Below are 56,127 nucleotides of genomic sequence, written 5' to 3' on the forward strand. Positions count from 1 at the left end.
GCCAGGCTTTTCCTGGCGCGGCATGCACAACATCACCGCCAAGAAAAAATGGCCGAGTTGGACGCCGCCCAAAGAGATGATCGCCCGCGAGAAGAAAAAGGGCCGCCATCTGCCTTCTTTCATGCCAGGGGGCGTGGAGAATCCGCTGGGTGCACGCGCGCTCTATCTCGGCTCTACGCTCTACCGCATCCATGGCACCAACCAGCCGTGGACGATCGGCCAGGCCGTGTCGTCAGGGTGTATCCGGATGCGAAACGAGGACGTCGAGAAACTTTACGAACGGGTCAGGGTCGGAACGAAAGTCGTCGTGATCTGATCGTTAGTCCGCATACCTTTGCGTAAATCTTCTCACCTAAACTGAAACTTCCCTTGCCGATACGAATTGGAAAAGCGGCAGAAATGTGTTTGAATTGGGTCAAAGACCTGACAACAAGGTCTGACCATCGGCTGGAGAAACCTCATGTCTCTTGGAAAGTGGCTTATCGGCGCTGCTTTGTGCGGTGTAGTTGCGCTCGGTTCGATCGTCGCCGCTCACGCCGACTCCCGTGTCTACAACTATGCGACCGGCACTTGGGAATCGACCGACGATCCACGCGTGATGCGTCGTACGATGATGCAACAGCGCCGCCCCTCGGCCGCCTTCAATCGCGCCAATGTAAACATCGAAACGCGGGAGCGGCCTGGCACGATCATCGTCGATACGCATCGGCGCTACCTTTATTTCGTGGAGAACGGCGGGCGGGCAACGCGCTATGGCGTCGGTGTCGGCAAGGAGGGCTTCGGCTGGTCCGGACAAATGAAAGTCGGCCGTAAGGCTGAATGGCCAGACTGGATACCGCCGAAGGAAATGGTCATTCGCGAGCGCCGCAAGGGCCACATCCTGCCGGCGCGTATGGCCGGCGGACCAAAGAACCCGCTAGGCGCCCGCGCACTCTATCTTTATCGCGGCGGCCGGGATTCACTCTTTCGCATCCACGGCACCAACCAGCCCTGGACGATCGGCCAGCGTCTCTCCTCGGGTTGCATCCGCATGATGAACGAGGACGTGGCGCATCTCTACAACCGCGTGCCGAACGGCACCAAGGTCGTGGTCATCGGCCCCGAGGGCCAGGGCGGACGCGGCGTCTATCGTGAGACGGGCGTTTCCGCACCAGGGCTCCTGACTAGCATCTTCGGCAACTGACCAGCCTCGCCGGGCTCGGATGCTCTCTGTAAGTACAAAAGCCGAGGCGTTGTCCACGCCCCGGCCTTTGTCGTGATTACTCCGGCATCACTCGGATCCTCAGGTCGCGGAACGGACCGTGTCCTTGGGCACGTAGTCAAACTGCTCAATCAGCACTTCGTGCACCAGTTCGTCCCCATAGCGCGCGTTGACGGACGTCTTGATCGCCTCCATCAATCCAGGAAGGTCGTAGCGCGAGGGGTTTGCGAAGTCGAAATCCTCGCTGGCGTAAAGCCGGCGGAACGCCTCGTCGAGAACGAAGGGTTCGGGTGGGACTGCCAGCTTCGCGGCGATCTGTCCGTCGATCGTGTAGACGAAGCGGGCGATTATGTAGCCCTGTATGCGTTTGTCGGCAATCATCGGCACAGTGATCGCGTCGGTCGAGCGGTAGTCTAAACCCGCATAATAATCGGACTGCTTCTCACCCGCGGCCTCGCCCGACTTATCGGTAAAGGTGATCGCTGCGTAACTCGAGCCGAGAGCGACGACGGTTGCCCAGATACCGACGATGATGAGTTTGATCACCGAACACGCCCTGCGAATTCGGGCCGGCTGGAATAAGTGCCGTCGGATTCGGCAGCCGCGATGGACTTAGCCATAATGGTCGAGATCTCGTGGCTCGCCTTCACATGCTGCGAGAGTACCGCCTGATTCTCAGCGAGCCGCCGGCGCAGGACCAGGAGGCGCTCGCGCGTCTCGCCGTCGAGTGTTTCAGGGCTTAGTCCGCGGGTCAGGCGGGTCAGTTCGAGGAGCGACTGGTTCTTTCGGCCAGCCGTTTCGACGAGGTCGATCCCGTTTGATTGCGCCAAGGCCTCGCTCTCGCGAGAGAGCACAGCTTCGAGGCGATCGGCAGCGTTGTGAAGAGCGGTCTGCATATCCGGTTGTCCCTGTGGCTTCTAAAGCTTCTTGGTCGAGGCGAGAAGCGAGTCGAAACGCATGCGGGCGCTCTGGCCCGACTGCGTCTTCATCGCGCTGTGCGCCTCGGTGGTCAGGCCTCGATCCCGTGCGACCATCTCGGCGATCCCGATACCGCCGGCCCGCGTGATCTGTTCGCCGATCTGCTCGGCCATCATCGAGCGCCAGATATTCCCCGCGGTTCCCGAACCGAAGAAGTTCGAGGCTTCGGACGGAAGCATCGATTCGACAAAACTACGCAGGGCGAATGATTCGAACTCCTGCAGCGGCGAGAGCTTGTCGACCTCGTGCGCGGCGCGCGGCGTCGGGCGGGCGACCACTGCTTCGGTATCGGCCACTTGTGTGGGCTTTAAACCTTCGATCGGCATTGAGCTCATAGCGGGCGGCGGCTTTTGGTTCTGGTAAAACGTCTCGGCAACGACGTTAAGAGCGCGGCCTTATCCGAGACTGTGCGACAGGCGCGCTAGAAAGCTCTCGATATGGCCCTCGAGCGCTTCGGCGCCCTCCTCGGAGGCGGCCTCCTGCCCAGCTTGCTTGTATCGGCGCTCGACTCCCTTCTCCCGGCGACGCGCTTCGGAGAGACGGCCCTCTCCTTCCCGAAGATCCGCCTCGTTTTCGCGGCGGGTCACGTCGTTGCGGCGAAGGCTCCTGACCTTTGCGTCGATGAAGAGGCCGTGGAGATCGGAAGTCGGATCAAGGCTTTCCAGGATCGCCCGATCTGCCTGATCGATCTCGGCGCGCTTTTGCCTCAGATGCGAGACCGACCATTCCTCGATCTGGCGCTTCTGTGCCTGCACCTTGAGCACGCGTTCGAGCCGCCTCTGTTTTCTGCGCGCGTCGCTCATCCGGTCAGTACCCAGCCTTCGAAGGCGTTCATGAAGATGATGAGGAAGTCGCCAATCACATAGCCGAAAAGGATGAGGCCACCAGCGAGGACGAAGGGCAACGACACGAAATAGACTGGAATCTGCGGCGTCAGCTTGTTGGCGAGCCCGATCGCGAAATTGACGATGATGGCATAGAGGACGAACGGACTCGCGATCCTGAGGCAAAGGACGAAGGTGAGCTTGAGATTGTCGGTGAGATTGACGAGGCTCGCCTGTATGCCAAAACCCTCGGCTGCCGGAAGCGCGGTATAGGACGCGACCAGGGCGCGGGCGATCTCGGCATGAAGGTTCGTAATGAAGATCAGGACGGTCGCCGTCATGGTGATGAGCGTGCCGATCGCCGGATCGGGTGAATCCTCATAGACCGGCCCGAGCTGCTGACCCATGCCGATCGCGTTGGCGATGACGTAGCCAACGAATGACAGCGCGATGAGGAAGCAGCGGCCGAGAAGACCGATGAAGAAGCCCGTCATCATTTCCGAGAACACCAGTTCCAGCCGACGAGCATCGCTCGCGCCAACAACGAGGGGCTCAATCAGCGGCAGGAGGAGCGGCGACAGCGCTAGAGAGATTGCGAAAGCCAAAAAGAGGCGGACCTGCGCTGGAATGCGGTTCGACGAATAGCCGGGCAGCAGCATCAGACAGGTGCCGATGCGGCAGAACACGAGAAAATGTGCGAAGACGAAGGCGGACGCAGCCTCGCTCACGAAATCGATCCGATGGATTTCAGATCGACGCCGCGAGCGATCTCGACGTGGGAGAGTACCGGCAGATTGACGAAGATCCGCTCGATCATCATGCGCACGTAAGGGCGCGCATCAGGCGCGGCGACGAGGGCGAAGACCGCGCCCTGGTCCATCTTTTCGCGAATGACCTTGGTCGCTTCCTGCGCGAACTGTTCGACGACGCGCGGATCGATGTCGAACTCAACGACGTCGCCCTTGGCATCGCGCTTGAGCGCCTGATGAAATGCGAGGTCCCACTGGTTGCCGAGGCGCAGGACGGAAAGCGAGCCTTCGTGCAGAAGATCGCCGCAAATCTGCTGTGACATACGCATGCGCACATGTTCGACGATCTGCTCGGAGCGCCGGACGTGCGGAGCGATCTCAGCAATGGCCTCCAGAATGAGATTGAGGTTCCGCACTGAAACACGCTCGGCTAGGAGCAGCTTCAGGACCGCCTGAAGCCCGGAATAGGACATGTGGGTCGGGATGATCTCGTCGATCAGCCGCTTGTATTCCGGCTCGAGCCTGTCGAGCAGGGCCCGCATATCTTTGTAGGAGAGAAGCTGGGCGAGGTTGTTGCGCAGAATCTCGGAGAGATGCGTCAGGACGATGGTCAGCGTATCGATCGGCTCGTGACCCTGGCGCTTAACCTCGGACGCAAAGCTTTCCGAAATCCAGGCGGCCTTCATGCCGAAGGCCGGTTCCTTCGTCATGTCGTGCGGGACTTCCGGCGGCGGCAGCTCGCCGAGGACGACGAGCAGTTCGCCGAGCCGCATTTCCTGGCTGGCGACGGTGGTGCCGTGAATCTTGATCTCGTAATGCTTCGATCCGATCGCAAGGTCGTCGGACAGCTTGATCTCCGGCACGACGAAGCCATAGCGCGAGGCAAAGCGGCGGCGCATCTTCTGGACGCGGTGGGCGAGTTCGTCGCGCTGAAGGAGGAGGTGGGCAGACATCTGCTTGCCGAGGACAAGCTCGATCTCGACGATCTTGAGGCTCTCCTTGACCGAGTTCTTCTCGCTCGCGGCGGCAGCTTTCTCTTCCGCATCCTTTTGTACGGCGTCCTGTAACTCGGCCTCAGCGCGACGCTTGGGAATGAGATAGGCGACAGCGGCGAGCATGCCGCCGAGTGCTGTGAAGGGAAGAAACGGCAGGCCAGGCGTTACGGCAAGCAGCACCATGAGGCCAGCTGCGACGGAGAGCGCGCGTGGGTATTTGCCGAGCTGGCCGACAACCGCCATCTGGGCCGCTCCGCGCGTACCCCCTTTCGAGACGAGAAGGCCGGCAGCGAGCGAGATCACGAGGGCCGGAATCTGCGAGACCAGACCGTCACCGACGGAAAGCTTGGTGAAGACGTCCGCAGCCGAAGCGGGGTCCATGTCGTGGCGCATGATCCCGATGATGATGCCGCCGAAGATGTTGACGGCGGTGATGATGAGACCGGCGATCGCATCGCCGCGCACGAATTTCGACGCGCCGTCCATGGCACCGAAGAAGGAAGACTCTTCTTCGAGTTCCTTCCGGCGGGCTTGGGCTTCCTTTTCGTTGATGAGCCCGGCGGAGAGATCCGCGTCGATCGCCATCTGCTTGCCGGGGATCGCGTCGAGGGTGAAGCGCGCGCCGACCTCCGCGATACGGGTCGCACCTTTAGTGATCACCATGAAGTTGACGACGATGAGGATCACGAAGACGACGATGCCGATAAAGAAGTCGCCGCCCATGACGAAATTCGAAAAACCGCCGATGACGTAGCCGGCGGCGTTAACCCCCTCGTGGCCTTCCGAGAGGATGACGCGTGTCGTCGCGATGTTGAGCGATAGGCGCAACATGGTCGCGAGAAGCAGGACGGTTGGGAAGGCGGAAAATTCCAGCGGCTTCTCGATCCACAACGCCACCATGAGGATGAGCACGGCAAGTGCGATCGACAGGGCGAGGCCCATGTCGATGATGACCGGCGGGATCGGCACGAAGAGAACGGTGAGGACGAAGACCACCGCGACGGCAAAGACGATTTCCCGGCCGCCCTTCGTGGAGGCGGCGCTTCCGGTCGTACCGGTCGCGCCCAAAGGCGCGCTTTTCATCGTATCGATCGCCATGGGTCTTGCTTTCGCTTCCGGGTCCGGCAGTCGGTTGTCTTAGTCCGAAGCTGGGCGCGCACGATCTTGCCGGCACTCGAACCCGTTAAGGACTGGTTAAAGCTTATCGTGCCTCAAGCTTGCGCCGGGGTGAGCCAAGCTGCGGGCCGAGAGATACGAGACCCTGGAGAGCCCAAATTCGAGGGGGCCGAACGGCGGGAGTTCAATCGAACCGGGAAACTTGCCAACCACGAGCGGGAAATTTTCCTTATCCCTTGGTCGCGTGTGAATAACCCTTCAAAGCCCGAACGAGTCTTGCTATATGCACCGTGGTTGGGCGCTGATGGTGCGCATCGGTCAGCCCGCAACGAACATATTTGGGAGACATAGCATGGCCTGGAATAAGCCGGTTATTACCGAAGTTTGCGTCGCAATGGAAATCAACGGCTACATGCCGATCGAATTCTAAGTTGCAGACAATGTCTGACAGCCGCGGGCGGGGGGAACCCCGCCTGCGGCTTTTGGTTTTAGGGGCCGCTGCGGGCGGCGGGTACCCTCAATGGAACTGCCTCTGCGAGACCTGTCGCCTCTTCTGGGAGAGAGACGAGAGAGTTCGCGCCAGTTCCCAGTCATCCGTCGCAGTAACCGCGGACGGCGAACATTGGCTTCTCCTCAACGCCTCCCCTGATCTTCGTCAACAGATCATGCATGTCGACGCAATGCGACCGAGTCAAACGACAATGGCTCGCGAAGGGGCCAAGCGTTCCTCTCCTATCGCGTCCGTTCTCATCACCAATGGCGACGTCGACCATACTGCAGGGCTGCTGACACTTCGCGAAAAACAGAATTTCGAGCTGCATGCGACGGGCGGAGTGCACGATATAATCGCCGCTAATCCCGTGTTCCATGTTCTTGATCCGAACCATGTGACAAAGCGAAAAGTCGGAGTCGGCGAGCCATTCAAACCGGTTCCCGGATTGACTGCCGAGCTCTTCTCGGTTCCCGGCAAGGTGCCCCTCTACCTCGAAACGGAAACGGTCGACGTCGGTGAAGAAAGCGAAATGACCGTTGGCGTCAAACTGACCGCGCATGGCAAGACGCTGTTCTACATTCCGGGCTGTGCCCACATACCCGACAGTCTAAAGGCTCGTATCGCGGAAGCGGACGCCCTTCTGTTCGACGGCACGATCTTCGTCGACGAAGAAATGAAGAATGCCGGTGTCGGCGAAAAGACCGGTCGGCGCATGGGGCATATGCCGATCTCCGGCGAAGGCGGTAGCTTGAACGCGTTCGACGGTGCAAAGATCAAGCAGCGGGTCTATATTCACATCAATAACACCAATCCGATCTGGATCGACGGTTCGGAGGAGAAAAAGACAGTCGAAGCGGCCGGTTGGCAGGTCGCCTATGATGGGATGGACCTCAGCTTATGATGGACATGATGTCTAGGTCGGATCTCGAAGCTGCGCTTCGCGAAATCGGCAAGACCCGTTACCACTCCAATCATCCCTTTCAGATGATGCTGCAGGAGGGCCGCTTGTCGCGCGATCAGGTACAGGCCTGGGCGCTCAATCGGTATTACTATCAGTCGATGATACCGGTGAAGGACAGCTTTATCCTCGCCCGTCTCGGCACCGTGGAGATGCGCCAGGAATGGCGCGAGCGCATCATCGATCACGACGGGTCTCCAGAAGAGCGCGGCGGCATCGTGAAATGGGTCGCGCTGACCGACGGCGTTGGCCTTGACCGTGACTACGTGATGTCAGGGGAAGGCATTCTGCCAGGTACGCGCTTTGCGGTAGATGCCTATGTGCATTTCGTGCGCGAGCGCAGTTTGCTCGAAGCGATCGCCTCGTCGCTGACCGAACTCTTCTCGCCGAACGTGATCGGCATCCGAACCAAGGGAATGTTGGAGCATTACGACTTCATCTCGCGCGAGACGCTCGCCTATTTCGACAAACGCCCGGTACAGGCGAAGCGCGACTCGGACTTTGCGCTGAACTACTGCCTCGAAAACGCGACGACGCCGAAGGAGCAACTGGCGGTGATCGACGCGCTGAAATTCAAGTGTCAGGTGCTCTGGGCCCAACTCGACGCGCTGATGCATGCCTATGTCGAGCCGGGGAACTTGCCGTTCGACGCCTGGAAGCCCGGCACGATGCTCGCTTCACAGCCAAGTCAGGCTGCGGAATGAGCGATCTTGGCGACGATACGGTTCCGAAGCTGCCGCACGGCGTGAAGTTTCGCGAGGACAAGGCCCGGGGCGGCTACATTCTCGTCGGGCCAGAGCGCATCTACAATATCGACGGTGTTTCGGTAGAGATCCTGAAACGGGTCGACGGGGCGGCGAGCATTCAAAGGATCGTGGCCGATCTCGCCACGGTGTTCACCGCCGAAGAGGCGGTGATCCGGCCGGACGTGGAAGCGTTCCTGATCGATTTGCGCGACAAGCAGATGGTTGTGTTGTAGTCCCGGCCCCGCAATTCGTGGGCGCCTTCTCGAGGATTCAGAGCGGACCGGCGGCTGACGCGGCTTATGGAGCGGATTACGAAGCTCTGGAGAGGACGAGAATTCTCTGGATGCTCGGGACGGAGCCCGAGCATGACGATCCGCGTGGAACTTGCCCGACAAGGCCAAAGCCAACGGCCAAAGATGCGGCTTGAACTCGCGCGGCGGCAATCGGCAACTATAAGCTACGATACGGGCTGCCGAGCGCGGCGAGAGAATACGCGACAGGCCCGGTGACGCACGGAGGAAAAAGATGAGTGAGACCCTACTCGACGAGCGCCCGCAGGCGAATGCGAAGCCGAAGCCGCAGCCGCCGATCGGTCTTCTTGCCGAACTTACCCATCGCTGTCCGTTGCGCTGCACATACTGCTCGAACCCGATCGAGCTCGAAAGCCGCTCGGCCGAACTCGACACCGAAACCTGGAAGCGCGTGTTTTCGCAGGCGGCCGAACTGGGCGTCATCCACCTCCACCTTTCAGGCGGCGAACCGTGCGCACGCAAGGACATCGTCGAACTGACGCGGCACGCTGCGGAGGTCGGTCTTTACACGAACCTCATCACCTCCGGTGTCGGCGTTAAAGAGAGCCAACTCGATGCGCTGCTCGAAGCCGGTTGCGATCACATTCAGCTCTCCATGCAGGGTGCGGACGAGGAGATCACGGTCGCCGTTGCTGGCATGAAGGGTGCGTTCGAGCGCAAGCAAGCTTTCGCCAAGCAGGTTGTCGATCGCGGCTTCCCGCTGACGCTCAACTCGGTGATCCATCGCCAGAACATCCACCAAGTCCCGACGATGATCGAGAAGGCCGTGGAGTTCGGGGCGAAACGCATCGAGATCGCCCACACCCAGTATTACGGCTGGGCGCTGAAGAACCGCGCGCACCTGATGCCGACCAAGGCGGATGTCGACAAGACGATCGAGCAGGTGGAGGAAGCGCGCGAGCGATTGAAGGGCACTCTCGTCATCGACGCGGTGTTCCCCGACTATTACGCGAAATATCCAAAGCTCTGTAATGGCGGTTGGGGCGCGCGAACGTTCTCCGTCACGCCGTCGGGCAAGGTGCTGCCCTGCCATGCGGCCGAGACGATCGAGCACCTGGAGTTCTGGTCGGTGAGCGATCACGACCTCGCAGACGTCTGGTACAATGGCCCAGCTTTCGAGGCTTATCGCGGCACAGACTGGATGCAGGAGCCCTGCCGTTCCTGCGAGCGTAAGCATATCGATTTCGGCGGCTGCCGCTGCCAGGCGCTAGCGCTTGTCGGCGATGCTGCCGCGACTGACCCGGCCTGCGTGAAATCTCCGCACCACGATCGGATCGGCGACCTCGCGCGCTCCGAATCCGCTTACGTGCCGGATCCCACAAAGGTGAGCTACCGGCTGATTGGCGCGGCTTGATACGGAGCATTGCAAGCCTGCACCGCGGGCTTTTGCTCTCGGCTACCGTCAGGGCTGACCAGAGTTGGGCTTGCCTGGATCAGAAATGAGGAAGGGTTTGGAGAGCGGTTCCCCTCACCCGCGCGTCCGGCTCATCCCTTCGCTCGCGGGCGTATAGTTCGCATCCAGCTGGGCTGCGCGCGAATATGAGCGGAAGGCTTTCTGGCGGTCTCCCTGCCGCTCCAAAAGCACAGCCTGATTGACCCAGTACTCGGCTTTGGTCTGGTCGAGCTTCAGGGCCGCCTGGAAGTCGGCGGCAGCGTTCTCGATGTCGTTGAGGGCAAGGTACGAGACGCCACGCCCGGAATAGGGCTCGGCGGCGGTCGACTGCAGCGAGATCGCCTTGGAAAAATCCTCGATCGCTTGGCTGTGCTGGCCGTCGATCTGATAAAGCAGACCGCGATTGTGGTAGGCGCGCGGATCGGTTGTGTTGAGATCGATCGCGCGCTGGAAGTCGACGAGGGCTTCCCGGTTTCTGCCGGCGAGGCGATAGATATTGCCCCGACCAATATAGGCAGAGGTGTAGTTCGGGTTGATCTGAAGAGCGCGATTGTAGTCTTCGACAGCCTTCAGGCGCTCGCCGGTCTGCCGATAAATAAGCGCACGATTGGCATAGGCCTGATGGAAGTTCGGATCGAGCGAAATCGCGGTCGTGAAGTCTTGGATTGCCGCCTCGTTCTGGCCGGATCGACCGTAAGCCGTGCCGCGCACATTGTAGGCTTCCGGATCCTGAGGATTGGCGTTCACAGTCTGGGTCAGCGAGGAGATGTTCTGGTCGAGGCCCTGATTGGCGTCGAGCGCTATCGCATTCACCATCGGCTCGCTGCCGGTCTGGCAGCCGGACAGGATTGCAACCGCGACGAGAACGGCGAAAGCCGGTTTGAAGGCGATGTGGGGACGGCGGGCGATGACGGGCTTCACCTTCACGGGACGAACAGGCTCCGGATGAATTTGCATGTTGAATCAGGCCCGTGTCCTAAACGGCGAAGGCGCCGAATTGGAGACCCGCACGCCGATCGGTCCTATCAGGGGTACGAGTGTGGCACCGATGCAACGCGAAAAGCACCAGTCGATCAGGCGATCGACTGGTGCTTATACATTTCGATGCTGATATGAGCCGAAGGGACCTAGCGGCTGCGACCGGGCAGAACGCCCTCGCGCTGGGCCTGCTTGCGAGCCAGCTTGCGGGCGCGGCGGACGCCCTCGGCCTTTTCGCGAACGCGCTTTTCAGACGGCTTTTCGTAAAAGCTACGCTGCTTCATTTCGCGGAAAACGCCCTCGCGCTGAAGCTTCTTCTTGAGAGCACGCAGGGCTTGCTCGACATTGTTGTCTCGGACGATGATCTGCAAGAACGGTTCCGCCAGTTTCTCTTTATAGGATGTCACCTGGACGGTCGCTCTTAGCCGATGACGCCCAGTTCGATTTAGGTCGCGGGCCCTTAGCAGATCGAATCGCCTTTGTCGAGATTGCCCGTGAAACCCCGCACCTCACTGGCAGAAAGGCAGATGCTCCGTATGGCGGGTCCTGATCAACTCCAAAAGCCGCAGTCAAAATACGCACAGAAGCCTTGATAATGAACGTACAGCTCAAGGCAGCAGGCTATATGGCCTGTACGTCACGTTCATCTTGGTGCTATCCCCGCTCTCTGAGCGGGTCGAGAGTGCGGGGACGCAACGCATGGCAACGGGCGAATATCGCAGGGAACGTTACACTGGCACGAGCGGCGGAGGACGTTCGCGCATGATCGCGTGGGGCGCAGTCATCGCCGGCGTCATTCTCGCCGTTGCGATCCAGCTCATGTTGGGGCTTCTCGGCCTTGGCTTGGGCTTCGGCGGCCTGCCGGGCACTGACCGCTCGGTCACGGCACTCGCGTCGGCGGCCGGGATCTACTCTCTGGTCGCAGCACTTACCGGCCTGTTCGTCGGCGCCTTTGCGACATCGCGTTTCGCCGGTCTTTCGGAAAAGATCGATTCGATCCTGCATGGCCTCGTAACTTGGGCGGTCGCGACGCTACTCGTCGTCTTGGTGCTTGGCGGAACGGCATCGTCCGTTTTGGGCGGAGCCTTCGGTGCGGTCGGCGCCTCGGTGGAAGGCCTTTCGACGGCCGCGAGCAATCTCGCGATGCCTGTCAGCACAGGATCGAGCTTGCCCGCTAGTGTTGCAGCCGACCTCAGGGCGCTCGCGTTTGCCAATACAGAAGCCAGCACGGGCACGGACACAGGCGACGAGCAGACAGACAACGCTGAAACCGCTCAGGCATCACCCGAGCCGACGAACGGGGTTGAGAATTTCTCGGCGATCGCCGCGGCATTGTCCGAAACGGCGAGTTCAAACGAGCGTCAGACGGCCGTCCAGGCGATCCAGCAGCTCGGCGGTCTTTCCGAAGCGGCCGCCGAACAACGCCTCGCTGGATATCAACAGTCATTCGACGAGATGGCGCGCTCCGCTCGGCAAGCGGCAGACGATGCCGCGCGATCTGTGGCGGCTGCTTCGTTCTCGGCCTTCGTCGCGCTGCTTCTTGGAGCGATCGTCAGCATTCTCGGCGGCTTCCTCGGACGCTCGCGAGGCGAACGGATCTGAGCACATCGCGATAGACGCCTCTTCACTCAATCGAGCGCACGTTCCGACGAGACCTGTGCCGAGGGTGACGCTCGCGCGCATCGAAGCTGGCGGCCTCCATTTCGACCGCTTCGAGGCTGGCGTCCGTCAGCGCCTTCCGGGCAAGGATTAGAAGCTTTGCTTTTTGCTCGCGTAGCGCGACAATCTCGTTTTCCCGCTCGGCGACCGACAGGAGATCGCCGAGTGCTTTCAAGAAGTGCACTGCGGCAATGCGGTCGGTCGCAGCGTATTGGCTGAGGTTTCCGAAACCCTGCTCGAGATAGCCCGCAAAGTCGACGGACGGTGCGACAAGCCGCAACTTGCCGTCCCCATCCGTCCTAAGCGGATCGACCTGATCACGGCCGACGAAGGACGAATAGGCAGCGCTCAGCCAATCCATGCAGGTTGTGGCCGTGAAGGGATCGTTGACGCCCGGCGAAAGAGCCCGCGCGGCGATTTCCACCAGTTCATCGATGAGGAAGAATAGATCCTGGGAGGGACTTCGCATATTGCCGAGCGCGAGCGCGGAGTGCAGCGTATCTCGCGCATCGTCGGTAAGGCGTTCGGCCGGCCAGACATCGAAGATGTAGGTGCCGGGATGCACGAACGTGCCGGGGCGGCAGTTCAGCCTGATGATGATATCGTGTTTCCGCGCCGCTTCCGTCAGCGTCTCGTGGTCAAGGACTTGAAGATATCCGGCCGCTCGGGCCCGCACTTCGGCATAGGCGGGCGGATCTGCGATCTCGCTACCGGAGCGAAAGCAATCCGGAACTTGCCACAGGATGTTTTCACGTTCGTCCTCAGCTGCCGGATACCCAACCTTCTGCGGAAACATCGTATCGATGCGGGCGGTCAGTGACTGACCGATCCCGGCGATCACGTTCGAGATATGGATGTTCGAGGGAACGTGGTGGATAAAGAAGATCAAGACGCCAATGGAGGCGATAGCGAGCGCGATTGCACCGTAAACCGCCAGGTTCGGCACGAACATCGTCGAGAAAGCATCTTCTTCCGATCCGTTGCGGACCGAGCGCAGTACGAGAATGCTGTAGACGAAGGTCGCGACAAAGGTGCCGAGGGTGATCTGGTTGCCGCGGTCGTTCATGAAATTGGTGAGGAGCCTCGGTCCGTAAGAACTGGAGGCAAAAACGACAGCGGCCATCGTCACGGAAAAGACGGTTCCGGCGACACCGATCATCGACCCGGCGATGGCGTTGAGGATCGATCGGGCTCCATCGGGCTGGGTCGCGTAAAAGAACGGATTATTGCCGAAGAAAGTCGACGGAATAACCGAGTCGAACTGCACCAGAGCTACCGCGAGCATGGCTGCGAGCGAGGCCATCATCGCCGGAAAGAACCAGTAGGAGGCCTTCAGCCTATCGTAGGTCTGGATAAGGAATGCACGCATCGGCGGTCGGACTCAGGTTTGGGAAAAGGGTTTCTCGGCGACAACCTCTCGCTTTGTTTCGCGACCTTCGATCCGGGTGGCATTGCGATGAACGCCGGAAAGCGTGATCCGAGGCGCGCTGAACACTCCAATAGGAACGTTCACCGCATTACGACGACGTCTGCGCTGCCGGTTCGTGGTGACTCGTTTCGAGCATGTCGATAAAGCTCTGGCACCAGCGCTGGGCCGTCCCGGTGAAAACCGCCTCACGCATCGCTTCCCAGCGGCGCTTACGCTCTTCGAGCGGCATGGTGAGCGCGCGCTGCATTGCGGCAGCCACGTCGTCGGTATTGTAGGGGTTGACGACGATGCAGCCACATTTGAGCTCGTCGAGTGCGCCCGCAAAGCGCGAGAGGATGAGAACGCCAGGATCTTCGGGGTCCTGCGCCGCGACGAACTCCTTGGCGACGAGGTTCATGCCGTCGCGTAACGGCGTAACGAGACAAACTCGCGCTGCGCGGTAGATCCCGGCGAGAGCCTTCCGCGTGAAACCACGTGTCATCATCTGCAGAGGCGTCCAGTCGAGGGTGGCGAAGCGTCCGTTGAGGTGCCCGGCGGTGCGTTCGAGCTCATCGCGTAGTTCGGCGTATGCATCGAGCTCGGAGCGCGAGAGCGGTGCGACCTGCAGGAAGATCGCGCTGCCACAGTTCTCGGGATAATCCTCAAGCAAGCGTTCGAAGCCGTAGAAGCGTTCGAGCAGACCCTTGGAATAATCCATCCGGTCGACCCCGACGATGAGCTTGCGCTCGGCTCCCTCGCCATCGCTGTTGCGCCGGTCACGCGTCATGGAGAGGAGCATTTCCTCGTGCTCTCCGGCCTCCGGCGAGACCGCAAAACGGGCATATCCCTCGGCATCGATGCCGATGGGAAAGGGTTTGGCGATGACAGTCCTGTCGCCGACTCGGACGCGGTCCTCATCGAGCTTCTCTCCCCCAAGCTCGCTGATGCAGAAGCTGACGAAGTTGCACCGGTCCGTATCGGTCTGGAAGCCGATGACGTCGTAGGCAAGCAGCGCACGCACGATGTCGTGGCTCGCCGGAAGGGCGGAAAAGACCTCCGGCGCGCAGAACGGAATATGCAGGAAATAGCCGAGCCGGCCCTTGTAGCCTGCCTGGCGCAACTCCGAGCCCATATAAAAGAAGTGATAGTCGTGCACCCAAACGAGGTCGTTCTCTTTCAAGTGCGGCATCAAACGGACGGCGAAGCGATGGTTCACCTGCCGGTAGACCTTGTCAGAAACGCGGTCGAATTCGGCAAGATCCAGCCGGTAGTGCAGCAGAGGCCATAGGGAGCGATTGGCGTAGTCGTAATAGAAACCCTGAAGCTCCTCCTGGCTCATGTCGATCGTGGTCATCTCCACGTTCTCCTGAACCTCGGTTTTCGCTTCGCCTTGGGTGCCCTCCTTCGATGTCTCGCCGCTCCAACCGAACCACACGCCGCCGCGCCTCTTGAGGGCGTCGGACAGGCCGACCACGAGGCCGCCCGCCTGCCCTTCGTCGCTCAGCGGACCGACCCGGTTGGAGACTGCGACGAGACGCGGATTGCTATCAGCCATGGGACTTGACCTCGTTTCTGCCTTTTTAACCGATCGTTTCGGCGATCCATCTGTGGACAGCCTCCACGTCCGCCAACCGATATTCGGCGGCGCTGTTCCGGCTGCCGACCTTGATGGAAATGCCGCCGCGCCGCTTGACCTCCTCCAATGCGTATTCGTCGGTTGTGTCATCGCCGGCATAGACCGGAATGCGCCCCTTGAATGGCGCGTCCTCCATCATCGCTGCGAGCGCGCGGCCCTTGTTCATGCCGGCGGGATGGACTTCGACGATATTGTCGCCGTCCATGACGAGGAGGTCATCTCGGTCCTTGACAGCATGCTTTACGGCCGAGCGCGCAGTGTCCTTCAGGTCCGGTGCGGTACGATAATGGACGACGAGTGCGAGCCCCTTGTCCTCGAGTTGAAGGCGCGGGTTTTCCTCAACGAGACCATTGAGCGCCTCTCTCACCGGATCGAGCTCGTCCGCTGTCATCAGGCGGGTCGTCTCGCCGCCCGGTTCGACGCGCCGTTCGAGGCCATGAACGCCAGCAGCGGCGAAGCTGAGGGGTGCGAGAAACCGGTCGAGATCGGAAACCTTGCGGCCACTGACGATGGCTAGCGCCCCGCCGCAAGCACGCTGGAGCGCAATCAGCGGATCGAGCGTACCCTCCGGCAGGGCGACGGCATCGGGATCGTCGACGAGTTCGGCGAGCGTTCCGTCGAAATCGAGGAAGATGGCGTGGGAAGCGGGATCGATCGGAGGGGGTTCGTGGGCACGGGTCATCTTGAACCGAGACCTAGCGCCGGACGAACCGGCGCCAAGCGTTTCATCGCGAACGAAGCGTCGCGGAGGGGACCGTTGGGCTAGAGCCGAAGCATGGTCGATGTTCGCTCGTCCGCGACGCCGGTCGCCGGCAGTCCTGCAGCGGCCTGCCACGCAGCGAGGGCTGCTGCCGTGCGCGAGCCGAAGAGGCCATCGACGCGGATCGCAGAACCCGCTGAACGCAGGGCATCCTGAAGGCGGAGCACGACCCTTCCCCGCGCGCCGATCGCAAGCGGACCGATAGGATCTGTTGTCTCCAAAGCTGCACGGGCGCGCTTGAGAGCCGTCGCGATCTTGGTATCGTAGGCGTTCCGGCGATACCCAGGCCCATTATAGCGACGCGCGAAGCCGGCATAGTCGCCGTCTGCAAGGCGATCGGCGAGGCGGCCGAGGCTCAGGAAGCGCGCGGCGATGTCCAGCTGTCCGTCGATCGAGCGGCGGGCCGCCTCCGAGAGGGCCTCGGCAGAGGCGTAGCCGAGCGCCTTGCCGTGCGACCCCATGACTTGGCAAAGGCCCCACGAGACCGAACCGCACGCCGCTTCGGCATCGATCCGGCAGGCCCGCTCGAAGAGCGCCCAGCGTGCCGCCTGCCCCACCGGATTCTTGATACGCCCGGCGCGCGGACTGGCCAGCCCCTCGGCGCGAGCGCGGGCCTGTTCGGGTGACGAGAGACGCCGGTCGAAATAGTGGCCCTCGAAGCGGATCAGCGGTTCGGCCCGGCCCTCGACGTCAGCAAATGGAACCGCGCGGGTTTCGACCAGCGACACCGCGAGAAGCACGTCCGGCCCGACACCCGTTTCGCTAGCGACCTGCTTTGCCGCTTCGATTACCCGTCTGTCGATCGCCATTCTCGTCATCCTTTCCTTCGGACCCAGTTCCGAAGAACGAGGATGCGGGCGGCGATGCGGCCCGTGGGCAGATTCCGGCTGGGCGCGGGGATATCAGCCGCCGTCTAAACGCCGACGGCAAGCACTGGAGTGGTCTGATCTATTCGGCAGCATGCGACCGGGCGGGTCTTTCGGCGGCGACTGAAGTCCGTCCGTAAACCTCGGCGACCTCGCTCGCGATCATCTCGGCCGTAATGGGACCGAGCGTCCAGCCGAGATGGCCGTGGCCGGTGTTGTAGAAGACCGTCTTCGAACGGCCGCGCCCGACCTTCGGCATCATATTCGGCATCATTGGACGAAGGCCGGCCCATGATTCATAGTCGCCGATCGAAACACCTGGAAAGCGCATCCGGCACCAAGCAAGCAATGGGTCGATACGCTCCTGCCGTACGGTTCGGTCCTCGCCGGTAAATTCAGCTGTCCCTGCGATCCGAAGGCGCTCGCCGAGGCGGGTCCCTACGATCTTGGCCTGGTCGTCGAGAATCGAGACATGGGGCGCGGCCTTGCGGCTCTCCTCGTCCTTCAGTTCGATCGTGATGGAATAGCCTTTGACCGGATAGACGTTGACACGGTCCCCCAGCATTCTTGCGATCGCTCGGCTTTTCACACCGGCACAGACGACCAGCGCGTCGAAGGTCTCGGTCCTTTCGGGACCGTCATTATTGAGATCGCGCACGGTGAGTTCGGCGCGGCTTTCGTCGGCTTGGGCGTTCGTCACCTTTGTCTCGTAGCGAATCGTTGCGCCGTTGCGCTGGCAGGCTTCGGCAAGCCCGCGGGTGAAGCTATGAATGTCACCGGTGAAATCGCTCTCGGTGTAGTAACCACCGATGAAGTTCCCGGTCACGGCCGGTTCGATCTGCCGGATTTCCTCGGGTGAGACGTAGCGGCGGATCAGCCCGCCTCGTTCAAGAAGCCTGTTGACTTTCGTGGCATGCTCCAGCTCGCCGGCATCTTCGAAGACGTGCATGATGCCACGTTTCTCGATGTCGAAGTCGATCCCCTCACGATCGGCCATTTCGAGGAGGTGACGCCGTGCAGCGATCGCCATCTCGGTGGTCCGGATGGTGTTTGCCTCGTAGGAACGCGAGGCGAGGACGAATTCCAAGAGCCACGACAATTTATGCGGCGTGGGGGCCGGATGGACGAGCAGAGGCGCGTCTTTCGTGAACATCCATTTGAGGCCCTTGAGAAAGGTCGAGGGCCGGTTCCAAACCTCGGCGTTCGAGGCCGAAAGCTGCCCAGCATTGGCGAAGGAGGTTTCCATCGCCGCACCGGGACGCTGTTCGAAAACGCAAACGTCGAACCCTCGCTCTAGGAGCTTGTAGGCAGCAGTGATGCCGGTGATCCCGGCTCCGAGGACGGCGATGCTGGTCATGGCACGCTTCCACTTCGACGCTTATGCACGAGGTGAAAGTCTGTGCGCTGCAGGGCAGAAAGGCAATCACCCAACTACACATGATCGCCAAACTGTAATGCGCGGTGGAGCCAGAGATGGCACGCTGGAAACACGCCCGTCGAGGCAAGCAGAATGAAACCTTGGCAGTTAACCCGATATTGGATCGGCAACACGCTCTTGAAGGTACCGGTCAATGGGTAAGGCGATCCTGCATTCCAGGCTATGGCGGTCACGACGGTCCGCTCAGCTCACCTCCGCACGTACGCACGTGACGAAGGCCCCGAGCTTCGCTTCCGGGGCCTTCGTTTGCTGCAGATCGCTGCAGGAACACTTGTCCGCCGGGCGCTCAGATCGCTCCATTTCGCTGCTGGATCATCATGAAGGTGTCGTAAGTGTATTCCGACAGCTGCGCATAGAGATAAGCGTCGCGTTTGAATTCGATCTGGCTGTCGTAAATCTTCTTGAAAGCCTCATTCGAGCTCGAGATATCGGCGTAGATTTCTTTCGCCGCGTCGTAGGCGGCCTGCATGACGTCTTGGCTGAAAGATCTGAGCTTGGCACCTTCATTCACGAGGCGGCGGATCGCGGCGGGATTCTTGTAGTCGTAGCTCGCCAGCATGTCGCAATTGGCTGCCTGGCAGGCGGCTGTCAGCACGCCCTTGAAGTTGTCCGGCAATTCGTTCCACTGGTCGAGATTGACGAAGGTGTGGACGGTCGGTCCGCCTTCCCACCAGCCCGGATAATAGTAGAAGGGCGCGACCTTTACGAAGCCGAGCTTCTCATCGTCATAGGGTCCTACGAATTCGGCACCGTCGATCACGCCCTTTTCCAGGGCTGGATAGATATCGCCGCCGGCGAGTTGCTGCGGCACGGCGCCGAGGCGCTCCATGATGCGGCCCGCGAGACCGGCGATGCGCAGTTTCAGGCCTTTCAAGTCGTTGAGTGTATTAATTTCATTGCGGTACCAGCCACCCATCTGCGCGCCGGTATTGCCCGAAGGAAGACCGTAGAGACCCTTGGTCGCGAAGAACTCGTTCATCAGGTCGTTGCCGCCGCCATAGTAGTACCATGCGTTCATCTGGCGGGCGTTGAGGCCGAAGGGAACGGTCGTTCCAAGCGCGTAGGCGTCGTCTTGGCCGACATAGTAGTATGATGTGGTGTGGGCCATTTCGACAGTGCCGTCTCTCACTGCATCTGCAGCTTGAAGACCAGGCACGATCTCGCCCGCGGCAAAGACCTGGATCTCGAACTGGCCGTCAGTCGCCTCTGTCACGTATTTCGCTACGGTTTCAGCGCCACCGTAGATTGTATCAAGCGACTTTGGAAAGGACGAGGTGATGCGCCATTGCAGCTTGGGGCTTTCCTGCGCGATGGCCGGGGTGGCGAGAGCCGTCGCTCCGAGTGCGCCGGTCGCCGCTCCGGAAATGAATTTGCGTCTGTCCATTGTGATCCTCCCTCGGGAAATGTTCAAACCGGTTTCGAGACAAGCCCTATGGCCTTGAAGCCGCAGAGACAAGATTAAGCGTCGACCGCCGTCTATCGAACGACGAATTCCGACGGCTGGGAGGGGGTTCGGAAACGAGAGCGAATGGTCGCGATGGGCGATCCCGTGACTGTTCGGACAGAGCGAAGCAGCAGCGTCCGGTGCTATAGTTGCGCTTCGCAGATCAAGCATCAGGGCGAAACTTGGGATCGGGCGTTGTTCGAGAACACGGAAGGCTCGCGATCCGACCGCAGAGACTCGACCGATCCGACGTGACACACGCTCTGGGTCTCTCGATCGAGCCGCCGCGGCGACACGATCTTATCGACAGGCCGCACTGGCGCATCCTCAGAAATCGAGAAACGTGATCGCAGATACGATGAACCGGCTCATCGGAACAGATCTGGCAGCACGCCATCGTGACACAGGGGCGGTGGCATAATATCAGGGGACGCCATCGCGCTCTTCTTCCGCTCCAAGACCTTGCGAGACTCGTTCCGTCCGATGACGTACCCCGCTTCGATGCCACTCATCGCCGTCCCCTGTGACGTCCGCCTTTTCGAGAACTATACCTGGCACGCGACGCCGGACACATACCTTAACGCCCTCGTCCGCGTATCGAAGGCGACGCCCGTTCTCTTGCCCGCGATGGCCGGGGAAATTGATTTCGAAACGGTGCTCGGCCGCATCGATGGCGTGATGCTCACGGGCTCGGTCTCGAACGTTCATCCCGACCGCTACGGCGTGCCGCCCAGCGTCGCCCACGAGCCCTTCGATCCCGCGCGCGATCGGCTAACGGAGACGCTTATCATGAAGGCAATCGAGGCCGGCGTGCCGCTGCTGGCGATCTGCCGGGGCCATCAGGAGCTTAACGTCGCCTTTGGCGGCACACTCGTGCCGGAGGTGCAGGAGATCGAAGGCCGAATGGATCACCGGGCGATCAAGCATCAGGAGCAACGCGAGCGCTTCGCGATCCGTCACGACGTGATGATTGAACCGGAGGGACATCTCGAGACGATTGTCGGCAAAGGCCCGATCCGAGTGAATTCGCTGCATCGCCAAGGGATCGACCGACTGGGCAGTGGGTTGGACGTCGAGGCGACGGCACCCGACGGTACGATAGAGGCTGTCTCTGTACGGGACGCAAAGACGTTCGCAATGGGCGTCCAATGGCATCCGGAATATTGGGCCGAAAGCGATGCCGCCTCGCGCGCGATCTTCGAGGCGTTCGCGGAAGCCTGCCGCGCACGCGCGGAACGGTCAGCTTAGAATCAAGGCGAGCATGGCGAGCGCGGCGCTCGCCCAGAGAAGCCGATCGAAGAGCTTACGCGTGAGCCGAAGCGCCGCTTCGATATCGAAACGCTCGATGTCCCGCCGTCCGTCCGGGTTGAGATAGGGCGCATCGACAACGAGCGCGCCGTAGCGGCGGGGCCCGCCGAGCGCGATGTCAAGGGCGACGGCCGCCGCCGTCTCCGGCCAGCCGGCATTGGGCGAGCGATGGAGCGGCGCATCGCGCCTCACTAGCCCCCTCCTCTCCGACCGCTTCACAGCATCGCGAACGCCGACCCTCAGGAAAAGCCAGGCGGTAATGCGCGCGGGAACATAGTTGAGCGCATCGTCGAACTTCGCCGATGCCCGACCGAAATCGCTGTATTTCTCGTTGATATGTCCGATCATCGAGTCGGCTGTGTTGACGGCTTTGTAAACAAGCATCCCCGGCAACCCGAGAACGAGATACCAGAAGAAGGGTGCGACGATACCGTCAGAGGCGTTCTCGGCGAGGCTCTCGATCGCCGCGCGTGAAACGCCGGACTCGTCGAGCAGGTCGACGTCCCGGCCGACGATCTTCGCGACCTCGCGGCGGCCCGCGTGGAGACCGCCTTCGGCGAGAGCCGTGGCTACGGCCTTCACGTGATCGAGCAGGCTTTTCTGAGCTAGAAAAACGGAAACGAGCGCAATCTCGGCGACAAATCCGAACGGCCCGAAGATATCGAATAGCGCGGACAGGCCGAGGCCAGTCAGGGTGCTGGCGACGACGAGGCCGACGAGGAAGAGGAGCCCATTCCGACGTCGCGTCTCTGCCTTTTGCGACGGGTCGTTGAGGCGTGCATCAGAATAGTCGATGACGCGACCAAAAACGACAACCGGATGCGGAAAGTGCCGCCAGATGGTTTCGGGATCGCCGACGATGCGATCGAGCAGCGTTGCGAAGAACAGTAGGGTGAAGTGGGTGGCCATGATCCGGCATCGAAGGCCGCGCCGCCGGCGATGCGGACGCTCATTCGGCTGTAAAAATCAGAGGACGATGCAAGAAAGCTCTGCCCATAAGCCCCGGCGAAGCGGCACGCGCGCCGGGACCAATCTTGTTGCACGCTATGGAGATCAGCTTTCGGTGCGAACGATGACGGGGATCAGGAGATCACCCCAATTGCCATTGCCCCCGTGGTGGCGAGCCGAGCGTACGAGTTCGACCGAGACACCTGCTTCAACCGCTTTCATGACGGACTGATTCAGGCGGTGGAGATCGTTCGCCAGCATGCGGATGGCCGCCTGCTGATCATCGCCCATCGTGCTGGACTGCTCTTCGGCCCGCTCACGCACACGGGTACGGGGACGGTCCTCACCGGTCGTATTGTTGTCGCTCATCGATGCACTCCCAAAATTCTGTTGAGCGTGTTTTGACGGTTTCCCGCCCGCTTCGCAAGGGTTCCCGGCGGACTCCCCGAAAACCGAAGTTCGAGCGGACATTTTACAAAGCGCTGGCCGCCGCCTTGTCAAAGTTGTAAAAGGGATCGAGCATTCCGCTATACGGATTGTTGCGGCGCACACAATATTTCGTTGCCCGTATGCAACAGCGTTCGAAAGACCGCATCTGACTGAGATTGTTCACCAAATTGCGGCCTGAAAGGACCCTCATTTGCCAAATAGCAACGGATTTACGTCACTCTCTACCTGTTTCAAACACACGTTCGGTCATGGAAAGGGCCGCGGTCATGGTCGGTTTTTTCAAACACCTCTTCACGCGCATTGCCGCCTTCATTCATCCGACCTATCGGCCGGAACGCTATTATATGCGCGGCCCCGGCCCGGCCTGCGCACGGCGAGCGGGACAACTGACGCTTTCCTGACCAAAAATCAGGAAACCTGCCGCGGTTCTGAGGGCTGAACCGTGGCCGAGAACAAGATCTTTGCCGGCCCGCGCATCCGCAGCATCCGCCACGGACTTTCCCTGACGCAGACCGCGATGGCTGAAGGGCTCGGCATCTCTCCCTCCTATCTTAACCTCATCGAGCGCAATCAGCGACCGCTCACGGTCCAGCTCCTCTTGAGACTTTCCGAGACGTACAAGGTCGATCTTGCCGATCTCCGCGGATCCGAGGACAAGATCCTCGGCGAGCTGAAGGCGCTGTTCTCCGATCCACTTCTTTCGGGTGAGATCGCGGGGGACCAGGAACTCGCCGAGATCGCAGAAGCCGCGCCCAATGCGGCGAAGGGCATCCTGAAGCTCTATCGCGCCTATCGCGAACAGCAGAACCGGCTTACCGATCTCTCGACCCTTCTGGCGCAGGAAGGCCGCACAACGAGCGTCGCCGAAACGCGGCTTCCGATCGACGAAGTGCACGAGATTTTCGAAAGCCGGCCGAACTTCTACGCCGCGATCGACACGGCGGCGGAGGCCTTTCACGGCGAACTCCAGATCGATGCCGGCGAGGATGCGACGACGGCGCTTAAGGCCTGGCTGCGGAAGGAGCGGGACGTGACGGTGCGTGTCCTCCCCGTCCATCGCATGCCGAACTATCGCCGCCGTTTTGACCGGCATTCGCGGCGGCTGTTCCTCTCCGAGCGGCTCTCCCATGCCGACCGGCTGCGCGAGATCGCGCTTCAGGCCGTGACGCTGAAATTCGCCGAGGTGATCGACGCGGAGTGGAAGACCTTCACCTTCTCCACCGACGAGGCGCGCCGCCTCGCCCGCTTCGAACTCCTGCGCTACGCCGCCCACGCCCTGCTAATGCCCTATGGGGCCTTCCAGAAGACAGCGGTAAGAGAGGCCTACGACATCGACGTCCTGGCCGCTCGCTTTCAGGTCTCCTTCGAGCAGGCAGCGAACCGGCTGACGACATTGCAGCGGCAGGGCGCGCCCGGCCTGCCCTTCTTCATGCTGGAGATCGACAATGCCGGCAATCACTTCCGGCGCGCCGGTGCGCGAGGGTTTCCGGCACAGCGCTTCGGTGGCGAATGCCCGAAGCTTCCCGTTCACGCCGCCTTCGCCCAGCCCGGCCACATCATCGTTGAGGGCGCGGTGACGCCGGAGGGTACCGAATTTCTGCTTCTCGCGCGCACGCTCGAAGGCTTGCAGACGGGCTTCGAGGAACGCCCGCGCCGCACCGCGATCCTGATCGGTTGCGATATCGGCTACAAGGACGAGACGGTCTACGGACGTCAGCTCGAGACGGGCCGTCCAAGGCCGGACAAGGCGCGAGCCGAGCGCGAGCCGAGCGAGGGCGATCGGACAGGCGACGACACCAGCCATCTCCTCAAGATCGGACCGGCCTGCCGGCTCTGCGAACGTCAGGCGTGCCTTGCCCGCGCCGAGCCGCCTCTCGCGCGCCCATCCGGCTTCGACGAGATGGTCACTGGCCTCTCGGCCTTTGATTTTCAGTGATCAATTTTCACAACGCAACTCGTGCGCCGGTCGCCCGTTCTGCGACAATCGAATGACGGACCGGATCGACGGTCGGTCAGTGCATGATACGAGTTGAGACGATGAGCAAGACCGCGACCGACCAAAAGTTCAAGACCGAAGGCCTCGAAGACACGATGGGCGGTGGCGGTTTCGCCGCCCGCACGGTGCAGAGCCTAGTCGACAGGGCCGAAAAGCTCAATCTCAAGCATTCCGCCGTCGGCAATCCACCCGTCTTCCCGACCGACGCCTTTCCCTGGGCACGCGAGGTCGAGAGCGAATGGAAGCTGATCCGCGCCGAACTCGACAAGTTGCTTGTGCGCAAGGGCGAACTACCGGCCTTCCACGAGATATCCTCGGAAGTGCGGTCGATCTCATCCGACAAGGACTGGAAGACGTTCTTCCTGTGCGGCTACGGCATCAAGTCCGAAGAGGCGATCAAACAGTGCCCGGAAACCTGGCGCATCCTCCAGAAGATCCCCGGTCTCAAATCGGCGATGTTCTCGATCTTCGAGCCGGGCAAGCACCTGCCGCCCCATCGTGGTCCCTATAACGGTGTCCTGCGCTTCCATCTCGGCCTGATCGTTCCCGACGAACCGGACAAGGTCGGCATCCGCATCGACGATGAGACCCATCACTGGGAAGAAGGCAAGGCGCTGATCTTCGACGACGCCTACGAGCACGAGGCCTGGAACCACTCCGATGATGTGCGCGTCGTGCTGTTCGTCGATTTCGAGAAGCCGCTGAATCAGCCGGCCAAGGCGACGAACAAAGCCATCCTCAATATGGCGATGTTTACGCCGTTCATCCGCGAGGGGTACAAGGCCCACAAGAAGTGGGAGAAGATGTTCTACGGCGAGGGCACCAAGCACCGATAGGGTGTGGGGCTGGCCTCTTGGGTCGCCCGATCATGCCTGTCGATGGGGCAATGACTGACGTTCGTCGCGGCTTTACCATCATGGCACAATCCCTCGACGCGTCATCCTCGGGCCCCATCCCGAGGATCCACGCGATGCGCCGATAGCCCGCTGAATTCTGCGGCCCGGCGAGACGAGGGATCGCGCTGGATTCTCGGCCCGGAGGCCGAGAATGACGATGGTATTGGGCTTGGCGCGGACTCGCGATGCGGCGAGGACCTACCCGCTCGCCATCATCTCCAGCTCCAGCCATTCGTCCTCGGCCTTCGCTAATGCCGCCCTGTCCGCGTCGATGGCGGAGGCGATTTGGTTGAAGCGATCGGGGTTCTTCGCGAAGAGATTCGGATCGCTCATTTCGCTTTCCGCTCTGGCGATCCGGTTCTCCAGCTGCTCGATTTCCTTCGGCAGGTTTTCGAGGGCGAATTTCTGCTTGTAGGAGAGCTTGTTCGACGTTGAGGGCAGTTTCGGACTGGCCGAGGCGTTCGACACTGCGGTCTTCTTCGGCGCCGATTTCCCGCCGTCCGACTTTTGCGTTTTCGCCGCGTCGCGTTTCTGGGCGAGCATGTCGGAATAGCCGCCGGCATATTCGAGCCAGCGGCCTGCCTCGGCCGGGTTCACGACGCTCGTCACCGTGCGGTCAAGGAAGTCGCGGTCGTGGCTGACCAGAAGGACGGTGCCGGGATAATTCGCCACCAGCTCCTCCAGAAGGTCCAGAGTCTCCATGTCGAGATCGTTGGTGGGCTCATCGAGCACGAGGAGATTGGCGGGCGTCGCCAACGTCTTGGCGAGAAGCAGCCGGGCGCGTTCGCCGCCGGAGAGATTGCCGACGGGGGTGCGCATTTGTTCGGGCTTGAAGAGGAAGTCCTTCAGGTATCCCGCCACGTGGCGCGGCTCGCCGTTGACCATCACCTGATCGCCCTTGCCGCCGGTGAGCGCGTCGGTGACGCTCTCCTCGTCCTGCAGGGCTGCGCGCTTCTGGTCGAGGAAGGCGAGATCGAGATTGGTGCCGAGCTTCACCCGGCCCGTATCTGGCTCGATCGCGCCGATGAGCATCTTCAGCAATGTCGTCTTGCCCGCGCCGTTCGGGCCGACGAGGCCCAGACGGTCGCCACGGGCGATGCGGGTGGAGAAATCCCTGACCAGAGTCCGGTCGTCATAGGTCTTCGAAATATCGAACGCCTCGATGACGAGCTTGCCGCTTTCGCGCGTCTCGCCGGCACTCATCACCACCTTGCCCTCGGCCCGGCGCGCATCCTTGCGGTCGCGCCGAAGCTGATGGAGACCTTCGAGCCGACGCTGGTTGCGCGTGCGCCGCGCGGTGACGCCGTAGCGCAGCCAGTGCTCCTCGCGCACGATCTTGCGGTCGAGTTTCTGAAGGTCCCGTTCTTCTTCCTCGAGTAGCTTGTCGCGCCAGCCCTCGAAGCTGGCGAAGCCCTCGTCAAGACGCTTCGCGGAGCCACGATCGAGCCAGACGGTGGCGCGCGTCACGGTTTGAAGGAAGCGCCGGTCGTGGCTGATCGTGACGATCGCGCTCTTGATCTGACCGAGTTCGCCTTCGAGCCACTCGATCGTTGGGAGATCGAGATGGTTGGTGGGCTCGTCGAGAAGGATGATATCGGGTTCGGGAGCCAATGTGCGGGCGAGCGCCGCGCGACGAGCCTCGCCGCCCGAGAGGTTCGACGGCACCATGTCCTCGGACAGACCAAGCGCTATCAGACACATGTCGACACGGTAGGAATCATCCGCCGGGCCGAGGCCCGAGCGCACATAGTCGCCAACGCTCTCGAACGTGCCGAAGTCAGGCTCCTGCGGCAGATAGCGGAGGGTCGTTCCAGGCTTGAGGAACACCTCGCCGCCGTCCGGCTCGACTTGTCCCGCCGCGATCTTCAGAAGCGTCGACTTGCCTGAGCCATTGCGACCGACGAGCGCGATCCGGTCGCCCGGCAGAACGTTGAGCTCGCAGCCGGTGAGAAGCGGTGTTCCGCCAAAAGTGAGGCGGACATCGTCGAGGCGAAGAAGCGGTGGTGAGGCCATGCGGCTCATTTAGCCTGCGGGCTGCCTCGCCGAAAGAGGTGGTACTGTCGAATTCGGTGCAGGCTAATATCGAGCGAAAGCACGATCTGAGGCAAAGACTTCGAAGGGGACCAAACACAACTCCGTGCATGACCCTTGCACTTTCGGTCCCTTGCGAGGATTCGGCGCGGGCCTCACACTGTCGTTCGGTTGGGCGTGCGTTGGGAGAACGCACCGGCCTGCTCGCATGAGACTGAAACCCGGGAGGTATAAGATGAGCGAAACGCTCGAAAGACTACAGACCCAAGAAAAAAGCGAAGCCCGCAAAAAGGCCGAAGCCTGGTTCGAAGATTTCGAGAAGGCGCTTGCCGCCGGCGATGCGGAGGCGGCCGCGAACATGTTCGCTGCCACGAGCTTCTGGCGCGACCTCGTCACCTTCACCTGGAACATCAAGACGGTAGAGAACCCGGCCGGCGTGAAGGACATGCTCTCGGCGACGCTGGACCGGGTGAGGCCAAAGAACTTTCAGCTCTCCGACGAACCGACCGAGGACGGGGGCGTCACGACTGCATGGTTCACCTTCGAGACCGATATTGCGCGCGGCGAGGGTCTCGCGCGACTTCAGGACGGCAAGGCCTGGACCTTCCTCACGGCTATGACCGAACTCAAGGGTTACGAGGAAAACCGCGGCACGCAGCGGCCGCTCGGCGCCGTCCACGGTCATGGCTCCGATCAGCTGAACCTGCGCCAGCGCATCGATCATGAGAAGGAAACACTCGGCTACGAAAAACAGCCTCATGTGGTGATCGTAGGTGGCGGTCAGGGCGGCATCGCGCTCGGTGCGCGGCTGCGCCAGCTCGGCGTGCCGACGATCATCCTCGAACGGCGGAATCGCCCCGGCGACTCCTGGCGTAACCGCTACAAGTCGCTCTGCCTGCACGATCCGGTCTGGTACGACCACCTGCCCTATCTGAAGTTTCCAGAGAATTGGCCGGTCTTTGCGCCGAAGGACAAGATAGGCGATTGGCTGGAATTTTATACCAAGGTGATGGAGCTCAATTACTGGGAGAAGTCCGAAGCGACTTCGGCGCAGTACGACGGATCCAAGGGTGAATGGGTCATCGAGGTCAATCGCGATGGCAAGAAGCTGACGCTGCGCCCGAAGGAGCTCGTCTTCGCTACCGGCATGAGCGGTAAAGCTAATTTGCCGAAGCTGCCCGGCCAAGACACTTTCAAGGGCGAGGTCCAGCACTCTTCCCAGCATCCCGGGCCGGATGCCTACAAAGGCAAGAAGGTCGTTGTCGTTGGCTCGAACAATTCGTCCTTCGACATATGCGGCGCGCTCTACGAGGCTGGTGCAGACGTCACCATGGTGCAGCGCTCGTCGACGCATATCATCCGGTCCGAACCACTAATGGAGCATGGGCTCGGGGACCTCTACTCGGAACGGGCTGTCGAGAGCGGTGTCGACACACACACGGCGGACATGATCTTCGCCTCCCTCCCCTACCGGATCCTCCACGAGTTCCAGAAGCCGGTCTACGACAAGGTGAAGGAACTCGACAAAGCATTCTACGACGGGCTGGAGAAGGCCGGTTTCAAGCTCGATTGGGGCGACGACGGCTCAGGCCTCTTCATGAAATATCTGCGCCGGGGCTCGGGCTATTACATCGATATCGGCGCGGCCCAGCTGATCATCGACGGCAAGGTGAAGCTTGCATCCGGCCAAGTGAAGGAATTCACCGAGACCGGCATCAGGCTTGAGGACGGCACGGAGCTACCGGCCGATCTTGTGGTCTTCGCCACCGGTTATGGCTCGATGAATGGCTGGGTGGAAGATCTTGTGGACCGCGAGACCGCGCTGAAGATCGGCAAGGTCTGGGGTCTCGGTTCCGACACCACCAAGGATCCAGGTCCGTGGGAGGGTGAACAACGCAACATGTGGAAGCCGACGCAGGTGGAGCATCTGTGGATGCACGGCGGCAACCTTCACCAGTCCCGGCATTATTCGCTCTATCTCGCTCTTCAGTTGAAGGCCCGATACGAGGGCATTCCAACCCCGGTCTACGGCCTGCAGGACGTTCACCACGCGGGCATTTGATTTTGCGCAACGCTGAGGCCGCGTTCACCATCTTTGGAAGGGTCGATCTTCACGGATCGGCCCTTCCGTTTTGAAAGGGGACATCTGATCGAACCCTAATGAGTTCCCGCTTCTTTGCCAGCTTTCAATAAAGAATGGTTCTTGTTTTCCGCCAAGCAGATTTCGCAACGAATGTGCAAAAGAGAATTTCGGCTACGTCGCTTGCCGACTTAGTCTGTAAACGATGACGAAAATAAATTCTTACATGAACGGGATCAGATCATAGCTATCGACGTTCTTATCTCCAGAATCACCGACGACTCGACCGGAGGGATAAACGGGACGGTCCCGCGCCGATGATCATAAACTGATCTCGAAAGGACCATGACCATGTTTGGTTGGGCAATACTTTTTCTCGTCGTCGCACTTGTTGCGGCAGTTCTCGGTTTCGGCGGCATTGCCGGAACGGCAGTCGGTATTGCAAAGATCATCGCAGTCGTTGCGATCGTCCTCTTTATCATCTCGCTGTTCATGGGTCGCCGCGGGCGGCCACTTTGACGCTAGGTCGATTTACGCGGTGCGATGCTTACGGGCGTCGCACCGCGACCGTCTTTCAAAGCAGAATACCAACGAGGTCTCGCTACCTGAGGGATCTTCACCTAGATGATCGCTCGGCGCACCTTCGATGAGACCCATTCGCTGACAATAACGGTCCCCAAGATCAAGATCAGGATCGTTGTGACTTGGCTCCAGGCCAGCGTATTGAGGGAAGCCTGCAGCTTCAATCCTATGCCGCCGGCCCCGACGAGGCCTAGAATCGTGCTCTCGCGGATATTGATATCCCAGCGGAAGATCGAGATGCTCCAGAAGGCGGGCGTAATCTGCGGCACGATCCCAAAGCTCAAGATCTGTGCGCCGCTGGCACCGATTGCCGAGACCGCTTCCACCTGCCGGTGATCGATTTCTTCGATCGCCTCGTAAAGCAGTTTCCCGATGAAGCCGATCGACCTGAGCGCAATGGCGACAATGCCGGCGAGCAGGCCCGGCCCGATGATCGCGACCAGCAACAGCGCCCAGATCAGGGCATTGATGGATCGCGAAGCGACGATGATGAACAGCGCGACCGGCCGCAGGAAGGTCGCTGATGGCGTCGTATTCCGGGCAGCGAGGAAGGCGACAGGCACAGCCATGACAACGCCGCCGACAGTGCCGAGCGTCGCAATGTTGATCGTGTCCCAGAGCGGAACCATTAGTTCCGGAATATAAGCAAGGCTTGGCGGAAACATGCGCGAGCCAATATCCGCCGCCTGCCGCGGTGCATCGGTGACGAAGTACCAGATCGTATTCGCCGTCATCAACTGCCAACACCATATGAACAGTGCCACGAGCGCCACCCAGCCGGTCCATCGCAGCAGCCGGCTTTTCGGCGTGCGATGGGTCCAAAGCTCGGAATAATGGCTGATCTCGCTCACTGTAGATACTTCCGAATGGTGCTTGAGCCATATTCAGCGATGAGGACGAAGCCGCTGATGATGAGCAGGATTGCGCCGGCATCGTCGTATTCATAGCGGTCGATCGCCGTGTTGAGCGTCGCGCCAATGCCCCCGGCGCCGACGATGCCGATAACCGAAGATTCGCGGAAGTTGATATCGAGACGGTAGAGCGAAAGGCCGATCAGGCGCGGCATCACCTGAGGCTGGACAGCGTAGTTGACGAGTTGGAACCAGGACGCTCCCGTCGAGCGGATCGCCTCGGCCTGGCGCGCATCGATTTCCTCGATATCGTCGGCGAGGAGCTTGGCAAGAAAGCCTATCGTGGCGAAAGAGAGGGTAAGGAACCCCGCGAAGGGTCCAAAGCCGAACATGGCGACGAGGAAGATCGCAATGATGATCTCCTGCAGCGCCCGGCTGACGGCGATGATCGAGCGGCAGACGTAGTAGACAGGCGCGGGCACTAAATTACGAGCCGCGCCGATGCCAATTGGCACGGATATGAGAACGCCGACGACCGTAGAGGTCAGCGTCATCGTCAGGCTTTCGGTGAGGCCGCGGACGATCTCGTTCCACCGGCTGGTGAAGTCCGGCTGGAGAAAGCCCATCACGAAGCGCTGCCCGCGTTCGAGACCGATATAGACGCGCTGCCAATCGACATCGATCGAGAGCGAGGCAAGGATTAGATAGAGGACGATGCCGCCGTAGAGCGCATAGCGCGTGGTGCGGGTGGTGAAGACCTGGGGCGGCCGGCGCCAGGTCGATGGATAGTTCGTTGCTTCCGCCGTCATGCGATCTCGGCCAATTGCCGATCCGTTTCGGCGTCGGCCTCCTGCTTCTCCTCGTCCTCCTTGCGCATCGTGTTCCAGTCTACAGCGCCGTAGATTGTCGTCAGCGCGCTTTCAGTCAGGTCGGACGGCGGCCCATCGAACACAATCTCGCCGGCCCGCAAGCCGACGATACGCTGCATGAACTGCTTGGCGAGCGGCACGTCGTGAATGTTGACGACGGCCGGAAGATCGCGCTCTGCGCAGATTTCGGTGAGAAGCCGCATGATCTGGCGGCTGGTCTTGGGGTCGAGGCTCGCCGTCGGCTCGTCGACCAGAAGAAGTTCGGGCTCCTGTGCCAGCGCGCGGGCGATGCCGACGCGCTGGCGCTGACCGCCGGAGAGGGCATCCGCCCGCTTATCAACATGGTCAATCAGGCCGACGCGGTCGAGAAGCTGGTACGCGCGCTGGATGTCCTTTCCGGGAAACCGGCGCAGCAAGCTCCTCCAGAAAGAGACGTAACCGAGCCGGCCGGAGAGAACGTTCTCCATAAGCGTAAGCCGTTCGACGAGGGCGTATTCCTGAAAAATCATACCGATCCGCCGCCGCTGGCGGCGAAGTTCGGCGCGGTTCAGACCGGCAAGATCGATGTCTCCAAGCATGATCGAACCAGAACTCGGTTCGACCAGGCGATTGACGCAACGGATGAGTGTCGATTTTCCCGCGCCGGACGGGCCGATCAGGCCGAGGATCTGGCCTGTAGGCACTTCGAGGGAAACCCCGCGCAGTGCGGTATCTCCTGTCTTGTATGTCTTCGTTAGCCCTTCGATTCGCAGCATCGGCGGCCCCGGTTCCTCCTCGAAAGGCCGTTCGACGCGACCCCTTAGTCATTCGAACCGGCGAACGGGAACTACTGTCCACCGGAACGATCGGATATTGCGAACTGCGGACTACTGGCAGTTATATTCGACACCGTTGGCTTCATCGATTTGCCGGATAACTGCCCAGTCGTCCTTGAAGTTGATCGGGATGAACTTGTCTTCGCCGTTCTTGCCGAATTCCTCAGCGAGTGCGGAGCCCTCCCAATCGAAGCTGAAGAATGCTTCCTTTATCTTCTCCTGAAGCTCCGGCTTCAGGTTGTAGACCGTGCCGTAACCGGTAGTCGGGAAGGTTTCAGAGGTATAGACAATCTTCAGCTGATCCTCGCTGACCACGTCGCGTTCCAGCATGCGGGCCTTTACCGAATTCGCGATCGCGGCGGCATCGTAATCCTTGTTGGCGACGCCAAGCACCGAATTGTCGTGCGCTCCGGAGAAGGTCGTCTCAAAGTCTTCGCCGGCCGTCAGATCAAATTCCGACTTGAGGATCGCCGATGGTGCTTTGAATCCAGAATTGGAAGTCTCGGACGTAAATGCGACGGTCTTGCCTGCAAGGTCCGCCGGCGCCTCGATCCCCGAATCCGGATGGGTGATGATCTCCATCTCGTAACCGAACGAGCCATCCTCGGACGCCATGATGGTGAAAGGACGAAAACCGGCGCAGGCGACCGCAATCGGATTTCCACCGGTATTCACACCTGCGACGTGAAGCCGGCCAGCGCGCATCGCCTCAATCTGTGCGGCGTTGGACTGGACCGGGAAAAACTGGACTTCCTTGCCCGTGGCTTCGGAAAGATGGTCGAGGAAACCGGCCCACGCTTCTTCGTAGACCGCCGGATCTTCAACCGGCGTATAGGAGAAGATAAGCGTGCCGGGGTCGATCTGCTCAGCTTCGTCTTCCGGAATGTCGGCGATCAGATCGCCATCCTGATCCTGATAACGGTCGCTCAAAGTGAACTGAGCCTGAGCCGGAAATGCAATTCCGACGGCGGCGATGGCCGCGATGACGAGCGTCTTCATGGTTTCTCCCGTTTCATTAGAACCGCCCCGGCACTTAACGATGCCTTATGACAGACCAGTAACAGTTCAGTTCCCATGCGACCAGATGGCATGGGCCTCCCACGCGATCAGCGTGACGCAGTGAGCATTGCGGCGCAAGAGCGATGGTGCCAAAAGAAGGGCATGCGAATGTCTCCTTCATCCGCGACGAACCTCTCGCATCTGTCCACGGTCCCCTTATCTCGGGGGCCTGTTGCAAGGCACGGTTCAAACCGGTTGACTTCCTGCGTCCAAACTTGTTGGCCTCTTTTCCATGTGAGGGAGAGCGGGCATGGCGGACAGATCGAGTGGGGAGGCAGAGGATGCGCGCAGGCACCTCGTCGAATGCCTTCGCCATGTCGCGGCCGGCGACAAGGCTGCGCTCAGGGAAGTCTACGACCGGACACAGGCGAAGCTTTTTGGCGTCGCCTTGCGTATCTTGAACGACCGGAGAGAAGCCGAGGATGTTCTGCAGGACGTCTATCTCTCGGTCTGGATGAAGGCTGCCGATTTCGACGCCAATCGAGCAAGTCCGATCACATGGCTCGCGACGATCGCACGCAATCGTGCGATTGACCGTGTTCGCCAGATCGGGCGGCGCGACGAAAAAGACATCGACTCGGCCCTTGAGGTGGCCGACGACTCGCCCGACGCTTTCGCGCATTTGAGCGCCGAGGACGATCGTAAGCGTCTCGACGTATGCCTCGATGAGCTCGACGAAAGGACGGGCAATGCCATTCGTACCGCCTTCTTCAGTGGGAAAACCTATCAGGAGTTGGCGGACAAAGCCGAGGTTCCGCTTGGAACGATGAAGAGTGTCATCAGGCGCGGCCTGATCAAGCTGAAGGGGTGTCTCTCCCGATGAGCGACGTTCACGATCAGCCGGACGCCCAGCCGGATCCGGCAGCCGAATACGCCGTCGGCGTGCTCAGCGGCGCCGAGCGCCGTGCGGCTGAACGCCGGATGCGCGAGGACGGCACGTTCGCGGCGAATGTGGTCTGGTGGGAGAATCGACTGGCTCCGCTGCTCTCGCAAGTTCGGAGCATCGATGCGCCCGCCGTGGTTTGGGACCGTATCAGCGCCGATATCGATCGGATCGCACGTGTGAACGGCACTTATCTGAATAGGTTGCAGGAGGGCAAGCCGAAGCGCCGCGGCTTCGCTGGGGTCTCGCCGATCTGGCGCACGCTCGCCGGCGCAAGTTCGCTTCTCGCAGTCGCAGCTCTCGTTGCGCTGGCGATCCTCATCCCTCCACAAGGTTTCGGTCCCGGCACGCCAGACGGCTCGCCGATGCTCGCTGCGCGTCTCGCTTCCGAGACAGGCGAGACCGTTTTCACTGTTGTCGTCGACCTGAAAAACCAGACTGCGACGCTCATCCCGGTCGACGGGATCAGCGACCAAGACCGCGTCCCCGAACTTTGGCTGATCGAGGAGCAGACCACGGGTCCGCGTTCGCTCGGCCTGATCCAGGCCGGCCAGCCGATCACGCTGCCGCTGCAGGAGGTCGCTGAAAGCGCTTCGGGTTCGACGCTCGCGATTTCGCTCGAGCCACAGGGCGGCTCTCCGACCGGAGCGCCCACGGGCCCCGTCGTCGCCACGGGCGCGCTCGACCGGATCTGACGTTGAGTATGGTACGGCAGCGCACGCCATGCCTCCGTCGTGTCGAATTGCCGGGAAGGTTTCAGATCGAACCGGCTTCGACCATGTAGTTGTTGGCCGTGCACATCGCCGCATCGTCCGAGGCGAGGAAAAGCACCATCCGCGCCACGTAGACTGGATCGATCAGGTCCGGCAGGCACTGGTTCTTCCGATGGTTCTCGATCGCCTCCTCGGTTACCCAAAGCTCCTTCTGGCGCTCGGTCATCACCCAGCCCGGAACGACCGTGTTGACGCGAATGCGATGCGGCCCAAGATCGCGCGCAAAGGCGCGGGTCATGCCATGAACGCCCGCTTTCGCGGTCGTATAGACTGGCATGCCGCCGGCTTTTTCCCACCATGAATTCGAGCCCATATTGACGATCGAGCCCTTGCCAGCCTCGATCATGTGCGGCGCGACCGCCTGGGTCGCGAAGAACATGTGCCGGATATTCGTCGCGATCCGCTCGTCGTAATAGTCCGGCGTGACGTCCTTCCAGTCGTGCCGGTCGTCTCGCGCCGCGTTGTTGACGAGGGCGCAGGGGGTACCGATGCGCTCGGTCAGCGCGTCGATCGCCGGCTTGATCGAGGTGGCTTCACGCAGATCGCAGAACGCGAAGGTCACCCGCTCGCCGAGTTCGCTCGCCAGCGCTTCGCCGCCCTCCCGATCGAAATCGAGAAAGCCGACCTTGCTTCCCTGATCGGCGAACGCGCGCACGATCTCGGCGCCGATGCCCGACGCGCCGCCCGTGACAAGAACGGCCGCGCCTGCGAGGCTCGGATAATTGGCGAATGTCATTGTCCCCTCCCGCGAATGATTGCCATTCGATCAGCAACGAACGGCGCGGCGGTTCTAGCGGACGAAATGCTTTCTCGTCCATCGGGACAACGTCGCATCGGAAAAGCGTGACCGGCCAGGAACCTAGATGGCTCTCAGCAACGGGCTACATCCCGAAAATGCTCTCCAGCAGCGAGGGGTTGCGCACCCGGCCCTGAACGCTCACACCCGGCGGCGGCGGCGTGTCGAAGACCCGTCCGCGACCATCGGCCGTGCGCTGGCCGCCGCCGACGTCTTCCGGCGGGATTTGTCCGGCCGGCGCGTAGTAGGGATCGCCATTCTGGCCCATCGAAGGATCGTAGAAGCCGCCGTCTGAGCCATCGGCAACCAGTGGCGCCTGAGGTCCACCGATCTCGTAACCACCCGGCAGCGGCGAAGCTGGGATGCCATCGTGAGCGGCGGTCATGAATTCGTTCCACGCCTCCGCGGGTAGGGAGCCGCCGGTCACTTGCCTCATCTTCGCGCCATTGTCGTTGCCGAGCCAGACGCCGGTCGTGAGGTTCGAGGTGTAGCCAATGAACCAGGCATCCTTGTAGTCGTTGGTCGTCCCGGTTTTGCCAGCTGTCTGCCAGCCGTCGAGCTGGGCCCGGCGGCCCGTGCCGGCGCTGACGACCCGCGATAGCATTGCGTTCATCATCGCGACTGTATCGGGCTCGACGATGACCGGGGGAACTTCTGCGCCGCGCTCCCAGACGACCTTGCCGCTCTCCGTCGTCACGCGATTAACGAGGTGGGGTTTGGCCTCGTAGCCGCCGTTCGAATAGGGAACGAAGGCGCCCGTCAACTCCAGCAGCGAGACCTCGGCCGTACCGAGAGCGATCGCGGCGTTGTCGCCGATTTCGGACTTGATGCCCATGCGGTTGGCGGTCTCGATAACCGAGGCGGGGCCGACGGCATCAATAAGCTGCGCCGCGATGGTGTTCAGCGATTTCTGCAAGGCGACCGCGATCGTCACCGGCCCGCGATATTTGTTGTCGTAGTTCGAAGGCGTCCAGTTGCCGATCTTGACCGGCGCATCGTTGAGAACGGTCTCCGGCCGCCACCCCTGCTCCATGGCCGTCTGGTAGACGAATGGCTTGAAGGACGAGCCGGGCTGACGACGTGCCTGAAATGCTCGGTTGAACTGGCTTTGCGAATAGTCGACGCCGCCGACAAGTGCGCGGATCGCGCCCGTTCCGTCGATCGCGACGAGTGCACCTTGGGATACATTCTGTTTCGCGCCGTTGACCGTCTGCTTGACGACCTTCTCCGCTGCTTTTTCGAGATCGAGATCGATCGTCGTCTCGACGATTACATCCTCCTTCACCTCGCCGATGAGGTCTTCCAGATCCTCCATCACCACGTCGGCGGCGTAGTTCTCGGCGCCGGTCCAATAGCTCTTCGCCTTCGTCGGTTCCTCGGCCTTGGCGGAGGCATATTCGGCCTCGGTGATGAAGTTCTCCTCGCGCATCGCAGCAAGGACCACGTCCGCGCGATCCTTGGCGGCCTCGGCATCACGGGCCGGCGAGAGGCGCGAAGGAGCCTTAAGAAGGCCGGCGAGAAGCGCTGCCTCGTGCAACTCGACCTCGGACGCGCTCTTGTTGAAATATCGCCGAGCCGCCGCTTCGACGCCGGTCGCGCCGGAGCCGAAATAGACCCGGTTGAGATACATCTCCATGATTTGGTTCTTGGTGAACTTATGCTCCAGCCAGACAGATAGGATCGCTTCCTGGATCTTGCGCTGCATCGACTGTTCGGGACTGAGGAAGATGTTTTTGGCGAGCTGTTGGGTCAGGGTCGAGCCGCCCTGTACGGTGGCTCCAGCCTGATAGTTCTCCATCGCAGCGCGCGCGATACCGATCGGATCGACGCCGAAATGCTCGTAGAAGCGGCGATCCTCGATCGCCATGACCGCCTGGGGAATCCAGGGGCTCATCTCGTCGAGCGCAACTTCCTTTCCTCCGGTGAGGCCGCGATTGGCGATCATCCGTCCGTCGACCGAGACGATCTTGACGTTCGGCGGGCGATCCGGGATCGCCCAGGCCTCATTCGGAAGCTTGACCGCGAAATAGCCGAGAAGAACCGCGAGGCCGAGCGTACCCCATACGGCGAGCGTAAAGCTCATTTTGAAGAAGTGACCGAAGAAGGAGCGCCTGCGTCTGCCATTTCCGCCGCCGCCACGGCCTCCTCCGCCCGAACCGGACCGGCCGGATTGCAGCCTGGATCTTTGAAAGCCGAAAAAGGAGCGGCGCTCTTTTGGCGCTTGGCGGGATTTTTTGCGCGAGCGATCGTTCGCAGCCATCGGCATGGCGCGATCGTCCGCAGTCACGCGAAGATCGTCGCCGTTCTGCTTTTCGAACCCGCCATCGAAGCTCGGCTCAATCCGTTCCTGCCGTCTGGCTGCCATCAGCGTGGCCCCCGCTCATCAATCGATGCGATCCGGTCTGCCGTATCGACCTGCGTCTAGACCGTGCAGCGTTGATTGCGCCGGTCGGATCGCTTCCCCTCGCCCGTCTTTCGCAGCGAGACGAGAAACCGCTCGATGCGCCCCTATGGCGGACGCTTTTCTTTCCAAACTTTAAATGCGGCGATTTAACGGGACCTGAACCAAATGTGGCGGCCGCGGCCAAGCTTCGGGACATCGAGAGTTGCAGCGTCCACGATTCACGAACGGTGTTGCGCCGCAACCTTCGGCTGGCCCGCGGGTTCGCTTAGCGAATTGAGCACCGCCAGAATGGAGACAGCATGCATATCGATCTCAGCGGAAAGACGGCTCTCGTCACCGGCTCGACTGCAGGCATCGGCCTTGCCAGTGCAGTCGGTCTTGCGAAGGCCGGCGCCAAGGTCATCATCAATGGGCGCGGTTCGGATCGCGTGGAGGAAGCCGTGCGCAAGGCGGTGAACGCCGCGCCCGGTGCAGATATTTCGGGCGTCGCGGCCGATCTGTCGAGCGCGGAGGGGGTCGACAAGCTGGTAGAATCGGCCGGCGACGTCGACATCCTCGTCAACAATGTCGGGATCTTCGGACCACAGCCCTTCTACGAGGTGGACGACGCGACCTGGGAGATGTTCTTTCAGCTCAACGTCATGTCCGGCGTGCGGTTGTCGCGCGCGCTGCTGCCGAAGATGACCCAGAAGGGATGGGGCAGGATCGTCTTTCTCTCTTCGGAATCGGCGCTCAACATTCCGGCCGACATGATCCATTACGGGTTCACCAAGACCGCCGTCCTCTCGCTTTCGCGTGGCCTAGCCAAATTTGCCGCGGGCACCGGCGTTACGGTGAATTCCGTCCTCCCGGGCCCGACCTATTCGGAAGGTGTCGAGAACATGCTCGAAGACATGGCGAAGGAGAAGGGAATCTCGATCAAGGAAGCCGGCGTCGAATTCGTGAAATCCGCACGGCCGTCCTCGATCATCCAGCGTCCGGCGGAAGTCGAGGAAGTAGCCAATATGGTTGTCTACGCCTGCTCGAAGGAAGCCTCGGCCACCTCCGGCGCAGCACTTCGCGTCGACGGCGGCGTGGTGGACTCGATCGTACCGTGAGAAACACAGAGCCGCAAACGAAAAGCCAGCCGATATCGATCGGCTGGCTTTTTGCTTATCGTTAATGATGCATCCGCCGTTCAGTTCGTGGCGAACTCCGCAATGTCGTTCACCAGCCGATCCTGGCTCGTATAGTGAAGGCCGTGCGGTGCGCCGTCATAAGCTTTTAGTTCGGCGACGGGGAGCATCTCGACAGTTTTCTTCGCCGAAATGTCAAACGGTACGATGCTGTCGCCGGTGCCGTGAATGACGAGAGCGGGGACGTCGAAGGACTTGAGGTCCTGGCGGAAATCGGTCTCCCCGAATGCATTGACACAGGCGATCGTGGCTCGCAGTGAGCCCATCATCGCCATTTGTTGCGTCCAATCCAGATAGGCTGAGGAAACGGCGTCCGAGCCATCGTCGACGCCAAAAAACTGCTTACCGAAACCGGCTAGAAAGCCGGGCCGATCCTTCTTGAGCGCGTCGACGAAACCATCGAAGGTTTCCGCCGAAAGGCCGTCCGGATTGCTCTCGTCCTCTGCCATGTAGGGCGTAACGGCCGAGACCAGCACGGCTTTGCCGACCCGCCGGCCGTTCGGCTGGTGCCGTGTCATGTAGCGGGCGACTTCTCCGCCGCCCATGGAAAAGCCGACAAGAACGGCGTCTTCAAGCTGCAGGTAGTCCATGATATTGGCGAGGTCGTCTGAAAACGTATCGTAATCGTACCCCGCTGTCGTCTGTTCGGAACGTCCAAAGCCGCGGCGATCATAGGCTACGACGCGGAAGCCGCGATTGACCAGTTCGTTCGCCGTATAGGCCCACATATCCGCGTTGAGCGGCCAGCCGTGCACAAGGACGATGGGCCGGCCCGTTCCCCAGTCGTTGAAGAAGAGGTCGACATCGTCGTTGGTCGTCAGGAAGGGCATCGCGAACCGTCTCGTTAAACAAGCAATCGGTCCGAGAATGCATAAAGGCCCCGCATCGTTGCGAGGCCTTGGAAGACGCGGTCCGAAAAAGGTTTGCGAACCCGAGGGCGGACTATAAGCCTTACCAGAGATCGAGCGAGAAGCGCTTCGAAACGCCGAGGCCAAAATAGTACTGATCCTCGTCGCCAGCCTTCTTTGTAATCGGTGAATCGGCCGCATCGCCGACAAGGCGGTTCCAAGAGGCATCGGCGCTGACGAAATAGTCGGTGAAGATCTCGTAGCGCGCCTCGGCCTTCACGCCTACGCTCGTGAAGCCGCCATCGGCATCGTAGACGTCGAAACGACCATTCGAACGAGCGAACTCGTCAGGGCTGACCGAAAAATAGTCGTCGGCATAGTCCGAATCGGCAAAGGTCGCGGTCGGACCGGCCTTCAGGACCAGCTGTTCCGTAGGCCGGGCGATGAGGTTCGCGCCGATATCGCCGGTAAAGCCCTCCGCGCCGTTGAAGGCATAGCGGACGGCGCCATAGATTTCGGCGTAGTCCCATTCGTAGCCAGCCTTGATGCCAAGCTCGTAAGTCTCGTCGACGGGATCGAGACCGCGCAGATCCCGGAATTCGGCTGGATCACGTTCACCGACATAGTTGAATGAGGGGCCGATCGATAGACCGCGCCCGTCGCGACCGCCGAAGGAACCAAGGCCCGGCAAGCTGAGGTACTCGACCGACAGGATCGGATAGGCCGAAACGAGGTAGTCGTCCGAGCTTAGATATTCCGGCTGAATTGCACCGCCGACGCCGAGTTCGAAGACAAAATCGGTATCTCCATAGTCGTAGGCAGCCGGCACGGGCGGAACTGGATTGGGCTCGTACGGGGCATAGACGTCTGCCGCTCCGGCCTGAATGATCGTGGCAAGGAGGATTGCGGTGACCGAGGCGGCGAGACGCATGCGCATGTCCTGATACTCCAGCTTGCAGCGATTCTTCTGTTTGGTCCTGACCGAAGCTTCTTCGCTGTTTCCCGGGACCGGTCGCTACTTGACCTCAAGTCTGAATGGGCCCGCCCGTGAGCGCAATTCACACCAGGGGTGAAAATGACTGCGCGGCGAGCCTTTCAGCGAGTCCGTTGCATCGAAGGCACAAATCATTACCGCTTCGTTAAGCTCAGGCTGACCGATACGGCACGAACACACACCGAACGGATGCGATTTTTTCACCAGCCACCGGATCGCGGATACCTGTTCGCACTTGCGAAACAATGCCGCTCGCAGCAATGTAGCGCGAGTTTTGGGCAGGCGGCCGGCCGCATTTCGCCGACCGCCATCCGTAGCATGGAGTTCCCCCCGCGTGCCGATCCGTAAGATTCTCGTCGCCAACCGCTCCGAAATTGCCATTCGCGTCTTCCGCGCTGCCAACGAACTCGGCCTCAAGACCGTCGCGATCTGGGCCGAGGAAGACAAGCTGGCGCTGCATCGTTTCAAAGCCGACGAGAGCTACCAGATCGGGCGCGGACCGCATCTCGACAAAGAGCTGGGACCGGTCGAAAGCTATCTGTCCATCGACGAGGTGATCCGGGTCGCAAAGCACGCGGAGGTCGATGCGATCCATCCGGGCTACGGTCTTCTATCCGAAAGCCCGGAATTCGCCGATGCCTGCGAAGAAAACGGCTTCGTCTTCATCGGCCCGTCCGGCGACACGATGCGCAAGCTCGGCAACAAGGTCGCCGCGCGCAATCTCGCGATCGAGGTCGGCGTGCCCGTCGTGCCCGCGACCGAGCCGCTGCCTGCCGACAAGGGAAGGGTGCGGGAGATGGCGGATGCCGTCGGCTATCCGCTGATGCTCAAGGCCTCCTGGGGCGGCGGCGGACGCGGCATGCGCGTCATCCGCTCGGCCGACGAACTCGAACGCGGCGTGACCGAAGGCAAGCGCGAGGCGAAGGCCGCCTTCGGCAAGGACGAGGTCTATCTGGAAAAGCTCGTCGAGAAGGCCCGCCACGTCGAGGTGCAGATCCTTGGCGACAAGCACGGCACGGTCGTCGACCTCTTCGAACGCGACTGCTCGATCCAGCGTCGCAACCAGAAAGTCGTGGAGCGCGCGCCGGCCCCCTATCTCAACCACGAGAAGCGCCGGGAACTCGCCGGCTATGCCCGCAAGCTGGCCGACGCGACGAACTATGTCGGCGCCGGCACCATTGAATTCCTGATGGATGCCGATACCCAGGAATTCTACTTCATCGAGGTCAATCCGCGCATCCAGGTCGAGCACACCGTCACCGAAGAGGTGACCGGCATCGACATCGTGAAGGCGCAGATCCACATCCTCGACGGCGAGAAGATCGGCGATCCGAAATCGGGCGTCCCGAGGCAGGAGGACATCAAGCTGAACGGGCACGCGCTCCAGTGCCGCATCACGACGGAAGACCCGGAGCACGAGTTCATCCCGGACTACGGCCGCATCACCGCCTATCGCGGTGCGACTGGTTTCGGCATTCGTCTAGACGGCGGCACCGCCTATTCGGGCGCCGTCATCACGCGCTTCTACGATCCGCTTCTCGAAAAGGTCACCGCCTGGGCTCCGACGCCCGAGGAGGCGATTCAGCGCATGCACCGTGCCCTGCGGGAGTTTCGTATCCGCGGTGTCGCGACGAACCTTACCTTTCTGGAAGCGATCATCGCGCATCCGCGTTTTCAAGACAATTCCTACACGACGAAGTTCATCGATCAGACCAAGGAACTCTTCGATCAGACCAAGCGTCGCGACCGTGCGACCAAGCTCCTCACCTATCTTGCCGATGTGACGGTGAACGGCCATCCCGAGACCAAGGGTCGGCCGAAGCCCTCCCACGACCACGCTCGGCCCGTCGTGCCGCGTTTTTCCGATCCGATCGTCGATGGCACGCGCCAGACTTTCGAAGAGCTTGGGGCGCAGGGTTTCGCCGACTGGCTGCGCGCCCAGAAGCAGGTCTTCGTGACCGACACGACCATGCGAGACGCCCATCAGTCGCTGCTCGCAACCCGCATGCGTACCCATGATATCGTGCAGATCGCTGAGTCCTATGCGCGAGGCCTGCCAAATCTCTTTTCGCTCGAATGCTGGGGCGGCGCGACTTTCGACGTCTCCATGCGGTTCCTGACCGAAGACCCCTGGGAGCGGCTGGCCAGGATTCGTGAAAAGGCTCCAAACATCCTTCTCCAGATGCTGCTGCGCGGCTCGAACGGCGTCGGCTACACGAATTATCCCGACAACGTGGTGAGGCGCTTCGTGGCAGAGGCTGCCAAGGGCGGCGTCGATGTTTTCCGCGTGTTCGATTGCCTCAACTGGGTGGAGAACATGCGCGTTTCGATGGACGCGGTGATCGAGTCCGGCAAGATCTGCGAAGGCGTCGTCTGCTACACTGGCGACATCTTCGATGCCGAGCGCTCGAAATACGATCTCAAATATTACGTCGAGAACGCCAAGGAAGTGCGGGATGCCGGCGCCCACATCCTCGGCGTCAAGGACATGGCGGGGCTCCTCAAGCCCGGCGCCGCGCGGGTGCTCTTCAAGGCGCTGAAGGAAGAGGTCGGCCTGCCGATCCACTATCACACGCACGATACTTCGGGCGTTGCCGCGGCGACCGTGCTCGCGGCGATCGAGTCCGGCGTCGATGTCGTGGACGCAGCGATGGACGCCCTCTCCGGCAACACCTCGCAGCCCTGTCTCGGCTCGATCGTCGAGGCGCTCAAGCATTCCGACCGCGATCCCGGTCTCGACGCCGAAGCGATACGCCGGATTTCGTTCTACTGGGAGGCCGTTCGCAATCAGTACGCCGCCTTCGAAAGTGATCTGAAAGGCCCAGCCTCCGAGGTCTATCTCCACGAGATGCCGGGTGGACAGTTCACCAACCTCAAGGAACAGGCCCGCGGCCTCGGCCTCGAGACGCGCTGGCACGAGGTCGCTCAGACTTATGCCGACGTCAACCAGATGTTCGGCGATATCGTGAAGGTGACGCCATCCTCCAAGGTCGTCGGCGACATGGCGCTGATGATGGTGAGTCAGGACCTCTCGGTGTCCGACGTCATGTCCGGCAAGGACATCTCCTTTCCAGACTCCGTCGTCGCAATGATGCGCGGCGATCTCGGGCAGCCGCCCAAGGGCTGGCCGGCAGACATTCAGAAGAAGGTGCTGAAGGGCGAGAAACCTTCGACGGCCAGGCCCGGTTCGCTCCTCAAAGAAGCCGATCTCGATGCGGAGAAGACCGAGCTGGAGACGAAGCTTGGGCGCGATGTCACCGGTCAGGAGTTCGCATCCTATCTGATGTATCCGAAGGTGTTCGTTGAGTTCGCCAAGACCATCGAGAATTACGGTCCTGTCTCGATGCTGCCGACCCCGTCCTATTTCTACGGCATCGAGCAGGACGAGGAGATCCTAGTCGACATCGAGAAGGGCAAGACCCTGGTCATCCGCTGCCTCGGCTTCGGCGAGACCGACGAACAGGGCGACTGCACCGTCTTCTTCGAACTGAACGGACAGCCGCGCCGCGTGAAGGTTCCCGACCGAGCGCACGGCGCAGCCGGCGGGGCCGCGCGTCCGAAGGCCGATGCGGCGAACGAGAACCATGTCGGCGCGCCGATGCCGGGCGTCATCTCCACGCTTGCCGTCTCGAAAGGTCAGCAGGTGAAGGCGGGCGATGTGCTTCTGTCGATCGAGGCAATGAAGATGGAGACCGCGATCCACGCCGAGAAGGATGGGAAGATCGAGGAGGTTCATGTCTCGGCAGGATCTCAAATCGATGCGAAGGACCTGCTGGTCGTCTTCGCTGCCTGAGCTCGGGAGCGACTTCAGCCCGAACGACGAAAAGGCTCGTCTACCCCTCTTCGCGCATTATGGCGCGGTGGCCGATATCGGATCGCCAGAAACCGTTCGGCCATTCGACACCAGCCAGGACGTCATATGCCTTGCGCGCCGCCTCGTAGACGCTCACGCCCGTTGCCGTCACGTTGAGAACGCGCCCGCCGGTTGCCTTCAGCGTGTCGCCTTCGCGCGCGGTTCCGGCATGGAAGATGAAGGCGTCGTCGCCGGTCAGTGGAAGCGCCGCGATGGGCGTACCCTTTTCATATGAGCCGGGGTACCCGTTCGAGGCCATCACGATTGTGACCACCCTATCGTTCGACCATTCCGGGTCGACACCCGAAAGGTCGCCCTTGGCGGCAGCGAGGAGCACGGGCAGGAGATCGCTCTTCAACCGCATCATCAGAACCTGGCATTCCGGATCACCGAAGCGGACATTGTATTCGATGAGCTTCGGGCCTGTGTCAGTTAGCATCAGGCCGGCATAGAGGACACCCTTGAACGGCGCGCCGGCCTCGGCCATGCCGCGCATGGTCGGCTCGACGATCTCGCGCATCACTCTGTCGACCTGAGCCTCGCTCATCCCGATCGCAGGAGAATAGGCGCCCATCCCGCCTGTGTTCGGCCCACGATCACCATCGAAGACGCGCTTGTGGTCCTGAGCGGTACCAAAGAGGACGGCACGGGTCCCATCGCAGATGCAGAAGAGGCTGGCCTCCTCGCCTTCAAGATATTCCTCGATCACCAGTTCGGCACCTACGCCACCGAATTCGCCCTCGAAGCAGGCGTCGATCGCCGCGACAGCCTCGGCCCTGCTCTCGGCGATTGTGACGCCCTTCCCGGCAGCCAACCCATCCGCCTTGACGACGATTGGACCGGCCCGATCCTCGATCGCGGCGCGTGCGTCGGGCGCGTTGTTGAAGCGCTTGTAGCGCGCCGTCGGGATGTCATGCAGCGAGCAGAGATCCTTGGTGAACCCCTTGGAACCTTCTAGGCGAGCCGCCGAGGCCGACGGTCCGAAGACTGCGATAGCCTCGGCCTCCAGCCGATCGGCGAGTCCGGCGACCAATGGCGCCTCGGGACCGACGACGACGAGGCCGATCGCCTTGTCCTTGCAGAACGCGACGACTGCGTCCTGATCAGCAATATCGAGGTCGACAAGGCTCGCGCACTCGTCGATGCCTGGATTGCCGGGTGCCGCATAGAGCGTTCCGAGTTCCGGCGACTGGGTGAGCTTCCAGGCGAGCGCGTGCTCCCGGCCACCCGATCCGATGAGGAGTACGTCGATCGCCATTTTGTCTCCGTTTTCGCGGGGCGCGGGCGTAGTCGCCCTCAGCGAACGCGATACGAAGTGCGGCGAGCACGGGTCAAGTCGGGTCTCGCGAAAGGCCTTTGATGATGGAGAAAATTCAAGGCACGGAGAGGAAAAAGCTTGACTGACGCGGTTCGAACACGCTTTTTCCGAAGGATGGCGAATCCCGAACCCAGCTATCTGGCCGAGAAGAACCGCGTCGCCGACGCCCCTTCAGAGAACTGGGTCTACCGCTATCTGCCACAGGCGCTCTGGCCCTACGCGCAACTGGCGCGATGGGACCGGCCGATCGGCTGGCAGCTTCTGATGTGGCCCTGCTGGTGGTCGGCGGCGCTGGCGCCCCTCGCCGCTCCGACGACGGCAGTCCATATGGGCCTGCCGGACCTTTCACACCTTTTCCTCTTCCTCGTGGGTGCCATCGCCATGCGCGGCGCCGGCTGCACCTATAACGATCTTGTCGACGAGGAGATCGACGCGTCCGTCGCACGCACGCGCTCTCGACCGCTTCCGTCCGGCCGCATCAGCCGCCGGGACGCCAAGCTATTCATGGTTGCGCAATCCCTCACCGGGTTTCTGGTGCTCGTCCAGTTCAACCCCTTCGCGATCCTTCTCGGCATAGCCTCGCTCGGCGCCGTCGCGATATACCCTTTCTTGAAACGCTTCACCGACTGGCCGCAACTTGGCCTCGGTCTCGCCTTCTCGTGGGGCGCGCTCATGGGTTGGGCGTGCTACTGGGGCAGCCTCTCGCTCGCCCCGGTGCTTCTCTATCTCGGTTCGATCCTCTGGGTGATCGGCTACGATACGATCTATGCCCATCAGGACAAGGAGGACGACGCGCTGGTCGGCGTCCGTTCTACCGCCCAACTCTTCGGCGCGAAGACAAAGCAGGCGATCGTCCTCCTCTATGGAGGCGCGGTCGTCCTCTTCTTCCTGGCATTCGCCTTCACAGGCAACGGCGTCGGCTGGCCGGCCTATCTCGGCCTCGCGCTTGGCGCTGGCCAGATGGGCTGGCAGATCAGAAGCCTCGATATCGACAATCCCTCCGAATGCCTGCGGCTGTTCAAGTCGAACAGCGCATTCGGCTGGATCCTTTTCTTCGGGCTGGTCTTCTCCGCACTCTGGTCGATCAGCGTTGCCTGACGCGCAGCGGACAGCCAGATGCTCTGAAGTAGCTTAGGCCTCGGCAATATCCGATGGCTCGCAACGATAGCGCTGCAGCGTCCATTTCGGCCGGCCTTTGAGATGTTCGACGGCGGCTGCTTGGCCGAACATCGCGCATTGCATGAGGGTACCCTGAAAGGAGACGTTCTCGCGATGGCAGTCGCTTGGCTCGGCTTTCAGGCAGAGAAGAAGGGTCATGGCGATCATGGCGAAACCTCGTTCGCGTGGCGATTATCGCCGATCGACCTCCCATTTGGATCGACGGGGTTGGTCCGGATCGTCCACCCCTATTGTCCCCCGGACGTTAACCACAGTAAGAAAAATCTCGCAGCGCACAATCCTAAAATTTAGGCATGCAAAACATTTGTGCAGCGCGGTATGACGCTTCGCAAGTCATGGTTCAATGTCTGACAAAGTCAGGCCGATAGACCTGTTGTGGGCGCATCACCGAGCTCAAGCAGTCGAGGACGCGTCCAGAGCTCCGGCGGCCGAACGCCGCGCCTGCTTGAGACACGTGATCCCATCGTCCAACCGACACCCTTGAAGGCGTGCAGGAACTTGGTCGCCGCGCTTGTCGATGAACGATCGTCCCAGGCTTGACTTCCACGCCGGCGGATGACGGTCCCGATCTCACGGTAGACGCCAAGCGCAGTCGCGACGGCCCATGCGGCACGAGGCGGCAGCGCGGCTAGCCCCTTCGAGGCCGACGCGTAGTATGGCTCGGCCAGATCGAGGAGACGCAGAGCGAACACCGCTGCCGCCTCCCGATTGCGCGGGTGGTGGATGGCGCTGCCCGGGACGCCAGCCGCATCGAGCCATGTCTTCGGCACGTAGACCCGTCCGGCCTCGCCGTCGTCGACTATGTCACGTGCGATATTGGTGAGCTGAAAGGCCATGCCGAGGTCGCAGGCTCGATCGAGGGTCAGCGTCAGGTCGAATTTCGAACCGTTTTCGACCCTGATGCCCATGACCCGCGCCATCATCACGCCGACGACACCTGCGACCCGGTAGCAATAATCGAGCGTATCCTCAATCACCTCGTAGACCCGGCCGTCGACATCCATCCGGAAGCCTTCGAGGTGCGCGGTCAAGAGCGATTCCGGCAGCTCATGCCGCAGGGCGACATCGCCGATCGCGTCGAATGGTGCTTCGCCCGTGGATCGGCCTCGAACCGCCGCAAGGGTCTTGGCCTCGAGTTCATCGAGACGTGCGCGATCGCCGGCTCGGTCCCGGCGGCCTGGCTGGCGAAAACCAAGGATCTGGTCATCGACCACATCGTCGCAATGCCGGCACCAGGCATAGAGCATAAGCGCGCTGACCCGCATCTCCGGATCAAACAGGCGGGCGGCGGCAGCGAAACTCTTCGAGCCTTGCGCGATCGTCGCTTCGGCTTCGGCGGCCAGCGCGGCGCGCTCGCGCTTTTCGAACGGAAGGCCGCCGACGATCGGTACGTCGAGGCGGTCGGCGAAACTCATGCAGGCACGCACGCGAGACCCGCGTCCTCGATCATCAGGCCGGCAGTCGCCTTGGCCGAACCGACGACGCCCGGAACGCCGGCACCTGGATGCGTACCAGCCCCGACGACGTAGAGGTTGGGAATCTGATCGTCGCGATTGTGAGGGCGGAACCAAGCGCTCTGCGTCAGTACCGGATCGAGCGAGAAGGCCGAGCCGAGATGGGCGTTCAGTTCGGTCTTGAAATCAGCCGGGGTGAAGATGCGGCTGGTGACGAGATCGTCCTTCAGGCCGGGGATGTACAGCTCTTCCAGATAGTCGAGGATCCTGTCGCGATATTTCGGCCCCTCAACCGCCCAATCTATATCGGCGTTACCGAGATGGGGGACAGGGGACAGAACGTAGAAGGAGCCCATGCCCTCCGGCGCGAGCGAGGGATCGGTGACGCACGGGTTATGGAGATAGAGCGAGAAGTCGCCCGCGAGCTCTTTGCCCTTGAAAATCTCGTCGATCAGCGGGCGATAGCGCGGACCGAAACAGACCGTGTGATGGGCAATGTCCGGCCGGTGGGTCTTCAGGCCGAAATAGATGACGAAGAGCGACATGGAAAAGCGCTTCTTCTTCAGCGAATTGCCGTGCTTTTTGCCGCGCTCGCTGCGACCCATCAGCTTGGCATAGGTGTGGACGACGTCGGCATTCGAGGCGACGAAGTCTGCGGGAAAGGTTTGACCGCCCTTAGTCGTCACGGACTTCGCGCGCCCGTTCTCGATCGCGATATTCTCGACCTCGGCATTCACCTCGATCCTCCCGCCAATGTCGGTGAAGAGCTTGGCCATGCCGCGGACCAGCGCGCCGGTGCCGCCGCGCGGGAAGAAGACGCCCCATTTGCGCTCCAACGCGTGGATGAGCGCGTAGATCGAAGAAGTGGCGAACGGATTGCCGCCGACGAGGAGCGAGTGGAAGGAAAAGGCCTGCCGTAACTGGTCGTCCTCGATGAACTGGGCGACCTTCGAATAGACCGAGCGATAGGCCTCGAGCCGAACGAGCTGGGGCGCTGCCCGCATCATATCCTTGAAATTCAGGAAAGGGACGGTGCCGAGCTTTTCGTAACCCTCGTGGAACACGTCCCGCGAATAAGCGAGGAAGCGGCGATAGCCCTCGACATCCTTCGGGTTCTTCGCGCCGATCTGGCGGTCGAGATCCTCCTGATCGTCTGCATAGTCGAAGACGAAGCCGTCTTCCCAGGCGAGACGGTAGAAAGGCTTGACGGGAAGCAGTTCGACATAGTCCGAAAGCTTGGCGTTCGCCGTCTCGAACAGCTCTTCGAGCGCGGAGGGGTCGGTGATCACGGTTGGGCCGGCATCGAAGGTGAAGCCCTGATCCTCGTAGACGTAAGCCCGTCCGCCGGGCTTGTCGCGCTTTTCGAGAAGCGTCGTTTGGATACCGGCCGCCTGAAGTCGAATCGCAAGCGCCAGTCCGCCGAAGCCTGCTCCGATAACGACTGCGGTCTTTGTCTTGTTAGGAAGGTCGCGCGGCATCTGGTTCATGCGGGCGCTCCCTCGACAGAACTCGGGGAAAGAACTTTGAGCGCGCTGATAACACTGACCGGCGGCTTGCCGGTGAGGATCCGCACCTTGTCACCTCGGGTCAGCCGCGCAGCGTAGAACCGCGACACCAATGGTTCGGGCAGGCGATAAAAATGCTGGAGGATGACATAACGTTTCAACGGATCACCGGCGAGATAGAGAAGGCGGTTCAGCATACGGAAGAAGCCGCGCCGCTTCCACGTTGCGACCGAGTGGCGGCGTGTCGCAGCATAAAGGGTTGCGGCCGAATAGTCCGGCAGGCCTGCAATCAGATCGGCGAGATACACGGCGTCCGGCAAGGAATACCCAGTCGTCGGGTGGAAAAGCGCAGCGTTGAGGCCGCTGGATGGGACGCCCTGCTTCTCCTCCCAGAAGGCCTCGATATCGCCGGCGAGCGCGATCGGCAGGACACCATCTTCTTCGCGAACGACTTTCCCCGCAGGCCAGCCCTTCGCCGCCCGGTAAGCCGCGATGTTGCGCCGGATCGTTCCGCGATCGAGGGCGTCGCCATCGGCATAGTAGGTGTCCTCGACCAGCAACCGCGTCGGCGTCATGGGAAGAAGATAGACGAACCGATAGCCGTCCGCCTGGGGGACGGTAGCATCCATGATGACCGGTCGGGCAACGCCGTGCGGTGCCTCGAATTCGATCTCCTGACCGAGAAACTTCTGAAAGCCGAGCGTGAGGTGTTCGCTCGATCGGTAGCCGCGCCCGTCAATCACCGAGCCGGCCTCGATCACTTCGCCGTTTTCGAGTCGCACCTTGCGCGCCGTGACAGAAACGGCCGGACAGCCGGTGCGGATACGCAAGCCGAGACGCGTCGTCAGCCTTTCGCGAAATAGATCCGAGGACGCGCTCAAATACCCCGTCGAGAGATGACGATGGCGGTCGGGGAATTGCACCTCGTTGGTGGTCCAGCGATGAGCGACGAAAGGCGCGATCCACCGATGAGCGGCGGGTGTAAGGTCGTGTTCGTGAAACGACCATGTGTGGTTGCCGCCAGGCGCCTCACCGGCTTCGAGGACGACGATGCTGAGATCCGGCCGCAATTCGGCAAGCCGCCAGGCGATCAGCCCATTGGCAAGTCCACCGCCCACAAGAGCAATGTCGACCTTCTGTTTCGCAGAAGACGTCAATCCCACACGGCCTCGTCCGTCTCAAGCGTGAACATGTTCTTTCGTCCAACCTGCCGTCAGCTGTGTACGGCTGAAGCGCTCCGCCGCTTTAATAAGGTAAACCATCGGGAGCAGGCCTCAAGTCTTCCACGAGAATGCGTTTCGGACCAATGGACGCGGCGGGGGAAGCCCCGAATTCATCATCCGGTTGCTCGAACGAAGGCCATACCGCCTCGACGCTTCTCCAAAGCGTGAACACCGGCTGCGACGGCCACCGATTGCCGTCCAACCGCCTTCTGGGATAAGCGCGTGGCCAACAACCTCTCGGGCCCGACGAGACTTGGGGAGGAAACCGCCCGAGGCCTAATTTGAGCGACGAAATTTCCGACGATCTTGGCGCGAAGCCCGGAGCCGGCTCTGCGCGTACGCCCGACGACGACCGGTTTGCCGCATTTCGCAATGATCGCTTCCTCCGTTACTGGCTCGCCCGCTTCCTATCTGCCTTCGCCATCCAAGTCGTCATCGTTGCGGTAGGCTGGCAGGTCTACGATCTGACACGCGATCCGTGGGATCTGGGACTGATCGGGCTTTGCCAGTTCATGCCGGCTCTCCTTCTCGTTCTGGTCACCGGCGCCGTCGCGGACCGCTACTCCCGCCGCGGGATCATGGGCGCCATGACCATTCTCGAAGGCGCGAGCGTCGTCGCACTGATGATCTTCACGTGGGAGGGTCTGGTCTCGCCCGGCCCGATCTTCGTCATCCTCGTCGTGCTCGGCATCGCGCGGGCCTTCTTCGGCCCAGCCTCCCAGGCGCTCGTCGTCAACCTCGTCACACGAGACGAGCTTGCAAACGCCATCGCCTGGAATTCCTCCTCTTGGCAGATCGCTTCGATCACCGGACCGGTGGCGGGCGGACTGCTCTACGGGCTTTCGCCGCTTGTTGCCTACGGTACCGGAGCGACGCTGTTCTTTCTGGCGAGCGTTCTCGTGCTGTCGATCCGCGCACCGGCGCAGCGCCTCCCGACCGAGCCGGCGAGCATGGAGACGATCATCGCCGGCTTTCGGTTCATTTGGCACGAAAAGGTGGTGCTCGGTGCGATCTCGCTTGATCTTTTCGCCGTTCTACTTGGCGGCGCCGTCGCGCTGATGCCGGTCTATGCGCGGGACGTTCTGGATGTCGGACCCTGGGGCCTTGGTCTGTTGCGGGCGGCGCCGGGCATCGGTGCCGTCACGGTCGCGCTCTGGCTCGCCGCCCATCCGATCAAGGACAATGCCGGCGCCATCATGTTCGCCTTCGTCGCAGCCTTCGGCGCTTTCACCGCTCTCTTCGGCCTTTCGACCGTGCCTTGGCTCTCGATCGTCGCGCTCGCCCTGATGGGCGCTTCCGACATGATTTCGGTCTATGTGCGCGAGACACTGATGCAGTTGTGGACACCGGACGACGTCCGCGGACGGGTGAATGCGGTGAACATGGTCTTCATCGGGGCGTCGAACGAACTCGGCGAATTCCGGGCCGGCACCATGGCGACGTTCATCGGCGCTGTTCCCGCCGTCGTCCTCGGCGGATTCGCGACCGTCGGCGTCGCGGGGCTCTGGGCCTGGATGTTCCCTGATCTGCGAAAGGCGAAACATCTCGCCGCGCGCAATTGATATGCTCCCATGCGCTGCAATCTCACCCCTCGACCGGCTCTTCGAAGATCTTCGTCAGAAAAGCGTCGAGCCATCGTTTGACCGGCTCGTCGTAAATCGCCCGGCCATGGAAGTGGTGGCGGCGATGCTGAGCGCCCGGCAGCTTCAGCCGCTCGTGCCCCTTGGTTGTCCAACGATAGACCATGGCCAGCGTCAGCTCGGCATGGAACTGGATCGCGAAGGCGTTCCTGCCATACCGAAACGCCTGGTTGGGATACCAATCGCCTTCCGCGAGTAGGTCGGCGCCCGTCGGCAGGTCGAAGCCATCAGTGTGCCATTGGTAGATCATGTCCGGCCAGTCGGCGATGAAATGACGGCCTGCTTCGGTAGAGCGGAGAGGGTAATAGCCGATTTCCGCAAGGCCTTCCCTGTGGTTTTCGACGCGCGCGCCCAGATGCTTCGCCAGCATCTGCGCGCCGAGGCAAATGCCGAGGAAGGGCTTATCTTCATTGAGGGGAACGGAGAGCCAGTCAGTCTCGCGAGTGATATAGTCGAGATTGTCGTTGACGCTTGGCGGGCCGCCGAAGACGATCGCTCCGGCATGTGCGTCAAGGGTTTTTGGAAGTGGTTCGCCCATGACGGGACGGCGGATGTCGAGTCGCACGCCGTGGGCTCTGAGCACTTGCCCTACGCGGCCCGGCGTCGAGTTCTCCTGGTGGAGAATAACGAGGATCGGCTTCATGTGCCGACCGTCCATTCGATAGCGCGTGCCGGTCTCCATCAACTCCATTCGTTCGCGCCCGTTCGTCTGGAACCGTGCGTGGTCGCTCATTGCTCAGGTTTCCGCCCTGACGGCAAACTCCTTCTTCAGGAGCATACGGTCGCGCCCCGAGACGCCGAGAAGTTCCGAAACCCGCCAGACCACATTATCTTCTAATTCGTGAACTTGCCCATCGGCGAAAGTCATTTCCCATAAATTGCGCACGAACTCGATCCGTTCATCTTCGCCGAGACGGCTCTTCAGGATTGAGGTGAAACGGTAAAGATCGACGGCTTCGTCGTTCGCCCTTTCGCCGGCTTCCGCGACCGCGCGCGCTTGCTCCGTCGAAAGGCGATAATCTTCACGCAGGACAGTGTCGAGACTTTCGCGCTCCTCCTCGGTGACAATCCCGTCGGCCGAAACGACATGAAAGAGCAACGCTGCTATGGCGACGACGAGTTCGTCCCGATCTTCGGATTCGCTGGGCGATACCTCTCCTGCGAACTGGCTGAGAAAATCTCGAAACCCGGCAAAAAACGATCGTGTCATGGAGTCCTGGTGTCCCGTCCGTAGGTTTGCCGCGCGGCCTCCAATGCGAAACCCAGCAGAGCGGCCCCCGAGCCAAACCCTTGGGCCGAATTGTCTCGCAATGCGCTAAGGCAGAGGCGATCTGGCTTCAGCCGCGCTTGGTGAGCACAATCGACAGGATGCGGACCGGGTTGCAGTCGCCGTGACATAATCGACTACGACAGATCGGCTTCATCGTCGACTGGACGCCTCGGGTCGGTCGACCTCGCCCTTAATTGCGAGAAGCGCGCTTGGATAGGTTGTTCCACCATCCTTGCTGTCGCTCGAAAAGTTCGCGTATTTGGGGCGCGGATTACCGTTCAGGGTGCTCGACGCCACTGTAGTCATCGCGGTGGATGGCGTGTGTGCCGATGCCGCCGATGCGTTCGACCCGTCGGAAGAACTTATGATACGCGCGCTTTCTCCGTGATCGCGGGCTCGGGCCTCGATCACCGGGTTACCGTTGCTGTCGCGATGCTCGACGGGCGACTTCCACTCTACGACGCCGAGCTTACGAGTGACCGGCGACACGGGCTGCCACTCGTCGAGAATAACACCGTCGGCCATCCAGACCGGATCGCGCGGCGCAGTGATCGCCTTGGCTAGCCATTCGCGGACACGGCCTACCTCACCGCTCTGCTCTTCCTCGATATCGGCCAGCAGCAAATAGACACTCTCAGTTGGCCGCTTCTGCGCCGCATCCAACGCAGAAGAGCGTGCGAGATCATGTTCGCCAGCATCGAGGGCGGCACGCGCCACCGCGATGTCGGATTCCGGATGTTTTTCGTAGAGCCCCTTCAGCTTCTGCGCCCGGCGCAGTCGGTCTTTCGCCGAATCGCCGGCCTTCGCATGAACATAGGCGTCGGCAATTTCGGGATGTGGCGCGTTCACCCAAGTCGTCTCAAGATAGCGCGTCGCGCGACGTGAGTCGTTGAGGCGGGTGGCGGCCGCCGCAGCCACGAGAGCGGCGGGTACGAAGTCCGGTGCGATCTTCTGGGCGCTGCGCGCCGAAGAGC

General features: G+C 61.4%; 53 protein-coding genes (2 of these 53 cut by a window edge). 20 read left to right on the top strand and 33 right to left on the bottom strand.

Going from position 1 to position 56,127, the window contains the following annotated elements; translation table 11 throughout:
* Both FP2506_RS12575 and FP2506_RS12580 read left to right on the top strand, forming a co-directional pair.
* A protein-coding gene (locus tag FP2506_RS12575) for a L,D-transpeptidase (RefSeq protein ID WP_040489135.1) crosses the window boundary here: on the top strand, positions 1-316 show its end. 521 nt of this gene lie to the left of the window's left edge; 316 of the gene's 837 nt are visible here — the last part of the coding sequence; its start codon lies off the left edge, out of view; the stop codon is at positions 314-316.
* A gap of 294 nt (positions 317-610) precedes the next feature.
* Positions 611-1,183, top strand: a complete 573-nt coding sequence (locus FP2506_RS12580) for a L,D-transpeptidase (protein WP_244404294.1) — start codon at positions 611-613, stop codon at positions 1,181-1,183.
* Between the two features lie 99 nt (positions 1,184-1,282).
* Here FP2506_RS12580 and FP2506_RS12585 read toward each other — a convergent pair whose 3' ends face one another.
* From FP2506_RS12585 to flhA, 6 genes are all read right to left on the bottom strand, one after another.
* Entirely contained in the window at positions 1,283-1,747 is a 465-nt protein-coding gene (locus tag FP2506_RS12585) for a hypothetical protein (protein WP_007067888.1), read from the bottom strand.
* Complete coding sequence (locus FP2506_RS12590; protein WP_007067889.1) at positions 1,744-2,097, bottom strand: hypothetical protein; 354 nt, start codon at positions 2,095-2,097, stop codon at positions 1,744-1,746. The genes FP2506_RS12585 and FP2506_RS12590 overlap by 4 nt, the downstream gene beginning before the upstream one ends.
* 21 nt (positions 2,098-2,118) lie before the next feature.
* Positions 2,119-2,475 (bottom strand): rod-binding protein, encoded by a 357-nt coding sequence (locus FP2506_RS18080; protein ID WP_007067890.1) that lies wholly within the window; start codon positions 2,473-2,475, stop codon positions 2,119-2,121.
* Between the two features lie 99 nt (positions 2,476-2,574).
* Positions 2,575-2,982, bottom strand: coding sequence for a hypothetical protein (locus tag FP2506_RS12600; RefSeq protein WP_007067891.1), 408 nt, complete (start codon positions 2,980-2,982; stop codon positions 2,575-2,577).
* Positions 2,979-3,731 (bottom strand): flagellar biosynthetic protein FliR, encoded by a 753-nt coding sequence (locus tag FP2506_RS12605; protein WP_007067892.1) that lies wholly within the window; start codon positions 3,729-3,731, stop codon positions 2,979-2,981. The genes FP2506_RS12600 and FP2506_RS12605 overlap by 4 nt, the downstream gene beginning before the upstream one ends.
* Positions 3,728-5,845, bottom strand: coding sequence for a flagellar biosynthesis protein FlhA (gene flhA / locus FP2506_RS12610; RefSeq protein ID WP_007067893.1), 2,118 nt, complete (start codon positions 5,843-5,845; stop codon positions 3,728-3,730). The genes FP2506_RS12605 and flhA overlap by 4 nt, the downstream gene beginning before the upstream one ends.
* A gap of 370 nt (positions 5,846-6,215) precedes the next feature.
* On the opposite strand from flhA, the gene pqqA reads away from it, so the two are divergent.
* From pqqA to pqqE, 5 genes are all read left to right on the top strand, one after another.
* A complete protein-coding gene (gene pqqA / locus FP2506_RS19520) occupies positions 6,216-6,293 on the top strand; it encodes a pyrroloquinoline quinone precursor peptide PqqA (protein ID WP_007067894.1) in 78 nt (25 codons plus the stop codon).
* Between the two features lie 43 nt (positions 6,294-6,336).
* Entirely contained in the window at positions 6,337-7,257 is a 921-nt protein-coding gene (gene pqqB, locus FP2506_RS12615; RefSeq protein ID WP_040489877.1) for a pyrroloquinoline quinone biosynthesis protein PqqB, read from the top strand.
* Entirely contained in the window at positions 7,254-8,018 is a 765-nt protein-coding gene (gene pqqC, locus FP2506_RS12620; protein ID WP_007067896.1) for a pyrroloquinoline-quinone synthase PqqC, read from the top strand. Before pqqB ends, pqqC begins: the two co-directional genes overlap by 4 nt.
* Positions 8,015-8,293: a pyrroloquinoline quinone biosynthesis peptide chaperone PqqD gene (gene pqqD, locus FP2506_RS12625; protein WP_007067897.1), complete on the top strand. Its 279-nt coding sequence runs from the start codon at positions 8,015-8,017 to the stop codon at positions 8,291-8,293. The genes pqqC and pqqD overlap by 4 nt, the downstream gene beginning before the upstream one ends.
* Positions 8,294-8,585: 292 nt before the next feature.
* Positions 8,586-9,725: a pyrroloquinoline quinone biosynthesis protein PqqE gene (gene pqqE, locus FP2506_RS12630; RefSeq protein ID WP_007067898.1), complete on the top strand. Its 1,140-nt coding sequence runs from the start codon at positions 8,586-8,588 to the stop codon at positions 9,723-9,725.
* 114 nt (positions 9,726-9,839) lie between these two features.
* Here pqqE and FP2506_RS12635 read toward each other — a convergent pair whose 3' ends face one another.
* Together FP2506_RS12635 and rpsU are read right to left on the bottom strand one after the other, a co-directional pair.
* The gene (locus FP2506_RS12635; protein WP_007067899.1) at positions 9,840-10,721 is read right to left on the bottom strand and encodes a tetratricopeptide repeat protein; all 882 of its coding nucleotides are present in this window, start codon (positions 10,719-10,721) and stop codon (positions 9,840-9,842) included.
* Positions 10,722-10,891: 170 nt separating this feature from the next.
* Complete coding sequence (rpsU, locus tag FP2506_RS12640; RefSeq protein WP_040489885.1) at positions 10,892-11,113, bottom strand: 30S ribosomal protein S21; 222 nt, start codon at positions 11,111-11,113, stop codon at positions 10,892-10,894.
* Between the two features lie 328 nt (positions 11,114-11,441).
* Here rpsU and FP2506_RS12645 point away from each other — a divergent pair, with 328 nt between their 5' ends.
* A complete protein-coding gene (locus FP2506_RS12645) occupies positions 11,442-12,344 on the top strand; it encodes a hypothetical protein (protein ID WP_040489136.1) in 903 nt (300 codons plus the stop codon).
* 22 nt (positions 12,345-12,366) lie between these two features.
* Here FP2506_RS12645 and FP2506_RS12650 read toward each other — a convergent pair whose 3' ends face one another.
* The 6 genes from FP2506_RS12650 to FP2506_RS12675 all read right to left on the bottom strand — a co-directional run bounded on the left by FP2506_RS12650 (position 12,367) and on the right by FP2506_RS12675 (position 19,893).
* On the bottom strand, positions 12,367-13,770 hold the full coding sequence (locus FP2506_RS12650) for a DUF2254 domain-containing protein (protein WP_007067902.1): 1,404 nt from the start codon (positions 13,768-13,770) through the stop codon (positions 12,367-12,369).
* A 148-nt stretch (positions 13,771-13,918) separates the two neighbouring features.
* Positions 13,919-15,364, bottom strand: a complete 1,446-nt coding sequence (locus FP2506_RS12655; RefSeq protein WP_007067903.1) for an alpha,alpha-trehalose-phosphate synthase (UDP-forming) — start codon at positions 15,362-15,364, stop codon at positions 13,919-13,921.
* A gap of 25 nt (positions 15,365-15,389) precedes the next feature.
* Positions 15,390-16,127, bottom strand: a complete 738-nt coding sequence (gene otsB / locus FP2506_RS12660) for a trehalose-phosphatase (protein WP_007067904.1) — start codon at positions 16,125-16,127, stop codon at positions 15,390-15,392.
* 80 nt (positions 16,128-16,207) lie between these two features.
* On the bottom strand, positions 16,208-17,014 hold the full coding sequence (locus FP2506_RS12665; RefSeq protein ID WP_007067905.1) for an N-acetylmuramidase domain-containing protein: 807 nt from the start codon (positions 17,012-17,014) through the stop codon (positions 16,208-16,210).
* A 139-nt stretch (positions 17,015-17,153) separates the two neighbouring features.
* Positions 17,154-18,428: a D-amino acid dehydrogenase gene (locus tag FP2506_RS12670; protein WP_007067906.1), complete on the bottom strand. Its 1,275-nt coding sequence runs from the start codon at positions 18,426-18,428 to the stop codon at positions 17,154-17,156.
* Positions 18,429-18,795: 367 nt separating this feature from the next.
* Positions 18,796-19,893 (bottom strand): TRAP transporter substrate-binding protein, encoded by a 1,098-nt coding sequence (locus tag FP2506_RS12675; protein ID WP_007067908.1) that lies wholly within the window; start codon positions 19,891-19,893, stop codon positions 18,796-18,798.
* A gap of 543 nt (positions 19,894-20,436) precedes the next feature.
* Between FP2506_RS12675 and FP2506_RS12680 the strand changes: the two genes are divergently transcribed.
* Positions 20,437-21,201 carry a gamma-glutamyl-gamma-aminobutyrate hydrolase family protein gene (locus FP2506_RS12680; RefSeq protein ID WP_007067910.1) on the top strand — a complete coding sequence of 255 codons (765 nt, stop codon included), beginning with the start codon at positions 20,437-20,439 and terminating at the stop codon, positions 21,199-21,201.
* On the opposite strand, the gene cbiB is transcribed toward FP2506_RS12680, so the two are convergent.
* The gene (gene cbiB / locus FP2506_RS12685) at positions 21,193-22,170 is read right to left on the bottom strand and encodes an adenosylcobinamide-phosphate synthase CbiB (RefSeq protein ID WP_007067911.1); all 978 of its coding nucleotides are present in this window, start codon (positions 22,168-22,170) and stop codon (positions 21,193-21,195) included. The genes FP2506_RS12680 and cbiB overlap by 9 nt on opposite strands.
* Positions 22,171-22,314: 144 nt before the next feature.
* Positions 22,315-22,578, bottom strand: coding sequence for an SMc00767 family acetate metabolism repressor (locus tag FP2506_RS12690; RefSeq protein WP_007067912.1), 264 nt, complete (start codon positions 22,576-22,578; stop codon positions 22,315-22,317).
* 347 nt (positions 22,579-22,925) lie between these two features.
* Here FP2506_RS12690 and FP2506_RS19360 point away from each other — a divergent pair, with 347 nt between their 5' ends.
* The 3 genes from FP2506_RS19360 to FP2506_RS12700 all read left to right on the top strand — a co-directional run bounded on the left by FP2506_RS19360 (position 22,926) and on the right by FP2506_RS12700 (position 25,491).
* Positions 22,926-23,060: a hypothetical protein gene (locus FP2506_RS19360; protein ID WP_274533406.1), complete on the top strand. Its 135-nt coding sequence runs from the start codon at positions 22,926-22,928 to the stop codon at positions 23,058-23,060.
* 41 nt (positions 23,061-23,101) lie between these two features.
* On the top strand, positions 23,102-24,595 hold the full coding sequence (locus FP2506_RS12695) for a helix-turn-helix domain-containing protein (RefSeq protein ID WP_007067914.1): 1,494 nt from the start codon (positions 23,102-23,104) through the stop codon (positions 24,593-24,595).
* Positions 24,596-24,696: 101 nt separating this feature from the next.
* Positions 24,697-25,491 carry an aspartyl/asparaginyl beta-hydroxylase domain-containing protein gene (locus FP2506_RS12700; protein WP_040489137.1) on the top strand — a complete coding sequence of 265 codons (795 nt, stop codon included), beginning with the start codon at positions 24,697-24,699 and terminating at the stop codon, positions 25,489-25,491.
* A gap of 258 nt (positions 25,492-25,749) precedes the next feature.
* Here the strand turns inward: FP2506_RS12700 and FP2506_RS12705 are convergent, their stop codons facing one another.
* A complete protein-coding gene (locus FP2506_RS12705; protein ID WP_040489888.1) occupies positions 25,750-27,564 on the bottom strand; it encodes an ATP-binding cassette domain-containing protein in 1,815 nt (604 codons plus the stop codon).
* Between the two features lie 253 nt (positions 27,565-27,817).
* Here FP2506_RS12705 and FP2506_RS12710 point away from each other — a divergent pair, with 253 nt between their 5' ends.
* Together FP2506_RS12710 and FP2506_RS18435 are read left to right on the top strand one after the other, a co-directional pair.
* The gene (locus tag FP2506_RS12710) at positions 27,818-29,644 is read left to right on the top strand and encodes a flavin-containing monooxygenase (protein ID WP_007067917.1); all 1,827 of its coding nucleotides are present in this window, start codon (positions 27,818-27,820) and stop codon (positions 29,642-29,644) included.
* Between the two features lie 369 nt (positions 29,645-30,013).
* Positions 30,014-30,181 (top strand): DUF1328 domain-containing protein, encoded by a 168-nt coding sequence (locus tag FP2506_RS18435; protein WP_007067918.1) that lies wholly within the window; start codon positions 30,014-30,016, stop codon positions 30,179-30,181.
* Between the two features lie 101 nt (positions 30,182-30,282).
* On the opposite strand, the gene phnE (FP2506_RS12720) is transcribed toward FP2506_RS18435, so the two are convergent.
* From phnE (FP2506_RS12720) to phnD, 4 genes are all read right to left on the bottom strand, one after another.
* Positions 30,283-31,095, bottom strand: a complete 813-nt coding sequence (phnE, locus tag FP2506_RS12720; protein ID WP_007067919.1) for a phosphonate ABC transporter, permease protein PhnE — start codon at positions 31,093-31,095, stop codon at positions 30,283-30,285.
* Complete coding sequence (gene phnE, locus FP2506_RS12725; RefSeq protein WP_007067920.1) at positions 31,092-31,904, bottom strand: phosphonate ABC transporter, permease protein PhnE; 813 nt, start codon at positions 31,902-31,904, stop codon at positions 31,092-31,094. Before phnE (FP2506_RS12725) ends, phnE (FP2506_RS12720) begins: the two co-directional genes overlap by 4 nt.
* Positions 31,901-32,719, bottom strand: coding sequence for a phosphonate ABC transporter ATP-binding protein (gene phnC / locus FP2506_RS12730; RefSeq protein ID WP_007067921.1), 819 nt, complete (start codon positions 32,717-32,719; stop codon positions 31,901-31,903). Before phnC ends, phnE (FP2506_RS12725) begins: the two co-directional genes overlap by 4 nt.
* Positions 32,720-32,830: 111 nt before the next feature.
* Positions 32,831-33,778: a phosphate/phosphite/phosphonate ABC transporter substrate-binding protein gene (gene phnD / locus FP2506_RS12735; protein ID WP_007067922.1), complete on the bottom strand. Its 948-nt coding sequence runs from the start codon at positions 33,776-33,778 to the stop codon at positions 32,831-32,833.
* Between the two features lie 310 nt (positions 33,779-34,088).
* On the opposite strand from phnD, the gene FP2506_RS12740 reads away from it, so the two are divergent.
* Together FP2506_RS12740 and FP2506_RS12745 are read left to right on the top strand one after the other, a co-directional pair.
* Positions 34,089-34,661: a sigma-70 family RNA polymerase sigma factor gene (locus tag FP2506_RS12740; RefSeq protein WP_007067923.1), complete on the top strand. Its 573-nt coding sequence runs from the start codon at positions 34,089-34,091 to the stop codon at positions 34,659-34,661.
* Positions 34,658-35,416 (top strand): anti-sigma factor, encoded by a 759-nt coding sequence (locus FP2506_RS12745; protein WP_007067924.1) that lies wholly within the window; start codon positions 34,658-34,660, stop codon positions 35,414-35,416. Before FP2506_RS12740 ends, FP2506_RS12745 begins: the two co-directional genes overlap by 4 nt.
* Positions 35,417-35,477: 61 nt before the next feature.
* Here FP2506_RS12745 and FP2506_RS12750 read toward each other — a convergent pair whose 3' ends face one another.
* Positions 35,478-36,230 carry an SDR family NAD(P)-dependent oxidoreductase gene (locus tag FP2506_RS12750; protein WP_007067925.1) on the bottom strand — a complete coding sequence of 251 codons (753 nt, stop codon included), beginning with the start codon at positions 36,228-36,230 and terminating at the stop codon, positions 35,478-35,480.
* Between the two features lie 145 nt (positions 36,231-36,375).
* A complete protein-coding gene (locus FP2506_RS12755) occupies positions 36,376-38,655 on the bottom strand; it encodes a transglycosylase domain-containing protein (RefSeq protein ID WP_007067926.1) in 2,280 nt (759 codons plus the stop codon).
* 338 nt (positions 38,656-38,993) lie between these two features.
* On the opposite strand from FP2506_RS12755, the gene FP2506_RS12760 reads away from it, so the two are divergent.
* Positions 38,994-39,791, top strand: a complete 798-nt coding sequence (locus FP2506_RS12760) for an SDR family NAD(P)-dependent oxidoreductase (protein WP_007067927.1) — start codon at positions 38,994-38,996, stop codon at positions 39,789-39,791.
* 80 nt (positions 39,792-39,871) lie between these two features.
* On the opposite strand, the gene FP2506_RS12765 is transcribed toward FP2506_RS12760, so the two are convergent.
* Together FP2506_RS12765 and FP2506_RS12770 are read right to left on the bottom strand one after the other, a co-directional pair.
* Positions 39,872-40,699, bottom strand: a complete 828-nt coding sequence (locus tag FP2506_RS12765) for an alpha/beta fold hydrolase (RefSeq protein WP_007067928.1) — start codon at positions 40,697-40,699, stop codon at positions 39,872-39,874.
* Positions 40,700-40,820: 121 nt separating this feature from the next.
* Positions 40,821-41,654 carry a MipA/OmpV family protein gene (locus FP2506_RS12770; RefSeq protein ID WP_007067929.1) on the bottom strand — a complete coding sequence of 278 codons (834 nt, stop codon included), beginning with the start codon at positions 41,652-41,654 and terminating at the stop codon, positions 40,821-40,823.
* 391 nt (positions 41,655-42,045) lie between these two features.
* On the opposite strand from FP2506_RS12770, the gene pyc reads away from it, so the two are divergent.
* Positions 42,046-45,504, top strand: a complete 3,459-nt coding sequence (gene pyc, locus FP2506_RS12775; RefSeq protein ID WP_007067930.1) for a pyruvate carboxylase — start codon at positions 42,046-42,048, stop codon at positions 45,502-45,504.
* A gap of 40 nt (positions 45,505-45,544) precedes the next feature.
* Here the strand turns inward: pyc and purD are convergent, their stop codons facing one another.
* Positions 45,545-46,816, bottom strand: coding sequence for a phosphoribosylamine--glycine ligase (gene purD / locus FP2506_RS12780; protein ID WP_040489889.1), 1,272 nt, complete (start codon positions 46,814-46,816; stop codon positions 45,545-45,547).
* Between the two features lie 180 nt (positions 46,817-46,996).
* Between purD and ubiA the strand changes: the two genes are divergently transcribed.
* Positions 46,997-47,980: a 4-hydroxybenzoate octaprenyltransferase gene (ubiA, locus tag FP2506_RS12785; protein WP_007067932.1), complete on the top strand. Its 984-nt coding sequence runs from the start codon at positions 46,997-46,999 to the stop codon at positions 47,978-47,980.
* A 33-nt stretch (positions 47,981-48,013) separates the two neighbouring features.
* On the opposite strand, the gene FP2506_RS12790 is transcribed toward ubiA, so the two are convergent.
* The 4 genes from FP2506_RS12790 to crtY form a co-directional block, all read right to left on the bottom strand.
* Positions 48,014-48,208 carry a hypothetical protein gene (locus tag FP2506_RS12790; RefSeq protein WP_007067933.1) on the bottom strand — a complete coding sequence of 65 codons (195 nt, stop codon included), beginning with the start codon at positions 48,206-48,208 and terminating at the stop codon, positions 48,014-48,016.
* A 209-nt stretch (positions 48,209-48,417) separates the two neighbouring features.
* Positions 48,418-49,476, bottom strand: coding sequence for a phytoene/squalene synthase family protein (locus FP2506_RS12795; protein ID WP_007067934.1), 1,059 nt, complete (start codon positions 49,474-49,476; stop codon positions 48,418-48,420).
* Positions 49,473-51,002 (bottom strand): phytoene desaturase, encoded by a 1,530-nt coding sequence (locus FP2506_RS12800; RefSeq protein WP_007067935.1) that lies wholly within the window; start codon positions 51,000-51,002, stop codon positions 49,473-49,475. Before FP2506_RS12800 ends, FP2506_RS12795 begins: the two co-directional genes overlap by 4 nt.
* Positions 50,999-52,177 carry a lycopene beta-cyclase CrtY gene (gene crtY / locus FP2506_RS12805; RefSeq protein ID WP_007067936.1) on the bottom strand — a complete coding sequence of 393 codons (1,179 nt, stop codon included), beginning with the start codon at positions 52,175-52,177 and terminating at the stop codon, positions 50,999-51,001. The genes FP2506_RS12800 and crtY overlap by 4 nt, the downstream gene beginning before the upstream one ends.
* 347 nt (positions 52,178-52,524) lie before the next feature.
* Here crtY and FP2506_RS12810 point away from each other — a divergent pair, with 347 nt between their 5' ends.
* Entirely contained in the window at positions 52,525-53,805 is a 1,281-nt protein-coding gene (locus tag FP2506_RS12810; protein ID WP_007067937.1) for an MFS transporter, read from the top strand.
* Positions 53,806-53,827: 22 nt separating this feature from the next.
* Here the strand turns inward: FP2506_RS12810 and FP2506_RS12815 are convergent, their stop codons facing one another.
* From FP2506_RS12815 to FP2506_RS12825, 3 genes are all read right to left on the bottom strand, one after another.
* A complete protein-coding gene (locus FP2506_RS12815; protein ID WP_007067938.1) occupies positions 53,828-54,616 on the bottom strand; it encodes a glutamine amidotransferase in 789 nt (262 codons plus the stop codon).
* A gap of 3 nt (positions 54,617-54,619) precedes the next feature.
* On the bottom strand, positions 54,620-55,093 hold the full coding sequence (locus FP2506_RS12820; RefSeq protein WP_007067939.1) for a tellurite resistance TerB family protein: 474 nt from the start codon (positions 55,091-55,093) through the stop codon (positions 54,620-54,622).
* A 210-nt stretch (positions 55,094-55,303) separates the two neighbouring features.
* Positions 55,304-56,127, bottom strand: partial view of a heme biosynthesis protein HemY gene (locus FP2506_RS12825; RefSeq protein WP_007067940.1) — the 3' portion only. 745 nt of this gene lie beyond the right edge of the window; only the last 824 of its 1,569 coding nucleotides appear in the window; its start codon lies off the right edge, out of view — the gene reads right to left on this strand; it ends in the stop codon at positions 55,304-55,306.

This window comes from Fulvimarina pelagi HTCC2506, assembly GCF_000153705.1.
In the GTDB taxonomy this organism is placed as follows: Bacteria; Pseudomonadota; Alphaproteobacteria; order Rhizobiales; family Rhizobiaceae; genus Fulvimarina; species Fulvimarina pelagi.

What these genes read in the sequence shown, in the direction of transcription:
- otsB (WP_007067904.1), bottom strand. Translation starts at nt 16,127, where the DNA reads ATGACCCGTGCCCACGAACCCCCTCCGATCGATCCCGCTTCCCACGCC.
- FP2506_RS12650 (WP_007067902.1), bottom strand. Translation starts at nt 13,770, where the DNA reads ATGCGTGCATTCCTTATCCAGACCTACGATAGGCTGAAGGCCTCCTAC.
- FP2506_RS12590 (WP_007067889.1), bottom strand. Translation starts at nt 2,097, where the DNA reads ATGCAGACCGCTCTTCACAACGCTGCCGATCGCCTCGAAGCTGTGCTC.
- cbiB (WP_007067911.1), bottom strand. Translation starts at nt 22,170, where the DNA reads ATGGCCACCCACTTCACCCTACTGTTCTTCGCAACGCTGCTCGATCGC.
- pqqC (WP_007067896.1), top strand. Translation starts at nt 7,254, where the DNA reads ATGATGGACATGATGTCTAGGTCGGATCTCGAAGCTGCGCTTCGCGAA.
- FP2506_RS12700 (WP_040489137.1), top strand. Translation starts at nt 24,697, where the DNA reads ATGAGCAAGACCGCGACCGACCAAAAGTTCAAGACCGAAGGCCTCGAA.
- FP2506_RS12710 (WP_007067917.1), top strand. Translation starts at nt 27,818, where the DNA reads ATGAGCGAAACGCTCGAAAGACTACAGACCCAAGAAAAAAGCGAAGCC.
- FP2506_RS12655 (WP_007067903.1), bottom strand. Translation starts at nt 15,364, where the DNA reads ATGGCTGATAGCAATCCGCGTCTCGTCGCAGTCTCCAACCGGGTCGGT.
- pqqD (WP_007067897.1), top strand. Translation starts at nt 8,015, where the DNA reads ATGAGCGATCTTGGCGACGATACGGTTCCGAAGCTGCCGCACGGCGTG.
- phnD (WP_007067922.1), bottom strand. Translation starts at nt 33,778, where the DNA reads ATGAAGACGCTCGTCATCGCGGCCATCGCCGCCGTCGGAATTGCATTT.
- FP2506_RS12600 (WP_007067891.1), bottom strand. Translation starts at nt 2,982, where the DNA reads ATGAGCGACGCGCGCAGAAAACAGAGGCGGCTCGAACGCGTGCTCAAG.
- FP2506_RS12680 (WP_007067910.1), top strand. Translation starts at nt 20,437, where the DNA reads ATGACGTACCCCGCTTCGATGCCACTCATCGCCGTCCCCTGTGACGTC.
- FP2506_RS12645 (WP_040489136.1), top strand. Translation starts at nt 11,442, where the DNA reads ATGGCAACGGGCGAATATCGCAGGGAACGTTACACTGGCACGAGCGGC.
- FP2506_RS12765 (WP_007067928.1), bottom strand. Translation starts at nt 40,699, where the DNA reads ATGCCCTTCCTGACGACCAACGACGATGTCGACCTCTTCTTCAACGAC.
- FP2506_RS12800 (WP_007067935.1), bottom strand. Translation starts at nt 51,002, where the DNA reads ATGAACCAGATGCCGCGCGACCTTCCTAACAAGACAAAGACCGCAGTC.
- FP2506_RS12755 (WP_007067926.1), bottom strand. Translation starts at nt 38,655, where the DNA reads ATGGCAGCCAGACGGCAGGAACGGATTGAGCCGAGCTTCGATGGCGGG.
- phnC (WP_007067921.1), bottom strand. Translation starts at nt 32,719, where the DNA reads ATGCTGCGAATCGAAGGGCTAACGAAGACATACAAGACAGGAGATACC.
- FP2506_RS12580 (WP_244404294.1), top strand. Translation starts at nt 611, where the DNA reads ATGATGCAACAGCGCCGCCCCTCGGCCGCCTTCAATCGCGCCAATGTA.
- FP2506_RS18435 (WP_007067918.1), top strand. Translation starts at nt 30,014, where the DNA reads ATGTTTGGTTGGGCAATACTTTTTCTCGTCGTCGCACTTGTTGCGGCA.
- pqqA (WP_007067894.1), top strand. Translation starts at nt 6,216, where the DNA reads ATGGCCTGGAATAAGCCGGTTATTACCGAAGTTTGCGTCGCAATGGAA.
- FP2506_RS12675 (WP_007067908.1), bottom strand. Translation starts at nt 19,893, where the DNA reads ATGGACAGACGCAAATTCATTTCCGGAGCGGCGACCGGCGCACTCGGA.
- ubiA (WP_007067932.1), top strand. Translation starts at nt 46,997, where the DNA reads ATGGCGAATCCCGAACCCAGCTATCTGGCCGAGAAGAACCGCGTCGCC.
- FP2506_RS19360 (WP_274533406.1), top strand. Translation starts at nt 22,926, where the DNA reads ATGGTCGGTTTTTTCAAACACCTCTTCACGCGCATTGCCGCCTTCATT.
- pqqE (WP_007067898.1), top strand. Translation starts at nt 8,586, where the DNA reads ATGAGTGAGACCCTACTCGACGAGCGCCCGCAGGCGAATGCGAAGCCG.
- FP2506_RS12665 (WP_007067905.1), bottom strand. Translation starts at nt 17,014, where the DNA reads ATGGCGATCGACAGACGGGTAATCGAAGCGGCAAAGCAGGTCGCTAGC.
- FP2506_RS12690 (WP_007067912.1), bottom strand. Translation starts at nt 22,578, where the DNA reads ATGAGCGACAACAATACGACCGGTGAGGACCGTCCCCGTACCCGTGTG.
- FP2506_RS12745 (WP_007067924.1), top strand. Translation starts at nt 34,658, where the DNA reads ATGAGCGACGTTCACGATCAGCCGGACGCCCAGCCGGATCCGGCAGCC.
- FP2506_RS12820 (WP_007067939.1), bottom strand. Translation starts at nt 55,093, where the DNA reads ATGACACGATCGTTTTTTGCCGGGTTTCGAGATTTTCTCAGCCAGTTC.
- flhA (WP_007067893.1), bottom strand. Translation starts at nt 5,845, where the DNA reads ATGGCGATCGATACGATGAAAAGCGCGCCTTTGGGCGCGACCGGTACG.
- FP2506_RS12760 (WP_007067927.1), top strand. Translation starts at nt 38,994, where the DNA reads ATGCATATCGATCTCAGCGGAAAGACGGCTCTCGTCACCGGCTCGACT.
- phnE (WP_007067920.1), bottom strand. Translation starts at nt 31,904, where the DNA reads ATGACGGCGGAAGCAACGAACTATCCATCGACCTGGCGCCGGCCGCCC.
- FP2506_RS12750 (WP_007067925.1), bottom strand. Translation starts at nt 36,230, where the DNA reads ATGACATTCGCCAATTATCCGAGCCTCGCAGGCGCGGCCGTTCTTGTC.
- FP2506_RS12635 (WP_007067899.1), bottom strand. Translation starts at nt 10,721, where the DNA reads ATGCAAATTCATCCGGAGCCTGTTCGTCCCGTGAAGGTGAAGCCCGTC.
- FP2506_RS12770 (WP_007067929.1), bottom strand. Translation starts at nt 41,654, where the DNA reads ATGCGCATGCGTCTCGCCGCCTCGGTCACCGCAATCCTCCTTGCCACG.
- FP2506_RS12740 (WP_007067923.1), top strand. Translation starts at nt 34,089, where the DNA reads ATGGCGGACAGATCGAGTGGGGAGGCAGAGGATGCGCGCAGGCACCTC.
- FP2506_RS12705 (WP_040489888.1), bottom strand. Translation starts at nt 27,564, where the DNA reads ATGGCCTCACCACCGCTTCTTCGCCTCGACGATGTCCGCCTCACTTTT.
- FP2506_RS12670 (WP_007067906.1), bottom strand. Translation starts at nt 18,428, where the DNA reads ATGACCAGCATCGCCGTCCTCGGAGCCGGGATCACCGGCATCACTGCT.
- FP2506_RS12790 (WP_007067933.1), bottom strand. Translation starts at nt 48,208, where the DNA reads ATGATCGCCATGACCCTTCTTCTCTGCCTGAAAGCCGAGCCAAGCGAC.
- FP2506_RS12795 (WP_007067934.1), bottom strand. Translation starts at nt 49,476, where the DNA reads ATGAGTTTCGCCGACCGCCTCGACGTACCGATCGTCGGCGGCCTTCCG.
- FP2506_RS12815 (WP_007067938.1), bottom strand. Translation starts at nt 54,616, where the DNA reads ATGAGCGACCACGCACGGTTCCAGACGAACGGGCGCGAACGAATGGAG.